This is a genomic window from Variovorax sp. 10N412 (assembly GCF_056394985.1).
Map to the genome: position 1 here is coordinate 56173 of NZ_JBFTIO010000001.1, position 55624 is coordinate 111796.

A 55624-nucleotide genomic window follows, 5' to 3' on the forward strand; every position below is an offset into this window, starting at 1 on the left:
CCACGTCGACTGCATAGACCGGTACTTCCGTGCCCTTCTTGGGCATGCCCCATTCCACGTCGATCACGCGCTCGCCGTCTTTCACTGCCATCGTGCGGAAGTTGCTGCAGTCGCTGCGGTGGACGCTGACGCCATGCCCTCGCGTGACGAAGCCGCGAATGGCATCGGGCGGCGCGGGCTTGCAGCATTTGGCGAGTTGCGTCATCAATGACGACACGCCCACCACCAACACACCGCCCTTGCCCGACTTCTCGCTGCCGCGCGCCTTCTTGATGAGCACGCCATCGTCCGGACCCGGCGCAGGCTCTGGCGGGCGCAGCAGCGTCTCGATGTTGCGCAGCGAGAACTCGTCCTTGCCCACCACTTCGAACAGGTGGTCCGCCGACTTGAAGCCCAGCTGCGAAGCCAGGTCTTCCAGGCGCATGGCCGTCTTGCCTTCACGCTGCAGCAGCTTTTCTACCGCCTCGCGTCCGCGCGCCACCGTCTCGTGCGTGATTTGTGCGTTGAACCATGCGCGCACCTTGGCACGGGCGCGGTGGCTGGCCAGATACCCCAGCTCCGCATTGAGCCAGTCGCGCGAAGGTCCGCCTTCCTTGGCGGCAATGATCTCGACCGTCTGCCCGTTCGACAACGGCGTGTTCAGCGGCACCATCGCGCCATCGACCCGCGCACCGCGGCAGCGGTGGCCCAGCGTCGTGTGCACGGTGTAGGCAAAGTCGACCGGTGTGGCGCCCTGGGGCAGCTCGACGATGGCGGCGTCCGGCGTCAGCACATAGATGCGGTCGTCGAACAGCCCCTGTCCCTGCAGCCCGCCCGACAGATCGCGCTCCCACGCCAGCAGTTGCCGCAGCACCGCGATCTTCGCGTCGTACTCGCCGCTGGCCCACACGCCGGCATAGCCTTTGTGGCCTGCCTCCTTGTAGGCCCAGTGCGCAGCCACGCCATGCTCGGCGTGGTCGTGCATTTCTTCGGTGCGGATCTGGATCTCGATCGGCTTGCCCGCCTTGCCCTCGACGAGCTCGCGCACCACCGTGTGCAGCGACTGGTAGCCATTGGGCTTGGGCCGCGCGATGTAGTCGTCGAATTCTTCGTCGATCGGCTGGAAATGCGAATGCACCCACGCCAGGGCTGCATAGCAATCCTTGACGTCGTGCACCACCACGCGCAGCGCAAGGATGTCGAAGACCTGCGCGAAGTCGAGCGACTTGCCGCGCATCTTCTTCACGATGCTGTAGATGTTCTTCGGGCGCCCCTGCACGGTGGCCTTCACGCCCTCCTCCTGCAGTTCGCGCTCCAGTTGCGAACGCAGTTGCTCGATGTGCCCTTCGCGCTCGATGCGCTTCTCGTCGAGCAGCCGCGCGATCAGCTTGTAGGTTTCGGGCTCGAGGAAGCGGAACGAAAGATCTTCGATTTCCCACTTCACCTGCCAGATGCCAAGCCGGTTGGCCAGCGGCGCAAAAACCTGCAGCGACTCGCGCGCCACGCTCTCGGGCGCGGGCTGCTTGCTCGCGGCGGCGTGCCGCAAGGTCTGCAGGCGCGACGCCAGCCGCAGCATCACCACGCGCAGGTCGCGCGAGAACGCCAGCAGCATCTTGCGCACGTTTTCTGTCTGCGCGTTCGCGCCTTCGATCTGGTGCGCCTGCGCGGCCGAGCGTGCCTGCTCCTGCACACGCACCAGCTTGGTGGTCTCGACCGCCAGCGCCGCGAAGTTGTCGCCGAACACCTTGGCGATCACTTCCTGCGGGCGGTTCAGGTGCTGGCAGGCGTACACCAGGTAGCTCGCGGCCTGCATGGCCTCGGAGCCCCCCATCTTGGCGACGATGGCGGCCACGGCATCGGCATGTGCGAGCGTGTTCTCGCCCGTGTCGAGCTTTTCGTCGGCAATCAGCGGCTCGGCGAACGCACGCGCACGGGCCAGCATGTTCTCCATCACCGGCGTGCGGTCGGCCGTGGCCGCGGACAACGGATAGTCGACCATTGCCGCGTCGGACAACGGCGCCGTCTGAAGGCTCGAGGAATCGCGCTTCACGTCGCTCAATCGAACAGGAAGCCAGTGACTGCGGCAATCTGCGCGGGGTCGACGAAGGTGGGCGCGTGGCCCACCCCTTCGAACTCGACCAGCGCCGCATGCGGACCGCGCTGTGTCATGGCCAGGGCCGTTTCGCGCGACAGCAGATCGGACACAGCACCGCGCGTGACGAGCGTGCGAGCCTCGATGGCGTCATACAGGCTCCACATGATCGCGCCGCCCTGGGCCGCCGCCTCGGGCGTGATGGCGCGAAGCGCCACGCCGATGGCGGGGTCGTAATGCAGCAGCCACGCGCCCGCGGCGTCGTCGGCACCGGCAGCCGCATCGACCTTGGCCGAGCCCTCGGCATTGCGCTGCGACGCAGGCACCACCATGTGCTGCGACAGCGCCAGCCACTGGGCAGGCGTGTGAGGACCAAAGGTGGTCGACAGTGCCCACATGGCATCGGCCGCGGCCTGCACGCTCGCATACGAGCCGCTCTTGCCCACATAGGCGCCGATGCGTTGCACCGCGGCCGGCTCGATGGTCGGGCCGACGTCGTTGGCGACGAATCGGCGAATGGGCCGCGCGAGCGGCAGCTCCTTGTGGCCTGCCAGCACGAAGCCGATCAGCCCGCCCATGCTGGTGCCGACGTAGTCGAGCGTGTCGATCGCCTGTTCACGGTGCAGTTGCGCAACCAGCGCCACCATGTCGGCCGCATACACAGGCACCTGATAGAAGTTCGGATCGCGCAGCCAGTCGCTGCGCCCGCGCCCCACCACGTCGGGGCAGACCACGCGCACCTTGCCGCCGGCGCGCGCCACGATGGCCTGCGCCAGCGCATCGAAATCGCGCCCTTGCCGGGTCAGGCCGTGCACGCAGACCACGACATGCGCGCTGCGTGCGTCGCCCCATTGCCAATAGGCCATGCGATGGCCGCCCTGGGCGTCGTCGCACGCCACGTGATGAAGCGTCGGTTCGGTCATGAAAACGAGGTCGTTCTGGTGCGGATAATGGTCTCGTCGCATCCTAATTCATCCGGAGATTGATCTACATGCTCAAAGGCAAAACCGCGCTTGTCACGGGGTCCACCAGCGGCATTGGCCTCGCCATTGCCAAGGCACTCGCCCAACAGGGCGCGAACATCGTGCTCAACGGCTTCGGCGACGCCGAAGCCCCCAAGTCGCAGATCGAGGCGCTCGGCGTGCGCACCGAGTACCACGACGCCGACATGAGCAAGCCCGGGCAGATCGAGGACATGATGAAGTTCGCCGCGTCGAAGTTCGGCCGCGTCGACATCCTGGTGAACAACGCCGGTATCCAGCACGTCGCCAAGATCGAAGACTTTCCCACCGAACGCTGGGACGCCATCATCGCCATCAACCTCACCAGCGCCTTCCACACCACGCGCCTGGCGATTCCCGCGATGCGCGAAGCCAACTGGGGCCGCGTGCTCAACATCGCGTCGGCCCACGGCCTGGTGGCCTCGGCGCAGAAGTCGGCCTATGTGGCGGCCAAGCACGGCATCGTCGGCCTGACCAAGTCGGTCGCGCTCGAAACCGCGACCACGGGTGTCACCGCCAACGCCATCTGCCCCGGCTGGGTGCTGACGGCGCTGGTGCAAAAGCAGATCGACGACCGCGCGGCGCGCGAAGGCATCACCGCCGCGCAGGCCCAGATCGAGCTGCTGGGCGAAAAGCAGCCTTCGCTGCAGTTCACCACGGTCGAGCAGCTGGGCGGCCTGGCCGTCTTCCTGTGCTCGCCGGCAGCCGACCAGGTTCGCGGCGTGGCCTGGGCCATGGACGGCGGCTGGACTGCCCAGTAGGGGTTAGCCCAACGGTAAGCGGCGGCGGCCCGACTGCATCTCCTTGCGCTTACTTGAGCTGCACCGCGCCCGACACGCTCACCACCACGCTGGTCTTGCCGGCCTCGACCGGCACCGCCGCGTCGGACGAATACGACTTGGCCTGCATCGCCATCATGCGCGGGCGGACCGGGCCGCTGTCGCTGGCGTTCACCGACACCTCGCGCAGCGTGTAGCCACCGAAACCGAAGCCCTTGGCCAGTTCGCCGGCCTTCTGCTTGAAGTTTTCGATGGCGGTGGTTTGCGCCTCGGTCTCGGTCCTGGCGCGCTGCTCGCGGCTCAGGCCGAAGCCCACATTGGCCACGGTGAGCGTGGTGATGCGGCCCGCTGCCTGGGTGATGCGCGGAAAGTCGCGCCCTTCGAGCACCAGTTCGCTCGAACCCTGCCAGCCGTTGATCTTGCCGTCCTTGGTGTAGCGCGGCGACAGGCTGAAATTGCCGGTGCGAACGTCGAGCTGACCGGGCTGGGCGCTCTTCTTCGCTTCGGTCAGCGCGGCATCGAGCGCGGCCTTCAACTGCGACTGCACGGTGGCCGCGTCGGTCGCTTCGCGGGTGGTCGACAGCGTCATGCTCAGCAAGTCCTGCTGGACCTCGACGGTGCCGGAGGCCGTCAGTTGCAGCACGTTCTGCGGCGCCGGCGCGACGACGTTCTGAGCCAGCGCGGTGCCGGCCACGGCGAGGGCGGCGCAGGCCGCAAGCAATTTGATTTTTTTCAAGACGAATATCTCCCCAGGAATTGGTATGAAGGACAGGCCTGCGACAGCAGGCTCGGCGTGCCTCGATGGTGCTTCGAAAGCGCCTCAGCGCCGCTGGCTGCGCGGCGCGGTCAGGGAACTCGAGGTCGTCGACGGTGAAGGCTGCACGAGGGGCACAGCCGGCACGATGCGCTCGGCCGGCTGCGATTCTGCCGAAACGGCCAGAGCCCCCGCAGCGGGCGGGGTCCATTGCCCGCGCACCTGCTGGCGCAGCTCGAACAGTTCGGCCGCGGTGAGCCGCCGGCCGGCGGCAGCCTCTTCACGCTGCACCTCCTCGCGCTGCGCTGCCCGGTGGGCCGCCACGGCATCACGCACTTCGCTGCGGCGCACCTCCCCTACCCTGAGGAAATCGCCGGACACCGCCTGCGAGGGACCGCAGACGAAAACAAGGGCAAGTGGCAGAACGAAAAAAGTGGGTCTCATTGATCAGAAGTCATATGGCAAGAGGAACTTTGCCACCTCTGTGCGCACGCCGGATGACTAGACCGCGAGCGTCCGCAAGTTTTGTAACTTAGTGTCAAACCATAAGTAAATCCGCCGCTCCGAGCGCACAACGCCTTCAGAATCGGCGCTGTTACAAATTCATCGTTGTAGAAATGACTCAAGTTCCCGCTCGCACCGACAAGATCGTGATCGTCGACGACGACGCCCGCATCCGCGACCTCCTGCGCCGCTATCTGACGCAGGAAGGATTCGAAGTGATCGTGGCCGAGGACGGCAAGGCGCTCAACCGCATCCTGTTGCGCGACACGGTCGACCTGATCGTGCTCGACCTGATGATGCCCGGCGAAGACGGCCTCTCGGTCTGCCGCCGCCTGCGTGCCGCCAACGACCGCACCCCGATCATCATGCTCACCGCCAAGGGCGAGGACGTCGACCGCATCGTCGGCCTCGAGGTCGGCGCCGACGACTACCTGGGCAAGCCCTTCAACCCGCGCGAACTGCTGGCCCGTGTGCACGCGGTGCTGCGCCGCCGTCCGCCGCTCGAAGCCCCGGGCGCGCCTTCCACGGAGAACGAGACCGTCACCTTCGGTCCGTTCGCCTTCGATCTCGGCTCGCGCACCCTGAAGAAGGATGGCGAAGAACTCTCGCTGACCACCGGCGAGTTTGCGATGCTGAAGGCGCTGGTGCGCCATCCGCGTCAACCGCTGTCGCGCGAAAAGCTGGCCCAGCTGGCGCGCGGGCGCGAGTTCGAGCCCTTTGACCGCAGCCTGGACGTGCAGATCTCGCGCCTGCGCAAGCTGGTCGAGTCCGACGCCGCGGCGCCACGCTACATCCAGACCGTCTGGGGCGTGGGCTACGTGTTCGTGCCGGACGGCGCGGCCTGACGCGCCGCTGAGAGGTGGCCATCGGCCAATCCGCCAGACCGGGCCACTCGCAGGAGGACGGCGCACAGGTCACGATGCCGAGCCCGCTGGAGGCGAGCGCGGCGCGCGACCGTCGCCCCGGCCTCAAGCTGGGCTTCAGCCTTTTCTGGCGCACCTTCTTCCTGCTGGCGCTGCTGCTGATCGGCTGCACGGTCGCCTGGCTGCAGACCTTCCGCTCGCTCGAGTACGAGCCGCGCGCCATTCAAACCGCCCACCAGATCGCCTCGCTCGTGAACCTCACGCGCGCGGCGCTGGTGTATTCGGACGCCATCACGCGGGTGTCGCTGATCAAGACACTGGCCGACCAGGAGGGCGTGCGCATCCTGCCGCGCGAGCCCAACGACCGCTTCCAGCCCTACACCAGCGGCGCGCTCGACCTTCGCGTGACCGAGGAGCTGATCGACCAGCTCGGAGAAGGCACCACGGTGGCCAGCCGCGTGAACGACGAGGCCGGCCTGTGGATCGGCTTCACCATCGAGAGCGACACCTACTGGCTGCTGCTCGACCCCACGCGCTTCAGCCGCGTGGGCGGGCGCACCTGGCTGGTGTGGCTCAGCACGGCCATGGCGCTGTCGCTGGCCGGTGCGGCGCTGATCACGCGGCTCATCAACCTGCCGCTCAAGCAGCTGTCGCGCGCCACCATGCAGGTGCGCGAAGGCGAGTACGAGGCGCACCGGCTCGACGAGCGCGCGCGCACCAACGAAATTCGCGCGGTCAACATCGGCTTCAACCGCATGGCCGACCAGCTCGCCAAGATCGAGCAGGACCGCGCCATCATGCTGGCCGGCATCTCGCACGACCTGCGCACGCCGCTCGCCCGGCTGCGGCTGGAAACCGAGATGAGCGTGGCCGACGAAGATGCGCGCGACCACATGGCGGCCGACATCGCCCAGCTCGACGCCATCATCGACAAGTTCCTCGACTACGCGCGGCCCGACCATGTCGATCCGCGGCCGGTGCTGCTGCGCGACGTGGTCGACGCCTGCACCTACGCCGTGCAGGACTACGAGGAGATGAACATCAAGGTCGAGGTCCCGCCCGACCTGCGGGTGATGGGCGACGAGGTCGAACTCACGCGCGTCATTTCGAACCTGGTGGAGAACGCGCGGCGCTACGGCAAGACACCGTCCACCGGCGTGGCCGACGTCACGATCCAGGCGCAGGCCAACAACGACGCCGTGCTGATCAAGGTGCGCGACCACGGGGCGGGCGTGGAGCCCGGCCTGCTCTCGCAGCTGACCAAGCCCTTCTTCCGCGGCGACGCGGCGCGTACCTCGGCGGCCGGTGCGGGGCTGGGCCTGTCGATCGTGGCGAAGAACATCGAGCGCATGGGCGGCACCTTCGCGCTCACCAGCACGCCGGGCCGCGGCCTGGCGGCGCACATCCGGATGCCGCGCGCCATGCCCACGCCCAAGCCGGGCGAGCCGCAGGGCGGCAAGAAGGCGACCCTGGGTTGATCCGCTGAGCCGCTGATCCCGCCTCAGCGGCACCTCAGCGGTGCAGCAACACGGCCGCGCGCGCTTCCATTGCGCGGCCCTCGCCCACCGGGCCGAGCTTCTCGGCCGTCTTGGCCTTCACATTCACCTGCTCCAACGCCACGCCCAGGGTGTCGGCGATGCGCCGGCACATGAGCGGAATGTGCGGCGCCAGCTTGGGCGCCTGCGCGATCACGGTGCTGTCGACGTTGCCGATGTCCCAGCCCGCCGCGCGCACCCGGCGCGCCGCCTCGGCCAGCAGCACCGACGAATCGGCACCGCGAAACTGCGGGTCGGTGTCGGGGAAATGCCGGCCGATGTCGCCCAGCCCCGCCCCGCCCAACAGCGCGTCGGTGATGGCGTGCAGCAGCACGTCGGCGTCCGAATGCCCCAGCAGGCCGGTGGTGTGCGGCACCTCGATGCCGCCCAGGATGAGCTTTCGCCCGGCCACCAGCTGGTGAACGTCCCAGCCCTCGCCCACACGGATGTTGAAAGGCGCCGTCATGCCATGTCCTTCTTGCGGGCCAGCAACAACGCCTCGGCCAGTGCAAAGTCTTCGGGGAACGTCACCTTGAAGTTCTGCGCGCTGCCCGGCACCAGCAGCGGCGACAGCCCGATGGCCTCGATGGCGCCGGCCTCGTCGGTCACGGCGTCGCCGGTGCGCTCCAGCGCATCGAGCAGCATGCCGATGCGGAACATCTGCGGGGTCTGGGCCAGCCACTTGTCGGCGCGCGACAGGGTCTGCGACACGCGGCCCTCGGTCGTCGATGCCTTCAGCGTGTCGGCCAGCCGGTGCGCCAGCAGGCCTCCCACCGCGTCGTGCTCGCAGGCCGCGACCAGCGCCTCGATCTGGCTCGAAGTGACGAGGCAGCGCGCCGCGTCGTGCACCAGCACCCAGTCGTGCGCCCCGGCGCCCTTCTGGCGCAACGCCGCCAGGCCGTTGCGCACCGTGGCCGCGCGGGTCACGCCGCCTACGCGCAGCAGGTACTCGTTGTCCGCGGGAAAGCGCGGCAGCGCCGCATCCACCTCGCGGTCGTCCGGCGACACCACCAGCGCCAGCCCGGCGAACCGGCCCGCCAGTGCACGGAAGGCTTCCAGCGTGTGGGCCACCATCGGCGCACCGGCCAGCCGCCGGTACTGCTTGGGAACGGCGGACTGCGCATGGCCCGCGCGGTGGCCGGAGCCGGCGCACGGGATCAGCACGAAAAGTCGGGAAGAGGACATGAGGGCCCAGCGTCGGCAACGGCCGACAAGCGAACAAAGGGCAGCCATTCTAGAATTGACGGCCTCACACACCCCTCGCCAGCCGGCGCGGGGTGTTGTGCATTTTTTAAGCGTTCCATGGACCTCCCCCACCTCACGGCGGGCAAGCGTTTCACGCTGCCGCGCCCCCCGTTGTCGGCCGACGCACTGCTGCTGGCGCAGCTGGCCATGCGCGAGAAAGCCGCGGGGCGCGCCACGGCGATGTTCACCGCCGACGCCAACGACGCGCAGCGGCTCATCGACGAAATCGCCTTCTTCGCGCCCGACCTGCGCTGCGCGCTGTTCCCCGACTGGGAAACGCTGCCCTACGACAGCTTTTCGCCGCACCAGGACCTGATCAGCGAGCGACTGGCCACCCTGTGGCGCATCAGCCAGAAAGAGGCCGACGTGGTGCTGGTGCCCGCCACCACCGCGCTCTACCGCCTGGCGCCCCCGTCCTTCCTGGCCGGCTACACCTTCCACTTCAAGGCCAAGCAGAAGCTGGAAGAGTCCAAGCTCAAGGCCCAGCTCACGCTGGCCGGCTACAGCCATGTGACCCAGGTGGTGAGCCCGGGCGAGTACGCCGTGCGCGGCGGGCTGATCGACCTGTTTCCCATGGGCTCGCTGGTGCCCTACCGCGTCGACCTGTTCGACGACGAGATCGATTCGATCCGCACCTTCGACCCCGACACCCAGCGCAGCCTGTACCCCGTGCCCGAGGTGCGCCTGCTGCCGGGGCGCGAATTCCCGATGGACGACGACGCGCGCGGGCGCTTTCGCAGCCGCTGGCGCGAGCTGCTCGAAGGCGACCCGACCAAGAGCCGCATCTACAAGGACATGGGCAACGGCGTGGCCACCGCCGGCATCGAGTACTACCTGCCGCTGTTCTTCGACGAGACGGCCACCGTGTTCGACTACCTGGGCCCCGACGCCACCGTGGTGCTGCACGGCGACCTCGAACCCGCGTTCCAGCATTTCTGGCAGGACACGAACGAGCGCTACCGGCTGGTGCAAGGCGACCCCGAACGCCCAGCGCTGCCGCCGGAGGCGCTGTTCCTGAACGCCGAGCAGTTCTATCAACGGGCCAAGCCCTATGCGCAACTCGCCATCCGCGGCGACGCCCCCACCGAAACACCGTACGCCGAGTTCGACAAGCTGCCGCCTTTCGCCGTGGTGCGCGGCGCGGAAGACCCGCTGGTCGGACTGAAGGCCCACATCAAGGCCACCCCCCACCGCGTGCTGCTGATCGCCGAGAGCGACGGCCGCCGCGAGAGCCTGCTCGACTTCCTGCGCGCCAGCGGCGTCAGCCCGCCGGCCTTCGATTCGCTGGCCGAGTTCGAAGCGTCCACCGACGAAAAAGTCGGCATCGTCACCGCCGCGCTGGCCTCGGGCTTCGCCTGGCGCGAGCAGGCCATCGACCTCGTCACCGAGACCGAGCTGTTCGCCACCGCGCCCACCACGCGCCGGCGCAACAAGCGGCAAGAACAGGTCAGCGACGTCGAGGCGCTGATCAAGGACCTGTCGGAGCTCAACGTCGGCGACCCGGTGGTCCACACCGCCCACGGCATCGGCCGCTACCGCGGCCTGATCCACATGGACTTGGGCCAGGGCGTGGATGCCGAAGGCAAGCCGCTGCTGCAGGAAATGCTGCACCTGGAGTACGCCGACAAGGCCACGCTCTACGTGCCCGTGAGCCAGTTGCACCAGATCAGCCGCTACACCGGCGTCAGCGCCGACGAGGCCCCGCTGCACAGGCTGGGCTCCGGCCAATGGGAAAAGGCCAAGCGCAAGGCCGCCGAACAGGTGCGCGACTCCGCCGCCGAGCTGCTCAACATCTACGCCCGCCGCGCCGCGCGCGAAGGCCATGCCTTCCGCTACTCGGCCGCCGACTACGAAGTGTTCGCCAACGACTTCGGCTTCCAGGAAACCGCCGACCAGAAGGCCGCGATCCACGCCGTGGTGCAGGACATGATCTCGCCCCAGCCGATGGACCGCCTGGTCTGCGGCGACGTGGGTTTCGGCAAGACCGAGGTCGCGCTGCGTGCCGCCTTCATCGCCATCACCGGCGGCAAGCAGGTGGCCTTCCTGGCGCCGACCACGCTGCTGGCCGAGCAGCACTACCAGACGCTGGTCGACCGCTTCGCCAAGTGGCCGGTGCGCGTGGCCGAGATGAGCCGCTTCCGCTCGACCAAGGAAATCAACGCCGCCGCCAAGGGGCTGGCCGAGGGCACGGTCGACATCGTGGTGGGCACGCACAAGCTGCTGTCGCCGTCGATCAAGTTCAAGAACCTGGGCCTGCTCATCATCGACGAGGAGCACCGCTTCGGCGTGCGCCATAAAGAGGCGATGAAGGCCATGCGGGCCGAGGTCGACGTGCTCACGCTCACCGCCACACCCATTCCGCGCACGCTGGGCATGGCGCTCGAAGGCCTGCGCGACCTCAGCGTGATTGCCACCGCGCCGCAACGGCGCCTGGCCATCAAGACCTTCGTGCGCAACGAAGGCACCGGCGTGATCCGCGAGGCCGTGCTGCGCGAGCTCAAGCGCGGCGGGCAGGTGTACTTCCTGCACAACGAGGTCGAGACCATCGAGAACCGGCGCCAGAAGCTCGAAGAGATACTGCCCGAGGCGCGCATCGCCGTGGCCCACGGCCAGATGCCCGAGCGCGAGCTGGAACGCGTGATGCGCGACTTCGTGGCGCAGCGCTACAACCTGCTGCTGTGCTCGACCATCATCGAGACCGGCATCGACGTGCCGACCGCCAACACCATCGTGATGAGCCGCGCCGACAAGTTCGGCCTGGCGCAGCTGCACCAGCTGCGCGGGCGCGTCGGGCGCTCGCACCACCAGGCCTATGCCTACCTGATGGTGCCGGACACCGAAGGCCTGACCAAGCAGGCCGCGCAACGCCTGGACGCCATCCAGCAGATGGAAGAGCTGGGTTCCGGCTTCTACCTCGCCATGCACGACCTGGAAATCCGCGGCACCGGCGAGGTGCTGGGCGAGAACCAGAGCGGCAACATGATGGAAATCGGCTTCCAGCTCTACAACGAGATGCTCAGCGAGGCCGTGCGCGCGCTCAAGGCCGGGCAGGAGCCCGACCTGCTGTCGCCGCTGTCGGTCACCACCGAGATCAGCCTGCACGCCCCCGCACTGCTGCCCGACGACTACTGCGGCGACGTGCACCTGCGGCTGTCGTTCTACAAGAAGCTGGCCACCGCGAAGACGCCCGACCAGATCGACACGCTGCTCGAGGAAATCGTCGACCGTTTCGGCAAGCTGCCGCCGCAGGCGCAGACGCTGATCGACACGCACCGCCTGCGCGTGCTGGCGCGCCCCTACGGCGTGATCAAGGTCGATGCCGCGCCGGGCATCATCAACATCACGTTCAAGAAGGATCCGCCGGTCGATTCGATGGCGATCATCCAGCTGATCCAGAAGAACAAGCACATCAAGCTCGCCGGCAACGAGAAGCTGCGCATCGAGCGCGAACTCAAGGAGCCGAAGGAGCGTGCGCAGATGGTGCGCGACGTGCTGCGCAGCCTCGGACAACCCATCGTCAAGGAACCCGCCCCAGCATGAGCCCCTTCAGCGCCATTCAAGAAATCTCTCCCGGCCTCGTCCTCCAGCGCGTGAAGCCGCCACTGAAGCTCGCCGACTTCAAGCTGATTGCGTTCGACATGGACTCGACGCTGATCAACATCGAATGCATCGACGAAATTGCCGACGCTGTCGGCAAAAAGGCCGAGGTGGCCGCCATCACCGAAGCCACGATGCGCGGCGAGATCAAGGACTTCAAGGAGAGCCTGCACCGCCGCGTGGCGCTGCTGCAGGGCGTGCCCGTGCAAGCCTTGCAGCAGGTGTACGACGAGCGCCTGAAGCTGAACCCCGGCGCGGCCGAACTGGTCGCGGCCTGCAAGAAGGTGGGGCTGAAAGTGCTGCTGGTGTCGGGCGGCTTCACCTTCTTCGCGAACCGCGTGAAGGACCGCCTGGGCATTGACTTCGCGCGTTCCAACCTGCTCGACGAGGCCGACGGCAAGCTCACGGGCAAAGTGGTCACGCAAAGCTGGGGCGACATCTGCGACGGCGCCGAAAAGCGCCGCACGCTGCTGGAAGTGGCGTCGCTCATGGGCATCTCCGCGCAGGAAACCATTGCGGTGGGCGACGGTGCCAACGACCTGCCGATGATGGGCGAGGCCGGCCTCTCGGTGGCCTATCACGCCAAGCCGAAGGTGCGCGAACAGGCCATGGTGGCGATCAACGAAGGCGGGCTGGACCGCGTGCTGGAGATCCTGGAATGACCGACGCCGCAGCCGACGCCCCGCTCTACCGCGCCGACGCACTCAAGGACTACGCCAGCGCCCTCCTCCAAAAAGCCGGACTCGAAGCATCCAAGTCCGACAGCGTGGCCCGCACCCTGGTCGAAGGCGACCTGCTGGGCCACGACACGCACGGCCTCGCGCTGCTGGCCGGCTATGTGAAAGAACTGGAATCGGGCGGCATGACCCGCGACGGCGCTCCCGAGCTGCTGTCGGACCGCCCCGCCGCCGTGCTGTGGGACGGCAAGCGCCTGCCCGGCCCCTGGCTCATGGACCAGGCCATGGACCTGCTGGTGCCGCGCGCCCGCGAACTGGGCACGGCCTCGCTCGTCATCCGCCGCAGCCACCACATCGCCTGCCTCGCGGTCTACATGCTGCGCGCGCTGCAGGAAGACATGCTCATGCTGCTGGCCTGCTCCGACCCCAACGCGGCCAGCGTCGCCCCCTTCGGCGGCACGCAGGCCGTGTTCACGCCCAACCCGCTGGCCATGGGCTTCCCGTTGTCGCAGGGCGGCGTGATGGTCGACATCTCGGCCTCCATCACCACCAACGGCATGAGCAACCGCAAGCGCGCGGCCGGCGAGACCTTCGCCGAGGACTGGCTGATCGACGCCGCCGGCAAGCCGTCGAACAACCCGCAGGTGCTGTTCGACCAGCCGCCCGGCACACTGCTGCCCGTGGGTGGCCTGAGCCACGGCCACAAGGGCTACGGCATGGCGCTGCTGGTGGAAACGCTCACGGCCGGCCTCGCAGGCCACGGCCGGGCCGATCCGCCCGAAGGCTGGGGTGCAACGGTGCACATCACGCTGCACGACCTGAACGCCTTCGGCGGCAAGGAGGCGTTTCTGCGCCAGATGGACCACGTGGCCGCGCAATGCCGCAACAACACGCCCATCGACCCGGCCAAGCCTGTGCGGCTGCCGGGCGAAGGCGGATTGAAGCGTCGGGAAGCGCAAGCTGCGAACGGGGTGCGGCTGCACCCGTCGATTGCGCGCTCGCTGCAGGATGCGGAGCAGCGGCACGGCCTGCGGTTGGCGCAGGCCCTGGTCTGAGCCAGTCTCAGTCTTCGGATTCTTCGGTCGAATCCGGGGCGCCTTCGCCCGGCGCGCGCGGCTTGCGCTTGCCCGGCTTGGCCACGACCTCGACATAGAACTGCGTGCCGGCCTCCTTGACCACACCGTCGATCAGCCCGGTAATGGCGGAAAGGTGGACAACTTCGGCCGATTCCTCGGCTGTGCCGAACTTGCAATCGAAGTCCCAGAAGTCCGAGCCTTCGGGCAGAACGCGCCGGCGTTCACGCTTGATGTACTTGCGAATCTCGTGCTTGATGGCTTCGAGGTGACGGTCGGGGTGCTTGCCCTCGACCTGAAGCTGAAAGGTTTTTCTCATGGGTGATGGTAACCAATGGCCCCCGGCCGTCCTGTGTACAGTCGGCGGCTCTATTGAAAGCAGGTGAAAAATATGGCGCGCGCGAACGACTGGGCAAGCAAGGTGATGGCATTGATCAACGGTGGCAACCCCAGCGCGGCCATTGCGCAGATCAAGGTGGCGCCCACGGTCAAGGACCTGAAGGCGCTGCAGACCATCATGACGCTGTCCAAGATGAAAGGCCGCTATCCGAACGTGGACGCGGCCGTGGCGGACAACCTGAACCTGCTGGCAGCGCCCCGGCTGCACCGCTCCCCTTGATGGCCTGAGCGTTACAGCGCCTGGCCGAGGCGCTTGACGCCTTCCTCGATCCTGGCCACGTCGGCCGTGGCAAAGCTCAGGCGCAGGGTGGCCACATCGGGGTTCTCGGCGAAGAACGGCGCGCCGGGCACAAAGGCCACCAGCTTCTCGATCGCCCGCTTGGCCAGCACATTGGCATCGGCCAGCTTGCCGTTGGCGCCGGTCAGGCGCGCCCAGAAGAACAAACCGCCGTGGGGCTGCGTGAAGCTCACCGCGTCGCCCAGTTCGCGCTTCAGCGCAGCGCCCATGGCCTGGGCGCGCTGGCCGTACACCTCGCGCACATGCACCAGCGTGCCGGGCATGCGCCCGCTCTTGAGGTACTGCGCGGCGGTGGCCTGCGCGAAGGTGCTGGTGTGCGCGTCGCTGAACTGCTTGCACATGGTGGCCTTGGACAGCAACTCGGCCGGCGCGATCATCCAGCCGATGCGCAGGCCGGGGCTCAGCACCTTGCTCAGGCTGCCGCAGTGGGCAATGAGTTCGCGGCTGAAGGGCACGTCCTTGGCGAGCGCCAGGATCGACGGCGGCGGCGCCTCGCCGAAGTACAGGTCGCCGTAGGGGTCGTCTTCCACCACGAGCGTCTGGTACTTCACGGCCAGTTCCAGCACCTTCTTGCGGCGCTCCAGGCTCAGCATGGCGCCGCTGGGGTTGCCGAAGGTGGGGATCAGGTAGACGAACTTGGGCTTGTGCTCGGCGATGAGCTTTTCCAGCTCGTCGGTCTTCACGCCGTTCTCGTCGATGGGCGCGCTGATGAGCTGCGCGCCGTACAGGCGGAAGCACTGGATCGTGGCCAGGAAGGTCGGGCCTTCGACGATCACCTTGTCGCCGGGCGAGATCATGGTCTTGCCCAGCAGGTCGAGCGCCTGCTGGCTGCCGGTGGTGACGATCAGGCCGCTGGGGTCGACGTCGACGCCCTTGGTCTTCATGAAGGCGCTGAGCTGCGTGCGCAGCGGCTCGTAGCCCTCGGTGGCACCGTATTGCAGCGCGCCGCCGGGTTCCTCGGTGAGCGCCTTCTGGCTCGCCTCCCTGAGGCCCTCGACGTCGAACATGGCGCTGTCCGGAAAGCCGCCCGCGAAACTGATGATGCCGGGCGTGCCCAGCAGCTTGAAGAGTTCGCGGATGGCGGAGGTTTCGACGTTGTCGAGGCGGGAGGCGAATTGCATGGTCGGGCTCACTTTCTGGGCGACATTGTCGCGAAAGCCGCGGGCAATAAAGCTGCGTAGGGCCATGTCCTTTCAACGATATATTGCGCTACCGCCGACCCCGCTCCATGAAAAAAGACAACATCCCCCTCTTCTTCGCCACCCTGCAGGCGGCCAACCCCGAGCCCCGGACCGAACTCGAATACACCACGCCCTTCGAACTGCTGGCCGCCGTGCTGCTCTCCGCGCAGGCCACCGACGTGGGTGTGAACAAGGCTACGGCGAAGTTGTTTCCAGTGGCGAACACGCCGCAGGCCATCTACGACCTGGGCGTGGAAGGGCTCGAGGACTACATCAAGACCATCGGCCTGTACCGCAGCAAGGCCAAGCACCTGATCGAGACCTGCCGCATGCTGGTGGTGCTGCACGGCGGCGAGGTGCCGCGCACGCGCGCAGAGCTGGAAGCCCTGCCCGGCGTGGGCCGCAAGACCGCCAACGTGGTGCTGAACGTGGCCTTCGGCGAGGCGACCATCGCGGTCGACACGCACATCTTCCGCGTGGGTAACCGCACCGGCCTGGCGCCGGGCAAGACGCCGCTGGACGTGGAACTCAAGCTCGAGAAGCGCGTGCCCCCGCAATACCGCCTGCACGCGCACCACTGGCTGATATTGCACGGGCGCTACGTGTGCGTGGCGCGCAAGCCGCGCTGCTGGGAGTGTGCGGTGCACACTTTCTGCGCCTACAAGCCGAAGACGCCCGCGCCCAAGGCGACATGACCGGCACGACCGGCTAGACCACCCCGCAAAGAATGACGACACAGACAAAGCACTCCTCGACGCTGCTTGCGGCCGCAACGCTGGCAGCCCTGCTCCCGGCCGCGGCCTGGTCGCAGCAAACAGCCGGCCTGCAGCCCGACGCCATGGCGCTCTACGGCGGGCGCTGGTCCACCGCCTGCGCCGACGCCTCCGCGCCCACGCTGCAGGTGCGCCAGGACATGCTGATCGCCGAAAGCGGCAAGCGCCGCGTGGTCGGCCGTGCGCCGCAAACGGCCTACAGCTTCTTCGGCAACAGCCCGCCGCCGGCCGGCTTCGACGTGGCGCTGATCAGCGAGGCCCCCAAGGCGGGCGTCATGACCTTCCTGGTCTACCGCGACGCGCGCGGCCAGTCGATCACGCTGGACGCCGACAAACCCGTTGCCGGCCAGCTCGGTCCCGAGATGATGAAGCTGCGCTACTGGCGCTGCGACGGCGCTGCCCGCGCGGCGCCCCCGCCCGCCGAGGCCCCGGCCGCCAAGGCCCCGCCGCCGCCCACCGGCAGCCCCGCCGCCCTGGCGCAGGGCCCTGCCATGCAGAAGGCCTGGCGCGCTGCGCTCGGCGCGCGCGAGAACGACCGATGGCTGGTGCGCCGCGAAGGCCCGGCGCCCGAGCCGCAATGGGTCACGGTCGAGGGCACGCGCTACCTGCTGCACGCCTTCTGCAAGCCACACGACTGCTACGACAACAACGCCGTCGCCCTGTACGACCAGGGCTCGGGCCGCATCTACGGGCTGGTGCAGCGCGACGGGCGCAACCGCCTGGTCGGCGCGCCGCCGGCCGCGCTGGCACCGCAACTGGAAAAGCTCTGGCGCGCGCAGTGGCGCCAGAAGAACTGAGCCGGACTCAACCGGATGAAGGCTCAGCGCAGCTTGAACATGCTGACCGCGTCGACCAGCCCCGCGGCCTGATCGTTCATCGACTGCGCGGCGGCCGAGGCCTCCTCCACCAGCGCCGCGTTCTGCTGGGTCGTGCGGTCCATCTGCTTGATGGCGTCGTTGACCTGCTCGATGCCGGTCGACTGCTCCTGGCTGGCCGAGGTGATCTCGGCCATGATGTCCGTCACCCGCCGCACGCTGCCCATGATTTCTTCCATGGTCTTGCCGGCCTCGTTGACCAGCGCGCTGCCCGCGTGAACCTCGCTCACCGAGTCGCCGATCAGCGTCTTGATTTCCTTGGCCGCCGCCGCCGAGCGCTGGGCCAGGTTGCGCACCTCCGAGGCCACCACGGCAAAGCCCCGCCCCTGCTCGCCGGCGCGGGCCGCCTCCACCGCCGCATTCAGCGCCAGGATGTTGGTCTGGAACGAAATGCCGTCGATCACGCCGATGATCTCCTCCACCTTGCGGGACGACGCATTGATCGACGCCATCTTCTCCACCACCTGGTCGACCACCGCGCCGCCGCGCGACGCCACCTGGGAGGCCGAGTCGGCCAACTGGTTGGCCAGGCGCGCGTTGTCCGCGTTCTGCTTCACGGTGGACGTGAGCTCCTGCATGGACGCCGCCGTCTGCTCCAGCGAGCTGGCCTGCTCCTCGGTGCGCGACGACAGGTCGCGGTTGCCCGTGGCGATCTGGCCTGACGCCGTGGCGATGGAATTGGTGCCCGCGCGCACCTGCCCGACCACCTTGGCCAGTTCGTCGTTCATGGAGCGCAGCGCGTTCATCAGCAGGCCGGACTCCGACCTGTCGGCCACCTCGATGCGCGCCGTCAGGTCGCCGGAGGCCACCTGCTGCGCCACCGTCACCGCCTGGCCCAGCGGCACGGTGATGGAGCGCGTCATGCGGAACGCCAGCAGCAGCCCGCCCACCAGCGACGCGCCGCTGATCGACAGGATGATCCACTTGGCCCGCTGGTAGGCCGCCTGGGCGGACGCCGCACTGTCGTCGGCGCTTTTCTTCAGCAACTGCTGAAAGGTGGAGACATGCGCCAGCACCTGGTTGAGCAGCGGCATGCATTCCTGCGTCAGCACCTTGACCGCTGCCTCGGTCTGGTTCGAGGTCGCCAGCGTCAGCACCTTGGTGGCAATGGGCAGGTACTGCGCCTCCAGGGCACGCAGCTTGTCCAGCATCTGGCGCTCGTCGGCATTGCTGGAGCCCGCGTCGGCCATGACCGTGGCCAGGTTCTGCAGTCCGGTGTCGATCTCGCGCTGGGAGCGCGCCACCAGGTCGACGTCGCCCTTCTGCGCGGCCGGGTCCGTCACCAGGGCCAGGTTGCGCGCCGCAATGGCCCGCTTGCCGATGGCCGACTGCACGTTGTTCAGCTGGTCGAGCTTGCGCGCCCCCACCTCGGTCGCGAACGCGATGCGCTCCGACAGGTTCGCCATCTCGTGCAGGCCGATGCCCGCGATGACGAGTTGCAACAACAGCAACAGCGAAAAACCCAGTCCCAGGCGGGCGCCGATTTTGAAATTCGAGAGATCGAACATGTGCAGGACTCCATGGTGGTTCATCACGTCATCGGCCGCCTTTGCACGTTGCACCCCACCCTTGATGGGCGGGGTGGGCAAACCCTCGAACATGGGATACATATGGCCTGCGGGATGCATGAGAATCCGGGGCAGATGCAAGCTGCACGCCACCCCGGAACACCCTCACTGCGCACCCGAAGCCGCCGCCTGCTGGCCCGTCAGGGCCTGCTCGCCCGGCTGTCCGCGCCCGACCACCGCCGCTGCATCGTGCTGCAGGCGCCCGCCGGCTTCGGCAAGAGTTCGCTGTTGCTCACCTGGCAGCGTGAACTCGTCGCCGCAGGCACCGACATCGCCTGGGTGAAGCTGGACAGCCTCGCGGAGGGCGACCTGCATTTCATGACGGCGCTCATGGCGGCCCTGGCCGCGGTCGACCCTGCGATTCCCCGGCGCGCCGTGGCACACGCCCGCCCCGACGCCGACGCGATCGAGCGGCTGGTCATCGCGCTGGTGCAGGGCATTGCAGCCCATGGCCGCAAGCTCGTGCTGATCGTGGACGACGTGCACAGCGCACAAAGCGAGAACGTGCTGAACGCCTTGCAACTGCTCGTCGCGTACGCACCGCCGAACCTGCGCTGTGTCTTTGCCAGCCGAGACAGCCTGCCGACGACGCTGGCACCGGCCCCGGGGTCGAACAGCGCGCTGGAACTGCGCAGCGACGACCTGCGCTTCAGCCTGCCGGAATCGATCGACTACCTGCGGATGCGCCTGCCCGACATCGACGAGCGCACCGCCTCGGCCATCCATCGCCTGAGCCAGGGATGGCCGGGCCTGCTGCGGCTGGCGAGCGCCGTGTTGCGCCGCCGGCGCGGCACGCAGCCGCTGTTGCCTCCGCCCGAGGGCATGGCCGAGCTCGCGCCGTTTGCCGCGTATTTCGCCGCCCATGTCTTTCCCCGGCTCTCCGCGACGCAGCTGCGCCTGCTCACCCTCTGCGCCGCCCCCACCCGCTTCAGCGCATCGCTGTGCGCCGAGCTGGCCGGCGCCGGGTACGGTGCGTCGCTGTGCGCGGAGTTGCTGGCCCCTCTGGCGCGCGACGGCCTCTTGTCGGTCGTGCCGCAAAGCCCGGCCGGCGAGCGCTGGTGGCAACTGCACCCGCTGCTGCGCCGCGTGCTGCTGGCGCGCCTGGCGTCGTGGCCCGAGGCCGAGCGCCTGAGGCTGCATGCGAAGGCCTGGCCACCGCTCGCGGTCAGGGGCATGCACCACCAGGCCGTGCGGCACGCGCTGGCCGCGAACGACACGCAGACGGCCACCAGGTTGGCCGAGCGCGGCGCGGCGGCGCTGTTCGTCCAGGGCCAGGTGGTCGAAGCCATCGCCCTGGTGCGCCAACTCGACCCCGCGACGCTGGAAGGCAACGCCAACCTGCGGCTGTGGACGGCCTGGGTCGCGCTGGCCGACTACCGGCTGGACGACTGCGCGCGCAGCATCGCCCGGCTGCGCGCTGCGCCGCACGAGCTCGCGCCCGCCATGCGCTACCGGCTGACCCTGCTCGACTGCCTGCTCGCGATCCGGCACGACGACAGCGACGCGCTTGCGCAGCGGCTCCCCGAGCTGCTGGCACCGCCGGCGGCCGCCGACGAATTCTCCAGGGCCGGCCGGCGCAACGTGCTGACCTGGCTGCACCTGCGCAACGGCGAGTTCGAGCGGGCGCGGCAGATCCAGCACGACGAACCGATGGCCACGGTCAACGGCGAGCCCGTCGTCGAGACGCTGTTCGGCTCGCTGGTGGGCCAGTGCCTGATCGGCCTGTCCTACGCCATCGAAGGCCAGATGCACCGCGCGGAACGCATCTACCGCAACGTGCTGCGCGAGATGCAGGAACGCGGCACGCGCTGCGCAGAGGCGGCGCGGCTGACGGCCCAGTTGCTGGCCGAGGTGCTGTACGAACAGCAAGGCCCGGTGGTGGCCGCGCGTTTCATCGAGGAACAGCCGGGCACGCAGGACGGGCTGATCCCCGACACCACACTGCGGATGATCATCGTGTCGAACCGCGCGCAGCAGGCCGCCGGCCGGTGGGGCGAAGCCCTCGCCCACCTCGGGCAGTCCGCGAGCCTCCTGCAGCGCCTGGGGCTGGACCACGCGCTGGCCTGCGTGCTGCTCGAGCAGCTTCGGATCCAGCTGGCGCGGCACGACGCCGATGCGGCCCGGGTGTCCCTGCAGGACATCGAGGCGCTGCATGCCCGGCGTCCGGGCGCCGAGTCGAGCGCCTTGCGGCAGGTGGCCGACGTGCTGGAGCAGGCGCGCATCCGCATGGCCATGCACGAGGGCCAGCCGGCCGCCCTGCAGCTGGCGCTGTCGAAGATCGAGGCCCTGGCGCAGCGCTACAGGCAGCGCGGCCAGGTCGGCCTCGTGACCGCGCTGCAGCTGCAGGCGGCCGAGGTCGAGCGCCGGCTCGGGCGCGCCGAGGCTTCGTGCGCGCGCGTCCGGGCGGCCCTTCGCATGGGTCACCGGCTGGGCCTGATGCAGACCCTGCTGGGCGCCCACGACAACGCATTGCACTTGATCCAGGCCACGCGCACGGTGCCCAGCCTCGACCCCGTGCTGGTGTTCTTCATCGAGCGCATCGAGGCGCTGGCGCGGTCGCAGCGCGACGAACACACCGTGCCGCCGGCCGTCCGCTTTCAGGACGACCGAGGCCTGACCCGGCTGCTCACGCTGCGCGAGGCCGAAATTGCCGAGTTGCTGGTGCAGCCGATGCCGAACAAGAAGATCGCGCTCACGCTCGGCCTGTCGCTCGACACGGTGAAGTGGCACCTGAAGAACATCTACCTGAAGCTCGACGCGCACGGGCGCGACGCCGTGGCCGAACGCATGCGGCTGGAACGCGGGCACAACGGCAAGTAGCCGCCGCGGCGTCAGTGCGTCAGCGGCCGGGCGAATCGTCGAAAGTGAGCCAGCCGCCGAAGGCGAGCTCGCCCGCGGGCCAGTCGGCAGCCGCTTCTGCGCAGCGAACGCCGCGCTGCAGCAGCGTCACGGCGCGCAGCACGCCTGCATGCGTGACCCACAGCGCATCGCCTTCGCCGGCCAGCCATTCGTCGTGCGCGGCGGCCACGCGCTGCATGAAGGCGCGCACGCTCTCGCCGTGGGCGCCGGCGGGTGCGTCGGCGAAGTCGGCCGTCCATGCCTCGAGGTCTTGACGCGGAATGGCCGACCATGGCCGGCCCTCCCAGGCGCCGAAGTTCATCTCTGCCAGGCGGGCGTCGTGCTGCACAGCCAGGTCGGGACGCAGCGCCGCGATGGCATCGGCCAGTTCGGCGCAGCGCCGCAGCGGCGAACTGCGCAGGCGGAGCCCGGCGGGCAGCAAGGGCGCGATGCGCTGCGCGGCCGCCAGCGTGGCCTGCGCGTGCGCCTGGAGGTTCGTGGCGCCGTAGCAGAGGCCGGGTTCGGCCACCACCGGCGCATGGCGCTGGAGCCAGAGCGTTCTTCGGGGAAGGCTCATGCGTGCCACGCCAGCGCGAGGTAGATCGCCAGTTCGCAGACCTGCTGGGTCGCGCCGAGGCCGTCGCCGGTGAAGCCCTGCAGCCGGCGCACGAACAGCCGCGCCATCCAGCCCGCCGCCGCCACCGCCGCAAGCAGGGCTCCGCCCACGTGCGCCGCGTCGTGCGCGCACAGCAGCAACGCCACGGCCGGGACCGCCCACATGAAGGCAATGCACAGCGCGCCCCGGCTGATCGCGTCCGCCAGCGGCTTCGCCTTGCTCGCCCCGCTGTCGCCCACATAGGGCAGCCAGCGGATCAGGAACAGCGGCATCAGCCGCGACAGCACGTGCGCGCCGACGATGGCCACGGCCGCCGCCTGCCACCCGCGCGCGGCCAGCGCGGCGAGCAGCGCGAACTTCAGGCCCAAGGCCAGCACCAGCGCCACCGCGCCGAAGGCGCCGATGCGCGAGTCCTTCATGATCTCCAGCGCCCGGTCGCGGTTCGCGGAACCGCCCAGGCCGTCGGCCACGTCGGCCAGCCCGTCTTCATGGAAGGCGCCGGTCAGCATCACCGTGGCCACGGTGCTCAGCACGGCGGCCGCCAACGCCCCGCCCACGCCGGGCAAGCCCATGCCCACCCCCACGAACACCAGCGCCGCCACCGCGCCCACCAGCCAGCCGATGCCGGGCAGGTGCGCCGCGCTGGCGCGCAGCATCTGCGGGCTGAAGCCGACCCACGCCGCAAGCGGCCCGGTGACGGGCACGCGCGTGAAGAACTGCAGCGCCAGAAGAAAGTGGCGAACGCCGTTCATCGATGGCATCCGGCCTCAGGCGTCCTTGCGCGACACGCCCGCCGCCTCGAAGCTGGCCATCTCGCGCAGGATGCGGCAGGCCGACTCGAGCAGCGGCCACACCAGCGCCCCGCCCGAGCCTTCGCCCAGGCGCAGGTCGAGGTGCAGCAACGGATCGAGCGCCAGGTGCGCCAGCAGCAGCGCGTGGCCCGGTTCGGCCGAGCAATGCGCCGCCACGCAGCGCTGCACCACATGGGGCCGCAGCGCCTGCGCCACCAGCACGGCGGAGCTGGCGATGAAGCCGTCCAGCACGATCACGCGGCGCTCCTCGGCCGCCTGCAGCACCGCGCCGACCAGCGTCGCGATCTCGAAACCGCCGAAGGCCGCCAGTGCATCCAGCGGGGCCACGGCCGATGCGTGCAAAGCGAGCACCTGTCGCAGCACCTCGCGCTTGCGCTGCAGGCCGGCCGCATCCAGCCCGGTGCCGGCGCCGATGCAGGCGTCCAGGTCCAGCCCGCCCAGCCGCGACAGCAGCAGTGCCGCCGACGAGCTATTGCCGATGCCCATTTCGCCCAGCAGCAGCGCATTGCCCGGCAGCGCGCGCACCACCTCGCGCCCGTTGGCGATGGCCTGCGCGCATTGCGCCGCGCTCATGGCGGGGCCGGCGGACGCATCGGCAGTGCCTTCGGCGATGCGGCGCGACACCAGCCCAAGCCGGGCCTGGAAGTCGCGCCGCACGCCGCAGTCGACCACCGTGAGCGCCAGGCCGTGCTGGCGTGCGAGCACGCTCACCGCCGCGCCGCCGGCCAGGAAGTTCTCGACCATCTGCCAGGTCACGTCGCTCGGGTAGGCCGAGACACCGCGCGCCGCCAGCCCGTGGTCGCCCGCGCACACCAGCATCTGCGGGGCCTGGAGCACCGGTTGCTCGCTGCCGAGGATGGCGCCGATGCGCAGGGCCAGCGTTTCGAGCCGGCCGAGCGCGCCCTGAGGCTTGGTCTTGTTGTCGAGCGCGCCTTGCAGCCGGGCGGCCAGCGCCGCGTCGGCGAGGTCGGGAATGGTGGGAATGAAGTCGGTCATGCAATCAGTCCGGCAAGCACGCCGGCGTCGAAGTGGGTGTCGATGAAATCGGCCAGGCCGTCGAAGGTGGCGTCCAGCGTGGGCGCGGACGCGCCGAACAGCGCCTGCAGCGCACCCGGGTCCTCGAACAGGCCGTGAAGGTAGATGCCCAGCACATTGCCGCGCGTGTTCTGCCAGGCCAGCCCGTCGGGCATCACGGCCTGGCCGGCCTGTGCCATCTGCGGGTGCTCGGCGGTCTGGCCGTGGTGAATCTCGTAGCCGGTCACGCTCACGCCCGACAACGCGCCCCACGCGCCGTTCAGCGCGCCGAAGCGTGCGGCGCGGTGGCGCACCGTTTTCTCGCGCGCGAACACCGTCACCAGCGGCAGCAGGCCGAGCCCCGGCGCATTGCCGTCGATGCCGTGCGGATCGACCAGCGCCTCGCCCAGCATCTGCAGCCCGCCGCAGATGCCCAGCACCGCGCCGCCACGTTCGGCATGCGCGGCCACGGCGCGGTCCAGCCCCTGCGCGCGCAGCCAGGCCAGGTCACCGCTGGTGTGCTTGGAGCCGGGCAGCACGATCCAGTCGGCGCCAGCCACGTCGGCCGGCGTGCGTGCCCACACCAGCCGCACGCCGGGCACGTTCTTCAATGCCTGGAACTCGTCGAGGTTGCTGATGCGCGGGTACGCCACCACCGCCACCGTGCGGGTGACCGCGCCGCTGGCCCGGCTTCGGTCGTCGAACACGCCGTCTTCCTCGGGCAGGCCGTGCTGCCACCACATGGGCAGCGTGGCCACGGTGGGCACGCCGGTCAGTTCCTGCAATTGCTGCGGCGCGGGCGCCAGCAGCGAGGCGTCGCCGCGGAACTTGTTGAGCACGAAGCCGCGCAGCAGCGCACGGTCGGCCTCCGGCAACAGCGCCCACGTGCCGTAGAGGTGCGCGAAGGCGCCGCCGCGGTCGATGTCGGTGGCCAGCAGGCAGCGCGCCTGGGCGTGGCGGGCGATGCGCATGTTGACGATGTCGCTGGCCATCAGGTTGATCTCTGCCGGCGAGCCGGCGCCTTCGATCACCACCACGTCGTTCTCGGCACGCAGCTCGTCCAGCGCCTGCGCGATCTGCGGCCACACCCGCTGGCTGCGGCCGCGCCAGGGCAAGGCCGAGAGTTCCTCGCTCACCTGCCCCATCAGCACCACCTGGCTGTGGGTGTCGCGCTCGGGCTTGAGCAGCAGCGGGTTCATTCGCACATCGGGCACGGCGTTGGCGGCCAGCGCCTGGAAGTACTGGGCGCTGCCGATTTCGCCGCCGCCCACCACGCGGGCGTTGTTGCTCATGTTCTGCGCCTTGAAGGGTGCCACCTTCAGGCCCCGGCGCGCATACCAGCGGCACAGCGCCGTGGCCAGCCAGCTCTTGCCGGCCCCGCTGGTGGTGCCCAGGACCATGACGCACTGCGCCGGTCCGCTTTTCGCCTTTGAACTCATCGGCGGATTGTCGTTGAGCCGGATTCAGTGCAATGGACACAGACGAAATGCGACATTTTTCACACCGCAAGCGTTGTAAACGCCGTCGGTAAATCCAAAAGTCTTCCAGGTGCGTAAACAGAACACACAGACAACACATTGCATCCAGGGACCCATGCCAGCCTTGAACGATTTGGCCCTTGCCGTCGAAGAACGTGAACCCGGCCAGTTTTTCTGGACGCTCCTCGAAGCCCACCATGGCGGCGAGTCGTCCGAAACGCTCGACTACCGCGTCTACCGCGCCGCCACGAAACCGCAGACCAGCTATTCCAACGCCCTGGCCATGGGCGTGTCGGAGCTCAAGAAAATAAGCGCCGCCGCAAACCCAGCCGGCAACGACTGAGCCTGCGGCGGCGCAAAGACCGCCTTGCGGCGTTCAGGCTTTCAATCTCTCGAATACGAACCGCTCAGCGCGCCGCCACCGTCTGCGCGGGAGCGTCCCAGCCCCCGCCGATGGCGCGGATCAGGCCCACAGCCGCCTGGTACTGCGCCGACTTCACCTGCAGCGCCTGGCGGCGGTTGCGCAGCTCGCTGCGGCGCGCGTCCAGCAGGTCGAGCTGGCTGATGTAGCCGTTGCGGTAGCGCGTGTCCGACAGGCTGGTGGCGCGCTGTGCCGAGGTCACGGCCTGCGCCTGCACCACCGACTGCTCCTGCAGGATGCGGATGGCCGACAGCTGGTCTTCGACCTCCTGGAACGCCACCAGCACCTGCGTGCGGTAGCTGGCCAGCGCACCATCGAGCTGCGCATTGGCGCCCTGCACGCCCGCCTCGCGGCGCCCGCCGTCGAAGATCGGCAGCGACAGCAGCGCACCCACGCCCCAGGAGCGGGCCGACCACTTGAACAGGTCGCCGATTTCGGGCGAGGCATAGCCGGCCGCGCCGGTCAGCGAGATGTCCGGAAACCAGGCCGTTTGCGCCACGCCCACGCGGGCCTGCGCGGCCAGCACGGCGCTCTGCGCGGCCGACACGTCGGGCCGGCGCGTGAGCACCGTGCCGGGAACGCCCGGCGGGATGGACGGCAGCGCCGTCGCCCATTCGTCGCTGCGCAGCCCGAAGCTGGAGGCCGAATCGCCCACCAGCACGGCCAGCGCGTGCTCCACCTGGGCGCGCTGGCGATCGAGCGCGAGCGCGTCCGATTCGGTGGACGACACCTCGGTCTGCACGCGGGCCACGTCGAGCTCGGCGATGTCGCCGGCCTGCTCGCGGCGCTGCGTCAGGCGCAGCGTGTCGCGGTAGGCCTCGACCTGTTCGCGCACCAGGGCGCGCTCGGCGTCGAGCGCGCGCAGCTGCAGGTAGGTCTGCGCCACCTCGGCCTGCACCGCCAGGCGGGTGCTTTGCAGCAGCGCCTCGCGGCCGGCCGCATCCAGCTTGGCCGCGTTGCTGGCGCCCGACAGGCGTCCGAACAGGTCGACCTCGTAGGAGAAGGTGGCGCCGATGTTGGTGATGGTCGCCGGGCGGGTGCTGGCCGTGGCCTTGTCCAGCCCCGCGCCGCGGTTGGCACCGGCCCCCAGGCCGATCTGCGGCAGGCGGTCGGCGTTGGCGCTGCGCGCCAGCGCGCGGGCCTCGGCCAGCCGCGCGGCAGCGGCCTGGATGTTGTTGTTGTTCACGTCGGCCTTCTCGACCAGCGCATTGAGCGCCGGGTCGTTGAACGCCAGCCACCAGGCGCCGCGCGCCTGCGCCTCGGCAGGCAGGGCCCGCGTGAAGCCGGCCGGCGGCGTGGCGCCCTGCTCCTTGAACTGGGCCGTGGTCGTGATCTCGGGCACGCCCGAGGGCACGGTGGCACAGCCCGCCAGCACCAGGGCGGCCATCAGAGGCAGCAGCGCCGTGCGAAATGCGTGAAGCGGCTTCTTCACCAAAGGTTGTACTGAGAATTTCATGATCAGCTTTCTTCTCGATCAGTCATGCGAACCGTGCGAAGGGCGCGGCGAGGCGGGCACCGGGTGCAAGCCACCACCACCCGAACCGCCGTGCGGGCCTTGCGGTGCAGGCGTTGCCGGATGCTCCGCCGACACGAACTCGTCGCCGTGCGGCACCTGGCCATGCAGCTTGAGCGGCTTGTTGCCCGCCAGGCGGCGCAGCAGCACATAGAAAACCGGCGTCAGGAACAGGCCGAAGGCCGTCACGCCGATCATTCCGGAGAACACCGCCACGCCCATCGCCTTGCGCATTTCGGAGCCCGCGCCGGTGGACAGCACCAGGGGCAGCACACCCATCACGAAGGCCAGCGAGGTCATCAGGATCGGGCGCAGGCGCAGGCGGCTGGCTTCGATGGCGGCTTGCACCGGCGTTCGCCCGGCGAACTCCAGCTCCCGTGCGAACTCCACGATCAGGATCGCGTTCTTCGCACTGAGCCCCACCAGCACGATCAACCCGATCTGCGTGAAGACGTTGTTGTCACCCCCCGATATCCACACCCCCGCCATCGCGGCCATGATGCCCATGGGCACGATCAGGATGATCGCGATCGGCAGCGTCAGGCTTTCGTACTGCGCGGCCAGCACCAGGAACACCAGCAGGATGGCCAGCGGGAACACCAGGAAGGCGGAGTTGCCGGCCAAAATTTCCTGGTAGGTCAGCTCGGTCCATTCGAAGCTCACGCCCTTGGGCAGCGTCTCGGCCGCGATCTTGGTGATCGCGTCCTGCGCCTGGCCCGACGAGTAGCCCGGTGCCGGGCCGCCGTTGATGTCGGCGGCCAGGTAGCCGTTGTAGCGCATGGCGCGTTCCGGCCCGAAGGTCGAATTGACCTTCATCAGCGCGGCCAGCGGCACCATCTCGCCCGAGGTCGAGCGCACCTTCAGCAGGCCCACGTCTTCGGCACGGGCGCGGTAAGGCGCGTCGGCCTGCACCCGCACGGAGTACGTGCGGCCGAACTTGTTGAAGTCGTTCGCGTACAGGCTGCCGAGGTAGATCTGCATGGTGTCGAAGATGTCCGTCACCGGCACGCCGAGCTGGCGGGCCTTGGTGCGGTCGATGTCCGCGTACAGCTGCGGCACGTTGACCTGCCAGCTGGTGAACATGCCGGCCAGCTCGGGCGCGGCCTGCGCCTTGGCCATGAAGGCCTTCACCGCCTGGTCCATCTGGTCGTAGCCGACCGATGCGCGGTCTTCCAGCTGCAGCTTGAAGCCGCCCGTGGTGCCCAGGCCCGCCACCGGCGGCGGCGGGAACATCACGATGAACGCGTCCTGGATGCCCGCGAAGGCGCCGTTGAGCTGGCCGGCCACGGCGTTGCCGCTCTGGTCGGGGCGCTTGCGCTGGTCGAAGGGCTTGAGCGTGGCGAACACGATGCCCGAGTTCGAGCTGTTGGTGAAGCCGTTGATCGACAGGCCCGGGAACGAGATGGCGTCCTCGATGTTCGGGTTCTTCTTCATGATCTCGCCCATGCGGGTGATCACGTCTTCCGTGCGGTCAAGCGTGGCGCCGTCGGGCAGTTGCGCAAAACCGATCAGGTATTGCTTGTCCTGCGCCGGCACGAAGCCGCCGGGCACCGCCTTGAACAGGCCGAAGGTCACCGCGACCAGCGCCACGTAGATCACCAGCATCAGCGACTTGCGCGAGATGACGCTCTTCACGCCGCCGCTGTAGGCTTCCGAACCGCGATGGAACAGGCGGTTGAAGCCGCGGAACAGCCAGCCGAACGCACGGTCCATGCCGCGCGTGAGCGCGTCCTTGGGTTGGTCGTGGCCGCGCAGCAGCAAGGCGGCGAGCGCGGGCGACAGCGTGAGCGAGTTGATGGCCGAGATCACCGTCGAGATGGCGATGGTCACCGCGAACTGCTTGTAGAACTGCCCCGTGAGACCGCTGATGAACGCCAGCGGCACGAACACGGCCACCAGCACCAGCGCGATCGCGATGATGGGGCCCGACACTTCGCGCATGGCACGGTACGTGGCCTCACGCGGCGAGAGCCCCGCCTCGATGTTGCGCTCCACGTTCTCCACCACCACGATGGCGTCGTCCACCACGATGCCGATGGCCAGCACCAGCCCGAACAGGCTCAGCGCGTTGATCGAGAAGCCCAGCACATGCAGCACCGCGAAGGTACCGATCACCGACACCGGCACGGCCAGCAGCGGAATGATGGAAGCGCGCCACGTCTGCAGGAACAGGATCACCACCAGCACCACCAGCAGGATGGCTTCGAGCAGCGTGTGGATCACCGATTCGATCGACGCCCGCACGAACTGCGTCGGGTCGTAGGCAATGCGGTATTCCAGGCCTTCGGGCATGTTCTTGTTGAGCTCTTCCATCGTCTTGCGCACGTTGGAAGAAATGTCGAGCGCGTTGGAGCCCGGTGCCTGGAACACGCCCATGCCGACGGCGGGGTCGTTGTTCAGCAGCGAACGCAGCGAATAGTCGGCCGCGCCCATCTCCAGGCGGCCGATGTCGCGCAGCCGGGTCACGGCGCCGTCGGTGCCGCTCTTGACGATGATGTCGCCGAACTCTTCCTCGCTCTGCAGGCGCCCTTGCGCATTGATCGACAGCTGCATGTCCACGCCCGACAGGCCCGGCGATGCGCCGACCACGCCGGCCGCGGCCTGCACGTTCTGGCCACGGATGGCGGCCACCACGTCGCTGGCCGAGAGGCCGCGCTGCGCGACCTTCTGCGGGTCGAGCCAGACGCGCATCGAGTAGTCGCCGCCGCCGAAGATCTGCACCTGGCCCACGCCTTCGATGCGCGCGAGCGGGTCCTTCACGTTCAGCACCGCGTAGTTGCGCAGGTAGTTGATGTCGTAGCGGTTGTTCGGCGAGACGAGGTGGACCACCATCGTCAGGTCTGGCGCGCTCTTGACGGTCGTGATGCCCAGGCGGCGCACTTCCTCGGGCAGGCGCGGCTCGGCTTGCGAGACGCGGTTCTGCACCAGTTGCTGGGCCTTGTCGGGGTCGGTGCCGAGGCGGAACGTGACGGTCAGCGTGAGCACGCCGTCGGTGGTCGCCTGGCTGCCCATGTAGAGCATGCCTTCGACGCCGTTGATCTGCTCTTCGAGCGGGGTGGCGACGGTTTCAGCGATCACCTTCGGGTTGGCGCCCGGGTACGTGGCGCGCACCACCACCGAGGGCGGCGCAACTTCCGGGTACTCCGAGATCGGCAGCCCGCGAAGCGCGATCAGGCCGGCTATCAGCATCAATAGCGACAGCACGCCGGCAAAGATCGGCCGGTCGATGAAGAATTTTGAGAGATTCATGTTGGTTCTCCGGCGGGCGCGGATGCGCCCTCCTCCGAAATCAGGACTTGGCCGCTTCCGCGACGCGTTCCGGTTGTTGTTGCTTGGGGTCGGCCTTGGCGTCCATGGTCACTTGCTGCGGCGCCACCAGCGCACCCGGGCGGATGTGCTGCAGGCCGTTGACCACCACGCGGTCGCCCGCCTTCAGGCCCTTGCTCACGACACGCAGGCCGTTGATGGAGGCGCCCAGCGTCACTTCGCGGTAGGCCGCCTTGTTGTCTTCACCCACGACCATCACGAACTTCTTGTTCTGGTCGGTGCCGATGGCGCGTTCGCTCACCAGAAGCGCGGTGTCGTTGCGGGCCTGGCCCATGCGGATGCGGGCGAACTGGCCCGGAATGAGCGCGCCGTCCTTGTTGTCGAACGAGGCGCGCACGCGCACCGTGCCGCTCTTGGCGTCGACCTGGTTGTCGATCAGCTGCAGCTTGCCGGTGAAGGGCGTGCCGTCGAGGCCGGCGGTGCCCATCTGCACGGGAATCGAATCGATGAGGCCGCGTGCGCTGGAGCCGCTCGGCAGGTCTTTCAGGGCGCGGGTGATGACCTGCTCGTCGGCATCGAAGCTCGCGTAGATCGGGCTCACCGAGACCAGCGTGGTCAGCACCGGGGCGCCCGGACCGGCCGCCACCAGGTTGCCCACCGTCACCTCGATCTTGCCGATGCGGCCCGACACGGGGGCACGCACCTGCGTGTAGCCCAGGCTCAGGCGCGCGGTCTGCAGCTGGGCTTGCGCCGCGCGCAGGTTGGCGTTGGCCTCGCTGCCGGCGTTCACGCGCTCGTCGTACTCGCGCTGGGCAATGGCCTTGTCGTCCCACAGCCGCTTGGCACGCTCCTGCTCGCTGCGGCTGAACGATTGGCGGGCCTGTGCAGAGGCGACTTGCGCCTCGGCGCGCTCGACCTCGGCCGCATACGGCGCGGGGTCGATGGTGACCAGCAGGTCGCCCTGCTTCACCAGCGTGCCTTCACGGAAATGCACCGCCTGCACGGCGCCCGCCACGCGGGAGCGCACATCGACGCGCTCGACGGCTTCGAGCCGGCCCGAGAACTCGTCCCAGGCGTTGATCTCGCTCGACGCCACGGTGGCCACCGACACGGGCGTGGCAGGCGGCGCCGCCGGCGCGTTGTTCGCTTCGGCCTTGAAGCTGTGCATGCCCAGCACGGCGGCGGCCACGGCCAGCACCGCAGTCAGGCCGGTCACGGCGGGCCACAGTCCCTTGGGGGTGGTGGAAGACAGCTTTTTTTCGTTGTTCGACATGATGGTTCGTCCTTCTCGATGACTTTTGGGATGCGACAGGCCAGCCCGGCGCTTTTCGGCACCAGGAGGCGAAATTCAGGAAAAAAAGGGCCCTCGCACGCTGCCGCGCTGGCAGCGTGTCGATCAGGCAGCCGGGGCGGGCTGGGTGCTAACTGGGGTGGTTGGTCGCCGCGCCCGAAGGCACGGCCGGTGGCGTGGTGGCGCTGAAGAACTCACGGAAGTGCCGCTGCACCGTGGCCTCGCAGGCCACGCAACCCGTGTTCTCGGTGTCGTAGAGCGCCTTGGGCCAGTTCGAGGCGCTGGGCAGCACGCTGCTCGTCACCTCGATGCCGGCGCCTCGCAGGCGGTTGGCGAAGGCCATGGCCTCGTCGTGCATTGCGTCGTCCGCGCCTACCAGCACGAGGGCCGGTGCCAGCGCGGCCAGCCGCAGCGAACCGCTGGGCACCGCATAGGGGTGCGTCGCGTTCGAGGGGCAGCTCAGGTACTTTTCCCAGCCGCTGGCCCAGCGGCACTCGGCCGCATCGTTGGTGGCCTTGCGCAGCGAGGCGGTGCCGGCGCACGGATCCAGCATGGGCGACAGCAGAATCTGCCCGGCGATCGGCGGATGCGCCCGGTCACGGGCAATCAGCGCCACCGCGGCGGCCAGGTTGCCGCCGGCTTCCTCGCCGGCCAGGTACACCTGCGTGCCCTTGCCACCGAGCTTGGTGCGTTGCTTGTAGAGCCATTCGAGGGCGGCGTAGCCCACCTCGATGGGTTCCGGGAAAGGCGATTCGGGCGCCAGCGGATAAGCCACCGACACCACCACCGCCCCCGCGCCGGCCAGCAGCCGGGCCACGTTGCGCCCGTTGTCCAGGTTGCCGCACACGAAGGTGCCGCCATGGAAGTGCAGCACCAGCGGCGCCACGTCCGCCTTGGCACGCTGGCCGTACACGCGGGCACGAACCGCCTCGCGACCGGGCAGCTCGATCGAAAGATCGGCTTCCACGCCTTGCACCGCGGCGCGGGCGGCAGCTTCGGCAGAAAGGGACGATGGAGCGGGTGACATGGGCGACCTCGGGTAATTGGGCGATGGATGAAATATAAGGCGCGGGCTGTGACGTTAAACAGGGTTCATGCCCTTACTCTGTTTCCAATCCGCTAACAATCGGATGGTCACTAGGGAAATGCCCTTGCTGTGTAAGAATCCGCCTCCCCCGGTGTGGGCCGGGCACCCAGAACAGGCATTCGATGGATCAAATCCAGGCCATGAGGATCTTTGTCCGCGTCGTGGAAGCGGGCACTTTCACCCGTGCAGCGGACTCGCTCGCCCTGCCCAAGGGCACGGTCACCAAGCAGATTCAGGCGCTGGAGCTGCGCCTGCGCGTGAAGTTGCTCAACCGCACCACACGCCGCGTGACGGTCACGCCCGACGGCGCGGCCTACTACGAGCGCGCCGCGCGCCTGCTCAACGACTTCGACGACATGGAAGCCAGCATGACGAATGCGCAGGCCAACCCCACGGGGCGGCTGCGCGTCGACATCGGCACCTCGGTGGCGAGGCTGATCATCCTGCCCCACCTGGCCAGTTTCTGCGACCGCTACCCCGACATCCAGGTCGACCTGGGCGTGAGCGACCGCACCGTCGACCTGATCAGCGACAACGTGGACTGCGTGATCCGCGCGGGCGAACTCAGCGACCAGTCGCTGGTGGCGCGGCGCATCGGCACGCTGCATTTCATGACCGTGGCCTCGCCCGCGTACATCAAGCGCTACGGGATGCCGCAGCACCCCAACGACATCGAGAAGCGCCACGTGGTGGTGAGCTATTTCTCGGGCACCACGCGCCGCGTGTACCCGCACGAGTTCAAGAAGGGCGACGAGCACATCGAGCTCAACGGGCACTACCGCGTGTCGGTGAACGAGAGCAACGCGCACATCACGGCGGTGGTGGGCGGCTTCGGCATTTCGCAGGTCATCACCTTCATGGCCGAGCCGCTGGTGGAAAGCGGCGAGCTGGTCGAGGTGCTGCCCGACTGGGAGCGCGACCCGCTGCCGATCCACGTGGTCTACCCGCCCAACCGCCACCTGAGCGCCAAGGTGCGGGCCTTCGTGGACTGGGCCGCCGAGCTGTTCGCGAAGAATCCGCGGCTGCAGCGGCGCTGAGCGTTCGGGCCGGTCCCGCAAATATTTCATGTCCGACCCCTAAACTTTGGCCGGACGCTGCCGCTATTGATAGTGAGCCAGACCTGCTGGACACCGGACGGCGTCGCACGTTCCGGTTGAACGCGCGTGCCGCGGCGTCGACGAAGACCGCGCCCGCAAGAACCTACTGAACCGCAAGCCCATGGAAAACCAGTCGAACGGCCAAGCCGACGCGCCCGCCCAGCCGCACACCGCGCCAGACGAAAGCACCGACGAATTCGGCCGCCGCAACCCGCTGGAGATCGGCGCCCGGCTGCGCAATCTCGTCAACAGCGGCGACTTTCTCACCGTGCAGCACGCCAGCGGCCAACTCGTGACGCAGCTGCTGGACGTGGACGTGCCGGCGCGCACCTTCACCTTCGACTGGGGTGCGTCGTCCGAGCAGAGCCAGGGCCTGCTGACGGCGCCGCGCTGCCAGTTCAGCGCCCAGCCGGACGGCGTGCGCATCGAATTCGCCACAGTTTCGCCGCGCGAGACCCGCTTCGAAGGGCGGCCCGCGTTCGAGGCCGACTTTCCCGAGGTGCTGTTCTACCTGCAGCGCCGGGAGTACTTCCGCGTCGACACGCCGCTCGATGCATTCACCTGCACGGGCCGCTGGCCCAAGGGCGATGCGTTTCGCTTCGACGTGAACGACCTGTCGCTCGGCGGCGTCGGCATGCGCACCATGGACGAGCGCATCACGAACCTGTCGATCGGCACCTTCCTGCGCAACTGCGAACTGTCCCTGGGCACGCTCGGCAAGCTATCGATCGACCTCGAACTCGTGTCCAGGCGCCACACCACGCTGCCGAACGGAAAGCTGCGCTACCAGCTGGGCTTCCGTTTCATGGCGCTGCCGGGCAGCGTCGAGGGCCGGCTGCAGAAACTGATCACGCAGCTCGAAATGAAGCGCAACGCGTTGGTGCGCTGACGCACGGCGCACCGGCCGTGCGCGTCTCAGAACACCGGCTCGCAGCGCACCTCGGTCTTCACTGAATTGGCGATGAAGCATTCGTCGTGCGCGCGATGGTGCATCTGCTCGACCTGCTCGCGCGTGGGCAGGTTGGCGCCCGAGAACGTCACCTGCGGGCGCAGCGTGACCACCGTCATCGCCATCTTGCCCTGCGCGTTCTTCTCCATCACACCGCTGGCCGCGTCGAAGTAGCGGTCGACCACGAACTTGCGCTTCACGGCCATCGTGAGGAACCACAGCATGTGGCAGTTCGACAGCGAGGCGACGAACATCTCTTCGGGGTCCACGGCCGAGGCATCCGACATCGGCAGCGGCACCACGTGCGGCGACGAAGAGCCCGGCACCTCCGCCCCACCGTCGAAGCGCAGCGAATGCCTGCGGCTGTAGGTGTTGGCGAGAAAGTCCTGCTCGCCCCGCTCCCAGAGGATTTCCGCGGTGTAGTGGGCCATGGTCTTGCTCCTTGCTCGGCGATTCAGAGGTAGATGAAGTAGCGGTACTTGGTCAGGCTGCCCTGGCTGGGCAGCGTGATGAAGGTCTCGGCCAGCACGCCGCCGTTGGCCTCGATCACCTTCTGCGACGCCAGGTTGCCCGGGCTGGTGGTGATCTCGACACGGCTCAGCCCTTCGCCGGCCGCCAGCATCAGCATCGCGCGGAGCGCGCGCGTCGCGTAGCCCTTGCGCTGCTTCCAGGGCACGACGTTGTAGCCGATGTGGCCCAGGCAGTAGGCCGGCAAGGCGATGGTGCCGGGCTGCCAGCGCAGGTCGATGCTGCCGCAGAACTCGCCGTCCCACATCCAGCACTTGTAGCCGGGCAGCCGCGGCACCTGCGTGCCGTCGGGCAAGGTAATGGGCGCGCCGAGGGCCTCGCGGTCGACCAGGCTCGCAAGAAACGCCGCAGCATCGGCCTCGATGGCGGCGCGCTCTTCAGGGCCCGATTCGGGACGCGATTCGTCGCGCGACCAGCCCCGGTTCAGCGCCGACACATAGCCGCCCAGATAGGGCCTGGCGGGCCAGACGAGCTCCATCGGGCGCGGATCGGTGAGGGGACGGGACCAGTACAGCGGCACGCGTTATTCCCCTTTCAGGCTCCCATCAGCTTGACGATCAGCGGCACCAGCAGCGCGGTGGCGATGCCGTTCAGCCCCATGGCCAGCGCGGAGAACGCGCCCGCCGTCTCGTTCACCTGGATGGCGCGCGCCGTGCCGATGCCGTGCGCCGCCATGCCGACCGCAAAGCCGCGCACCGCGGGCTCCCTGATGCGCAGCAGGTTCAGCAGCCCGGTGGCCATGATCGCGCCCGAGATGCCGGCCACCGCCGCGGCCACGGCCGCCAGCGAGGGCAGCCCGCCGATCTTCTCGGCCACGCCCATGGCGATGGGCATGGTGGCCGACTTGGGTGCGAGCGACATCATCAGCTCGTGCGAACCGCCCAGCACCCATGCAATGCCGATGGCCGACACAATGGCCGCGACCGAGCCCACCAGCAGCGCCGCGCCGATGGGCAGCCACAGCCGCCGCAGCCGGCCGACCTGGCTGTACAGCGGCACGGCCAGCGCCACGGTGGCCGGGCCGATGAGGAAGTGCACGAACTTCGCGCCTTCGAAGTACGTGTCGTAAGGCGTGCGCGTGAGCAGCAGCACACCGACGATGACCACCACCGAGATCAGCACCGGGTTGACCACCGGGTTGCGCCCGCTGCGCGTGTGCAGCCACAGCGCGCCCAGGTAGGCCAGCAGCGTGAGCGACAGCCACAGCAGCGGCGACTGCGCGAGGAAGACCCAGATCTCGGAGAGTTTGGCGGGCGCGGTCATTCGGCGTCCTTTCCGGTGACGCGGATCATCCAGCGGAACGTGAGCGCGGTCACCGTCATGGTGAAGGCCGCCCCGACGATGCCCGCGGCAAGGAAAGGCAGCCATTCACGCCCCACCCGCTCGAAATGCAGCATCACGCCGGCCACCGCCGGGATGAACAACAGCATCAGGTTGCGCAGCAGGTGGCCCGAGGTGTCGGTCAGCGCCTGCGGCACGCCACGGCGCACCAGCAGGCCGATGAACAGCAGCACCATGCCGATCAGCGGACCGGGAATGGGCAGGCCGAGCCACTGCACGAGCAGTTCGCCCGCGAGTTGGCAGAGAAAGAGCGTGGTGATGGCGTAGAGCATGGTCTGTACGGGTCGGCTTTCAATGGTCGGCGCAGGCGGGCGCGCGTGTCCATCCCTCTTTCAGGGCATCCTGGCTCGCCGGCGGCAGCACGCCCAGGCGCACATGGCCCGGCAGGCCGAAGGAGGCACAGTCGCGCAGCTTGATGCCCTTCGTGCGCAAGGCGCCGGCCAGCTGGGGGTAAGGGCGGTCGGTGCGCGCGCAGAAAAAGTTCGCCTCACCGGGCAGGCAATGCCAGCCCAGCGATTCGCAGAGCACGCGTTGCTGCGCCTTCCACGCGCGCAAGGTCTGCAGGCTTTGCGCGAGCCAGCGCTGGGCGTCGTCACCGACCCAGGCGTCGAGCAACGCGACGCCGTGCGTGCCCAGCGGCCAGGACGGGGCCAGGCATTCGACGCGCCGCAACAGATCGGCATCCGCATCGTCGGGCGCGACGGCATAGGCCGCGCGAACGCCGGTCAGGCCCATGGCCTTGTTGGGCGTCCACATCTGCCAGACGCGGTTGCGCTGCGCATCACCGAGCGACGGGGTTCCCTGCAGGCGCAGCGGCTCGTAGGCCAGGTCGAGGACGCAGACACCCTGGGCGCCGGCGGCATGCTGCGGCAGGTCGGCCTGCGGCTGGCCCAGCGGGCTCGACGGCTCGCAGCACCAGCGCAGCGCGGCGCCGGCAGCCGCCTGCGGTGCGCGCAGCACCTGCAGCCCCCAGGCCCGCGCCGCACGCTCGTAGTCGCCATAGCTGTGCGCCGGCAACCACACCGTGCGGCCGCCCTGCTGCATCACGGCCGCGCTGATGCGGTGGATGAATTCGCTCGCGCTGGCTGCAACGACAACGCGCCGGGCCGGCACGCCATGAAAGGCCGCGAGCTTGTTGCGCAGCGCCGTGTAGTGCGGGTCCGGGTAGTGCGCGGCATCGGCGGTGCGCAGCGCTTCCAGTGCGTACGGGCACGGCCCCACCGCGTTGCCGTTGGTCGAGAAGTCGTGCGGTGCCGCGCCGGAGGCATCGGGGCCGCCATGCAGCGCCGCACTCATGCCCACCTCCAGCCCGTGGTCGCCAGGATGGCCAGCGACGCGAACAGGCCCAGCGCCAGGGCCGCCCGCTCGCCCAGCCGCGCGGTGCGCTGCATGTCGGCCGCGCAAGGCGCACGGCCCTCGGCATTCAGCGCATACACGCCCGGCTTGGCCAGCCGCACGCCGAGCAGCAGCGCCATCGCCGCCATCGGCCAGCCGCTGTTCGGCGACGGGGTGCGGCGTGCCTCCTGCGACAGCCCTGCGGGCCAGCGCCACGCAGCGAGCGCCAGCAGCAGCACCGTGATGCGCGCCGGCACCCACGACAGCAGGTCGTCCGCGCGGGCGGCCCATTTGCCGAGCCAGGTCCAGTCGCGGCCGTTGCGCTCGCCGCGGTAGCCCCACATCGCGTCGGCCGTGTTGGCGAAGCGGTAGAGCGCCGCGCCCGGCAGGCCGAGCAGCACGAACCAGAACACCGGGGCCACCAGCGAATCGTTGAGGTTTTCGGCCAGCGACTCGATGGCGCTTTCGCGCACCTCGCGCTCGCTGAGCCGCGAGACGTCGCGGCTCACCAGCCGTGCCAGCTGCTGGCGCCCGGCATCGAGCGACACGGCCAATGCGGCCTCGACCGCCAGCACCTCGTCGCGCAGCATGCGCCAGGCAAAGAGCGGCTTGAGCAGCAGGCCGAGCAGCAGCGGCACGGCCCACAGGGGCAGCCACTGCGTGACGAGCGTCTGCAAGGCCATCGCGACGCCCCAGACGCACGCCGCACCGACACACCACGTCAATGCGCCGATGAAGAACATCGGCAGGTCGGTTGGCTTCGACAGGTGCATGCGCGGCGCGACGCGCGAGCCGATCCACCCGAGGTAGTTGCCCATCCACACGACCGGGTGCAGCGCCGCGGGCGGCTCGCCCAGCCGGCGGTCGACAACCAGCGCAATCCACAGCGCGGCGGCCACGGCAAGGGCGTATTCAGGATTCGGGTGGGGCATGAGACCCGCCATTCTCGCGAATCAGGCCGGCGCCCGGCCCCGGCGCCATTGCATCAGCGCGCCGAATGCGACGAGCAATGCGGCACCGAATGCGACGCAGAGCCGAAGGACGACGGTTTCGGCTGGGGGCGCCGGGGTGTCAGCCGGCGTGGGCTCGAGCTTGAGGCCGCTGACGGGCTGCGTGGTGTCCGGCGCCGGCTCGGGCGCGGGCGCTTCGGGCGGCGCGGTCGCGGACGCCGCCGCGACCACGGGCTCGACCGGAGGACGCGGCTGCGCTTGCGGCTGCGCCTGCGCTTGTGCCAGTGCCGCGGGCGCCAGCGCCGCCTGCACGAAGCGCTGCACGCCCGCATTGGGCTCGCGCAGCCCGGTCGCGCGCGCTGCCTCCGCATAGGCCTGCGCCAGCTCGCGCCGCGTGGCGGCATCGGGCTTCCAGTAGTTCAGCCGCACCGCGTCGAGCATGCGCTCCAGCGTCTGCGCGAAGGCGGCGCGGTTGTCCCCTTCGAGCCATTCGCGCGTGCCCAGCTTGTACCTGTCGCGCACATACACGTCGTGCAGCGACTGCCACTGGTCCTGCCGCACGGCGGCCGGTGCGGTGACCTGCCAGCCCCAGAGGAACTGCGCGGTCTTCAGCACCTGCAGCGTGCCGCTGTAGCCCTCGGCCTTCTGCGCCGCGATCCACTGCGGATGCAGGTAGCGGGTCTGCATCTCGCGCGCGATGGCGCCCGCGGCCGTGTCGGTGCGTACCGCGGCGCCGTCGCGCAGGTTCTGCACGTACAGCGCCGGGTCCTTGCCCGTGAGCTGGCGCACGGCCTGCGCAATGCCGCCCAGGTACTGGAACGGGTCGTCGTTGGTCAGCACGCCGTACAGGTTGGAGCTGCGCGCCATCAGCGCCGCATCGACCTGCACCAGGTTGCCCGCATAGGCGCCGGGCCGCGCCTCGCCGTCCAGGCCCTTGCCGTAGGCGTGCCCCATGCGGTCCATGTAGAGCTGCGCCATCTGCGCATCGCCGCCGCCGCGTTGCTGGCGCTCCCACACGTCGCTTGCGAGCGCGGCTTCTTCGAGCCCCGCGCCGTAGCTGCCCTGCTCGTTCGAGAACACGCGCGCCGTCGACCAGCGCTGCGCCTCCTGCGCCGACGCGCCTTGCGCGCGCAGCTTGCGCGCCAGCGCCTCGCTGTGCAGCGCCACGGCGTTGCCGGGTTCGCGCAGGGCCGCCACCTGCTGCACGGCTTCGTCGAGCCAGCGCATCACGTTGGGGAACTGGTCGCGGTAGGAGCCGGTGACGCTCAGCAGCACGTCGATGCGTGGCCGCTTCAACACCGGCGCGGGAATGACCTCGATGCCCGTCATGCGCCCGCCCTCGTCCCAGCGCGGCTTCACGCCCATGGCGTAGAGCGCCTGGCTTTCCAGCACGCCCTGGTGGCGCGAGGCCTCGCCGGCCCACAGCGTGAAGGCGATCTTCTCGGGCGCCTTGCCGGCGTGGGTCTTCGCGTGCTCGGCGATCCAGACGTCCATGGCGGCCACGCCCGTGTCCCATGCCACGCGCGTCGGCACGCGGCTCGGGTCGAAGCCGTAGAGGTTGCGCCCGGTCGGCAGGCTGTCGGGGTTGCGCACCGGATCGCCGCCGTAGCTCGACTTCAGGTAACGCCCGTCGAGTGCGGTCAGCAGGCCTTCGATTTCTTCGTTGTGCGCGAGCACGTCGTCGAGCTGGCGCGCACGCTGCGCCAAAGCCTGGAGGCGCTTCTTTTCGGCGGGCGTCCTGCCCATGTCGCTGGCCGCCTGTGCGTCGGTGAGCGCCAGTGCCACCCAGCGCGCGGGCTTGGAGCCGGCGACGCTCTTCGCGTCGATCAGGAAGGCCTCGTCGACGTCCTCGCCCAGCGCCTCCACCAAGGGCTTGCCGAGGATCTGCAGGATCGTCATGCGCCGGCGTTCGGCACTCGGCGCCTGCCCGAAGGTGGCAAGGCCCAGCGGCTGCGCGGTCTGCGCGAGCTCGTCGAGGTACGGGTGCAGCACGGCGATGAAACCCGCGAAGTCCGCGCGGATCCGCGCGGGTGTCCATTTCAGGTCGCGGTCGTAGTGCTGCTCGACGAACGCCGCCGTGAGTTGCCTTTCCATCGCGGTCTTCACCGGGCCGGGCGACAGCGTCTCCCAGTCGTGCATGCGCTCGTGCATGTCCTGCACCCCGGGGCGAAAACCCGCGGGCGCGAACATCGGCGTCGAATGGCTCACCATGGTCGCGCGGCCGCGCCGCTTGGCGGTGGTGGCCTCGCCGAGGTTGTCCATGATGTACGGGTACACGTTGGGCAGGTCGCCGAGCGCGAGCAAGGGGTCGTCCTGCACCGACAGCCCGCGCTCCTTGCCCGCCGACCACTCGAGCGTGCCGTGCGTGCCCACGTGCACCACCGCGCTGGCACCGAACTGCGTGCGCAGCCAGAGGTAGGTGGCCAGGTAGCTGTGGCTCAGCGGAACGGCGGAGCGGTGATACACCTGCTCGGCCTTGCTCGCCACCGGCGTGCCGGGCTCGAAGCGCGGCGGCTGGCGCAGCACCACCACGTTGCCGAACTGCACGCGCGGAATCACGAAGGCCGGCTCGCCCGCGACGTTTCGCAGCATGGTCGACTGCTCGGGCGGGCCCCAGCAGGTTTCGATGCGGCGCTGCGTGTCGGCAGGCAGCGCGCGGAACCATGCGAGGTAGCGCGACAGCGGCAGCGCATCGGCCAGGCCGCTGCCCAGCAGCGGCTGCAAGGCATCGCCCTGCCCCGCGGGGTAGTAGGCCTTCATCGTCGCCTGCACCTGCGCGACGAGCGCGTCGGTGCCCGGCAGGTCGGTGCGGTAGCCGGCGGACTGCATCGCCGCGAGCATGTTGTTCACGCTGCGCGGCACGTTGAGGAACGACGCGCCGAAGTTCGCCTCGCCCGGCGGGTAGTTGTAGACCAGCATCGCGACGCGGCGCTCGGCGGCCGGGGTGCGCTGCAGGCGCAGCAATGCGGCGGCCTTGCCGGCCACGGCGTCGATCTGCGCGGGCAGCGGCTGCAGGTTGCCGGCCGTGGCATCGCGGGCGGTCACCAGCATCGGGTCGGTCATGCCGGCCAGTTCGCTCGGGCTGTAGTAGGCGGCAATGTCGGTCTGCGAAAGGCCGTCCTTGCTCTGCGCCCATTGCGCGGCGTCCATGGCCAGCGAGGGCAGCGTCTGCAGCACCGGCACGCCGATGCGCTCCAGCTCGGCCTTGCGCTCGTTCGGGCTGAACACCAGCGAGGCGTTGACGACCGCGTCGGCCACGCGCCGTTCACCGGCGTGCGTCATGCGAAAAAACAGGTCCTTCTGCTGGCGCGGGCCGTAGAAGGCATAGGCGCGAAGGCCGCGCTGTTCGAGCGCGGCGATCAGCGCGTCGAGCCAGCCGGTGTCGTCGCCGGTGACGGTGGCGCCGTTGATCGCGATGGCGACCGTGCCGGTTCCGGGGAGTTTGTCGATGGCGGCGATGTCGGTCGCGATGCGCGGCCAGCCCGGGTGGTACAGGCCGGCCAATGGCAGCGGCACGGGGTCCGGCAAGCCCGCGAGGCTGCCGGGCTGCGCGAGGGCCCGCATGGCCGCGTCAAGATTGGCCGAACCGGAAAAGCGCCAGTACTCGCGCAACCTTTGCGCCCACGCGGCATCGACGCCACGCTCGGCCGCCAGCGGCGCGGCAACGGAAGCCTGGCCTTTCGCGACCAGCGCGAACTCGCCGATCAACACATAGGGCGTGGCGCTGCGCGAGACCGTGTCGCCGAAGCGCGCCGCGGCGGCCTGCGCCACGCTGAGGTGCGGCGCGTCGATCACCAGCAGGCGCGCGCCGTCGAGCGCGCCTGCCAGCGCTTCGGGCGAATCCGTTGCGGCCGACATCACCTGCAGCGGCACACCCGCGTCGCGCGCCGCGGCCTGCAGCCGCACCACGCGCGCCGGCGATACCAGCGAGGTGCTCAACACCACGACCCGCGAAGAAGCCTGCTGGGCCTGGGCCGGCACCAGGAACCCCAGTCCAGCCAGGAGCAACCAGAAGAAGAACCGCTTCGTCACTTCCCGCCCTGCGCCGGCACGGCACCCGAAGGTACTGCCCCCGAAGGCACTGCATCCGCCGGCACATAGACCATCGTGCCGTCCTTCAGCCGCCAGGCGGTGCCGGCCTTCTCGCCGTCGCCCTGCCCCGTCGCGCCGCTGGCCTTGAAGCGCGTGATCTTCTGCCCCTCGCGCGTGATGATCTCCATGTTCGGCTGGCCCTCGTTGCGGATGACCGTCACCTTGTCCTGCGCGAAGGGGTTCATCGGGTTGTTGATGACCGCGATCATCAGCATGCCGATCACCACCATGAACACGTCGATCAGGTTGATGGTCGAGAGCACCGGGTCGTCGTCGTCGGTGTCCAGGCTGCTCAATATTGAAAACTGCCGACGGGTCATGACAACCGGTCCCGCGCGTCCAGCACCGTCACCAGCTCGCGCATGAGCCAGCGCCTGCGCACGGTGTAGACCACGAAGGTGATGGAGGCCGACGCCAGCGCCACGATCACGGCGGCGAACGCGGGCGCCAGGCTCTGCGCCACGCCCTGCGATTCGCCCGAGGCCACGGCCACCAGCGCCGGGCCCATCGGGATCATGGTGGCGATCAGCCCCAGCATCGGCGCCACGCGGCTGCACAGGCGCACGCCTTCGAGCTGCTTGAGCACCACCAGCTCCATCTGCTCCTGGCTGGCATCGGCATGGTGCCGCAGTGCCAGCACGCGCGACGGGTCGCGGCGGCGCTGCAGGTACTCGATGCCGAAGGCGCCCAGGCAGTACACGGCGTACACGAAGGACAGCAGCACGCCCAGCGTCACGGGCCAGAGGAACAGGCGCGCAAGTTCGAAGAGAACGGTGTCGAAGGCAAGCATCAGGCGGGTTCCCCGAGAGAACGGTCGAACAGGTCCGAAGGCCGGCCCCAGCCTTCGTCGAACACCAGCGACGCGAGCGGCGCGCGCCGGGCCCAGCGCTCGCGCTGCAGCATGGGTTCGTCGTAGAAGTGATGCACCGGCCCCAGGCACAGCAAGGCGATGGGCTCCGCCCCTTCGGGCAGGCCGAGCAGCACCGACACCTCCGCCGGGTCGAACAGCGACACCCAGCCCATGCCCAGGCCTTCGGCACGCGCCGCGAGCCACAGGTTCTGGATGGCGCACGAAGCGGAGGCCAGGTCCATCTGCGGCAGCGTGCGGCGGCCGAACACATGCTTCTCGCGCCCGTCGGCCAGCGTCACCGCCAGCAGCTCGGCCGCGTCGAGCAGGCCCTGCACCTTGAGGCACATGAATTCGTCTTCGCGCTCGCCCAGCGCACGGGCCGTGAGCACGCGCTCGTGTTCGACGACACGGTGCAGTTGCTGGCGCAGCGCCTGCCCGCGAATGCGAATGAAGCGCCACGGCTGCATGAACCCGACGCTGGGCGCGTGGTGCGCCGCGCCGAGCAGCCGCCGCAGCACCTCGGGCGCGACCTGCCCGCCTGCGAAGTGGCGCATGTCGCGCCGCTCGTGGATCGCGCGGTAGACCGCCGCCGCCTCGTGCGCCTCGAACGCGTGCGCCATGGTGTTCAGTCTTCGATGCCGCGTTGCGCGGGAATGCCGGCCTTGAAGGCGTGCTTGACCAAGGTCATCTCGGTGACGGTGTCGGCCAGCTCGATGAGTTCGGGCGGGCAGCGGCGGCCGGTGAGCACCACGTGCACGTGCTTGGGACGCGTGCGCAGGGTTTCGAGCACGCCTTCGAGCGGCAGCCAGCCGTAGATCAGCGGGTAGGTGATCTCGTCGAGCACGACCAGGAAGAACTCGCCCGACAGGATCGCCGCCTTGGCCTTTTCCCAGCCGTCGCGCGCCAGCTGCCCGGAGCGTTCGAGGTCCTGGCTCTTCCAGCTGAAGCCGTCGCCGAGCCCTTCGATGGGAATGCCGATCTGCTCGAACATGCGGTGTTCGCCGAAACGTGCGCTCGGCACCTTCATGAACTGGTAGATCTTCACGGGCTTGCCACGGCCGTGGGCGCGCAGCGCGAGGCCGAAGGCGGCGGTGCTTTTTCCCTTGCCGTCGCCGGTGTTGACGATGACGATGCCTCGGCGTTCGCCTTCAGGCTTCTCGTACGGCTTTTCGCTGGGGGGTGTTTCGATCTGCATGGTTCTTCGGTTCGTATGTTGGTTACTGCGGCAACGCAATCCACTGGTCCGCCACGCGATGCACACGAATGCGCTGGTCGAACACCTGCTCGAGCGCGGTGTGGGTCACAGGGTCGCTGCAGCCGCCGTGGTGCACGACACGGCCCTGGTTCATCACGACCAGTTCGTCGGCGGCCAGCGCCATCGGCAGTTCGTGCAGCACGCTGACCACCGTCTTGCCCTGGGCCACCAGCGCACGCGCGGTCTGCATCCAGTCGGCCTGGTGCGGCGGATCGAGGTTGGCGAGCGGCTCGTCCATCAGCAGCAGATCGGCCTCCACCGCGAGCGCGCGCGCCAGCAGCACGCGCTGGCGCTCGCCGCCCGAGAGCTGCCCCAGCGGGCGGTCGCGCCACTCCCAGGCCTGGGTGCTGCGCAAGGCGCGCTCCACGGCTTCGCGGTCGGCCGTGCTGGGCGCGGCCAGCCAGCGCTGGTGCGGCAGCCGGCCGAGCATGGCGATGTCGTAGACCATCAGGTCGTCGGCACTGCCCTCGCCCGTGCCGCTCTGGCCTAGCCAGGACAGGCGCTGGGCACGGATGCGCGCGGGCACCTTGCCCAGCACGTCGCCGAAGAGCCGCACCTCGCCCCGGTGCGCGAGCAGGCCCGCCATCGCCTTGAGCAGCGTCGACTTGCCCGCGCCGTTCGGCCCGACGATGCTGGTCCAGCGCGCGGCCGACAGCTGCAGGTCGATGTCGTGCAGCACCTCGGTCGCGCCGAGCGTGGCGCTCACGCGGCGCGCTTCGAGGGCGGGTGTGTCGTGGGTGCTCATGCCACGCCGCTCCGCGCGCTGCGCCGGTGCATCAGCCACAGCAGGTAGCTGCCGCCCAGCACGGCCGTGAGCACGCCCACCGGCAGTTCCTGCGGCGCGATCAGCCAGCGCGCCAGCAGGTCGGCCGCCATCAGCAGCAGCCCGCCCATCAGCGCCGACAGCACGATCAGCCGCGCATGCGTGGTCTTGACGACCGAGCGCACCAGGTGCGGCGCGGCCAGGCCGACGAAGGCGATCAGGCCGGTCTGCGCGACGGCCGCACCGGTGGCCAATGCCAGCACCACGACCAGCGCCGCGCGCATGCCGCCCAGCGGCAGGCCCAGGCTGCGCGCGGTGGCCTCGCCCAGCGCCAGCCCGTCGAGCACCGGCGCCAGCGCCCACGCCAGCAGCAGACAGACCGTGCCGACCATGGCCATCACCGCGCAGGCGCTCCAGCCGACCAGGCCGGTGCTGCCGAGCACGAAGCCCTGGAGGGCCTGCAGGATGTCGGCCGAGGCGATGGTGATCAGGTCTTTCGCGGCGCCCAGCACCACGCCGACGATCACGCCGGCCAGCAGCAGGCGCAGCGTCTGCTGCACGCCGCGCGCCAGCATCAGCGTGAGCATCACCGCCAGCACCGCGCCAACGAAGGCCGCGCCCGTGAGGCCGAGCCGCATCACCCATTGCGCGCTGGCGGCCGAGCCGCCGAACATCAGCAGCGCCACGGCCACGCCGAGCGAGGCGCCTGAGGCGCTGCCCAACAGGTACGGGTCGGCCAGCGGGTTGCGGAACAGCCCCTGCGCCACCGCGCCCGCCAGCCCCAGCAGCGCGCCGGCCAGCCATGCGCCCAGCGTGCGCGGCAGCCGGATGTCCCGCACGATCTGCAGCGCCACCGGGTCGTGCCGCGCCGACAACAGGCTTTCGAAGCCGGTGCTGCCGATGCCCAGGCCCAGCAGCATCAGCGCCGCGCCCAGCACCAGCAGGCCCACGCCGAGCAGCAAGACCCGGCGCAGGTGGGCTGTGTGCCTGAGCGCGGCGTTCACCGCTTGCCCCTGTCGCCTTGCGTGGAGATGCACTGCGCCATCAGGCGCGCGGCCTCGTCCATGCGCGGGCCGGGGCGCACCAGCACGTCGGACTGCTCGGCGCTGAAGCGGCAGATGCGGCCTTCGCGCACCGCGCGGATGCCGGCCCAGCCGGGCCGCTGCTCCAGCCCCTGCGCGCTGCGCACGCTGACCATGATGAGGTCGGGGTTGGCGCGCACCACGTATTCGGGGTTGAGCTTGGGAAAGGGCCCCAGCGACGCCGGCACGATGTTCTTCACGCCGAGCCGCGCGAGCGTCTCGCCGATGAACGAAGACTCGCCCGCCGCATACGGCGCGCTGTTCACTTCGAAGTACACGCGCAGTCCCTTCGCACTCGCGGGCAGCGACTGCGCGGCCGCCGACACGCTGGCGTCGATCACGCGCCAGACCTTCGGTGCGTCGTGCGTGCCAAGCACCTGGTCGAGCTTGTCGAGCACGCGCCGCACGTCGGCATGGTTCTTCGGTTCGAGCACCAGCACCTTCACGCCCAGCGCTTCGAGCCGCTGCGTGACGCGCGACGACTTGGCGAGCAGCACCGCGTCGGGCTTGAGCGCGACGATGGCTTCGACGTTGGGGTCGAGCCCGCCGCCGACCTGCGGCAGCGCCTTCACCTGTTCGGGCGAATTGGAGTAGCGGTCGATGCCCACCAGCCGGTTGCAGGCGCCCAGGGCACAAACGGATTCGGTGAGCGAGGGCAGCAGCGTGACGATGCGTTGCGGCGGCTGCGGCAGGCTGACGGTGACGCCGCGCTCGTCGACCACGTCGAAGGCGTGCGCCGTCCATGCGAACAGCATCAGGCCGAGGGCGGCCAGGGACAAGCGCAAGGCCTTCATGCGGCGGGCGCCTTCAGCGTCAGCGGCAGGCCGGCCGCCATCAGGGTCACGCGGTCGCAGGCGGCGGCCACGTCCTGGTTCAGGCGGCCGAGCGCATCGACGAAGGCGCGCGTCTCGCGGCCCATGGGAATCACGCCCAGGCCGATTTCGTTGCCGACCAGCACCACCGGGCCGCTCGCCTCGCGCAGCGCCACCAGCAGCATGGCGATGTGCATGGCCGGCGTGCGCGTGGCGGGCCGCGCATCTTCGCGGGGCATGGGCATCGTCAGGTTGGTGAGCCACAGCGTGAGGCAGTCGACGAGCACCAGCGTCTCGGGCGTGCTCTGCGTGACCACGGCGCGCGCGAGCTCGATCGGCTCCTCGATGGTGCGCATGCCGGGCACGCGCTCGGCGCGGTCGGCCTGGTGGCGCACGATGCGCTCGAGCATCTCGTCGTCATAGGCCTGGGCGGTCGCGATCATCACGGCGCGGTGCCGGGGCGCGGCGGCCAGCCAGTCGATGGCGCGCTGCTCGCCGCGGCGCGACTTGCCGCTCTTCTGGCCGCCGAGGATGAATTCGTGCACGGCGGTCTTCGGCTTATTCGGCAGGGGCATGGCTCTCCAATGCGATGGGCATGGTACCGAACAGGCGCGCGGTGGCTTGCGGGCTGGAAGCGAACCACGCATGGAAGTAGCTCGCGCGCACCGGGCCGCGCACGTACAGCGCCTCGCCGGCGCGCGCGCCCACGGGCTGGGTCACGGTGGGCCGGGCGGTATGGGCGACCGGCGCAAGGGGCGTGTCGCACAGCGAATAGTGGAAGGTGTGGCCGCGCAGGGTGTGGTCGCCGAGCACGAGCTGCTGCGGGCCCAGGCCGGCCAGGCGCTTCTGCATCGCGACCTTGCCGGGCAGCAGGCCCCACATGCGGTGCACCTGCACGCCATGTTCTGCGCTGTCTTGCGTGGCGAGCTCGTCGAACAGCACCATCATGCCGCCGCACTCGGCCCACACCGGCTTGCCGGCTGCGGCATGGGCGGCGAGCGACTCGCGCGTCGCGGCGCAGCCAGCGAGCGCTTCGGCATGCAGCTCCGGGTAGCCGCCGGGCAGCCAGACGGCATCGCAGGCCGGCAAGCCATCGCCCGCCAGCGGCGAAAAAAAGGACAGCCGCGCACCCAGCGCCGTGAGCACGTCGAGGTTCGCGGGGTAGATGAACGAGAAGGCCGCATCGCGCGCAATGGCGACGGTACGGCCGGCCAGCAAGGGCGGCACCGGCCGATCGGGTGCGGGGGCTTCGAAGCTCACCTGCGGCAATTGCGAAGGCTGCAGTTGCCCCAACGGCGTGGCGGCGAGCACATCGGCGACCGCATCGAGCCGCGCCATCGCATCGCCCAGTTCGCTCGCCAGCACCAGCCCCAGATGCCGCTCAGGCAGCGTGAAGCCCGCGTCGCGCGGCAAGGCGCCCATCCACTGCGAAGGCTCGCGCAGTGCGTCTTTCAGCATGCCGGCATGCCGCTCGCTGGCGACACGGTTGGCCAGCACGCCGGCCCACGGCAGGCCGGACCGGAAGTTCTGCAGGCCGTAGGCCAGCGCCCCGAAGGTGCCGGCCATGGCGTGCGCATCGATCACCGCCAGCACCGGCAGGCCGAAACGCTCGGCCAGGTCGGCGGCGCTGGGCGTGCCGTCGAACAGGCCCATCACGCCCTCGACGATCAGCAGGTCGCACTCGGCCGCCGCGGCGCGCAGGCGCGCGCGGCAGTCGGCCTCGCCGGTCATCCACAAGTCCAGCGAGTGCACCGGCGCACCGGTGGCCAGCGACAGCCAGAGCGGGTCCAGAAAGTCGGGCCCGCACTTGAAGGCGCGCACGCGCCGGCCCTGGCGCGCATGCAGCCGCGCGAGCGCGGCGGCGACGGTGGTCTTGCCCTGCCCGGAGGCAGGCGCGGCCACCAGCACCGCGGCGCAGGTGGCGCGCGGGGCCGGCGCGCCATCCGGGGTGCCGGTGGGCAGGGATGAGGGGTTTACTGAGGCGTCCACTTGAGGCCGACGTACGCGGTGCGGCCTGCATTGGCATACAGCCGCGCGAACTGGTAGTCCTTGTTGCCCACATTGTCGACGCGCGCCACCAGGTTCAGGTCACGCGTGATCCTGGTGCTGGCCGACAGGTTCAGCACGGTGTAGCCGCCGAGCTTGACGGTGTTGGCCGCGTCGTCGTAGCGCTTGCTCGAGGTCTGCACCTCGGCGCCCAGCGTCCAGCCGGCCACGCGCCAGTCGGCGCCCAGCAAGGCGTGGCGCTGCGCACGGCGAGCCAGCAGGTGGTCGGTGGCGAGGTCGCGCGGGTCCTGGTAGTCGAGCGAGGCGCGCAGGGTCACGTCGCCGAAACGCTGGCTGCCCGACAGCGTCACGCCCTGGTAGCGGGCGCGCGCGGTGCTGGCGTAGCAACCGAACGACGAGGCGCAGCCCTTGGCCGTGCCGTCGAACACGATCAGGTTCTGCACGCGGTTGTTGTAGACCACGATGCCCGCCTGGGTGCCGTCTTCGGCGTACTGCAGGCCCAGCTCCACGTTGCGGCTGGACTCGGGCTTGAGCGTGGCCAGGCCGTACTCGCTGAAGCGCTGGTACAGCGTGGGCACGCGGAACGCCGTGCCGGCCGAGGCGGTGAAGCGCAGCGCCGGCGTGATGGCAAAGCCGTAGGCCGCGCTGCCGGTGGTCTTGCCGCCGAACTCGCTGTCCTTGTCGTGGCGCACGTGCAGCTGCAGCGAGTGCGGGCCTTGCACGAAACCGTAGCCCAGCGAAATGGCGTCCTGCGCGCGGTCGCGCGACAGCAGCTTGGACGAGGTGGTGGGCGCGTTTTCGAGCGCGTCTTCGCGGCGTTCGAAGGTGGCGCTCAGCAGGTGCGGGCCGAAGCGGAACTCGTTCTGGAACAGGTAGCCGCGCAGCTTGGTTTCGGTGCGGTAGAACGACGGCTGCGTCTTGTAGACGGTTTGCGAGTCGGTCACCTGCACGCGGGTGCTGTAGACGTCGTTCCACTTGGCCGACCAGGTCAGCCCGGCAGTGCGCAGCGTGTTGTTCGCCTGGTCGTTGGCGAAGGTGATGGGCAGCCGGCTGCGGTACGACACCGTGGCGTCGTAGCCGGCCGTGATGTCGCTGCTGAGCAGCGTGGCGTCCAGGCGCTGGTCGGGCGTGATCTGCAGGCCCAGTTTCAGGTTGCCCGAGGTGCTGCGGTAGCCGTCGCGGTCGGGGCTGGTGAAGCCGTCCTTGCTGGGGGTGCGCTTGTCGACCGGCTGCACGTTGAAGCCCTTGCTTTCCTCGTGCTCCACGCCGAACGCGTAGTCGAGCAGGCCCGACTTGCCGCTCACGCCGCCTTCGATCTTGCGCAGCCCCTTGCTGCCGAAGCCGATGCCCGCGTAGGGCCGCACGCCCTCTTCGCCGCGCCGGGTGAAGAGCTGGATCACGCCGCCCACCGCGTCCGAGCCGTACACCGCGGCGGCCGGGCCGCGCAGCACTTCGATGCGGTCGATCTGCGACAGCGGAATGCCTTCCCAGCCGGCGCCGCCGGTGGATTGCGAGTCGATGCGCACGCCATCGAGGTACACGGCCGTGAAGCGCGTTTCGGCGCCGCGGATGAACAGGCTGGTGGTATTGCCCACGCCGCCGTTGCGCGAGATCTCGATGCCGGGCAGGCGCGCGAGCACGTCGGCCACGCCGGTCGCGCCGCTGCGCTCGATGGCCTGGCGGTCGACGATGGACACGTCGCCCACCAGTTCGGACAGCGCCTGCGGCGTGCGGTTGGCCGTGACCACCGTTTCGCTCAGGGCCGGGGCTTCCTGGGCATGGGCGAGGCCGCCGAAGGCGGACGCCAGCGCCACGCCCAGAGGCAGTTGCAGGCAGGCGAAACGAAGACGGCGCGCAGGCGCGCGGCCACTGGAAAAGCAAACGTGGGAAATCATTGAATGGACCGAACGAACGTCTATACCCCTCGCCGGCCTCCCCGCCGGCGCCATGGGCGCCATGGCTGCCCCTGCGTGGATCGTTCACGCATGCGGCAGCCGCCTTGTTGGCCGGTATCCGGGCTGGCAGAACAACCCCCACCGCCTTCCCAGGCACCTGTTTCAGGGCGCCCAGTGGCTTGGATGGAAAGGGGTTGGCGCCTTGCGGCGCCGTCTGCTTGACCGTTGCGGGGGCAGCGCAGGCGGCTTCGGCCTTGGACCGACCTGCGCGAGGTCGGGGGGCTTCCACTCCTGCTTCCCGTTGAACCGCGGCATGTGAACCAGGCCGCAGGCACCAACGGGCGGCATTTTAGGCCCTGCGGGCTCTTCCTTAAGTCGAAAGTTGCGCCCACCGCTAACATCGGTCGCCATATGCGGCCCGCCTCGGTATTCCTGAATCTTCGTTCGGCGCTGCAGCGTCTGCTGGGTGTTTCCGGCTGGCAATCGATGCTGCTGTGGGCCATCGTGGCCGGGCTGCTCGGCACGCTGGCGACCGAACTCTTCCGCGCGGCGCTCTACCACTTCGAGCACCTGGTGCTCGGCCCCGGCAACGGGCTGGTGGCCATGGCGAAAGGCCTGCCGTGGTGGGCGCGCGTCGCCTGCCCCACGCTCGGCGGGCTGGTGGCGGGGTTGCTGCTGGTGTGGGCCGGACGCATCGCTTCGCGCAGCGCCACCTCCGACTACATGGAAGCCATCGTGCTGGGCGACGGGCGCATTCCGGTGGCGCAGACGCTCGTGCGCAGCGCGTCGTCGCTGGTGAGCATCGGCAGCGGCGGCTCCATCGGGCGCGAAGGCTCGATGGTGCAGCTCGCGGCGCTGGCGGCGTCGCTGCAGGGCCGGGTGTTCCGCTTTCCGGTCGAGCGGCTGCGGCTGCTGGTGGCCTGCGGGGCGGCGGCAGGCCTGACCGCCGCCTACAACGCGCCCATCGCGGGCGCCTTCTTCGTCGCCGAGATCGTGCTGGGCTCCATCGCGATGGAAAGCGTGGGGCCGATCATCATCGCCTCGGTGGTCGCCAACGTCGCCATGCGGGCGCTGCCCGGCTACCAGCCGCCTTACCGGATGCCGGCGTTCCCGGAGATCCACGGCACCGAGGTCGTGCTGTTCTGCGTTCTCGGCGTGCTGCTGGGCTTCGCGGCCATCGGCTTCCTGCGCGCGCTGCAGGGCAGCCGGGCGCTGTTCTCGCGGCTGCCGCTGGCGCTGCCCTGGCGGCTGGCGCTGGGCGGCCTGCTGATGGGCGCGATCTCGGTGCCGGTACCCGAGGTGTGGGGCAACGGCTACAGCGTGGTCAACGCGGTGCTGCACACGCCGTGGCCGTGGACTTTCATCGCCCTGGTGCTGCTCGCCAAGGCAGCCGCCACGCTGGCCACCGCCGGCTCGGGCGCGGTGGGCGGCGTGTTCACGCCGGCGCTGTTCTTCGGCTGCATGGTCGGTGCGCTGTTCGGCCAGGGGGTGCAGGCGCTGTGGCCGGCGGCCACGTCGGCGCCCTTCGCCTATGCCATCGTCGGCATGGGTGCGTTCCTGGCGGGCGCCACGCAGGCGCCGCTGATGGCGATCCTGATGATCTTCGAGATGACGCTGAGCTACCAGGTCATGCTGCCGCTCATGGCCGCCAGCGTCATCGCGTATTTCGTGGCGCGCTCGGCCAATGCGGGCTCCATGTACGAGATCACGCTGCGGCGCAACGAACAGCGCGACACGCAGCTGCGCCTGCGCGGGCTGCACATGCGCGACCTGGTGCAGCCGGCCGAAACGGTGGTGGGCCCCGGCGCCGACCGCGAGGCGATGAGCAGGATCTTCCTGCAGCACCCGGTGAAGTACCTGTACGTGGTCGATGGGGACAACCGCTACCTCGGCGTGGTGCCGCTCGCGGCGCTGGGCACTGCGCCCACCGAGACGACCGCGGGCGCCCTGCTGTCGCAAGCCATCCGGCCGATCACCGCCGACACCGGGCTGGGCGAGGCGCTGCAGCGCTTTCTCGACCACCTGGGCGAACGGCTGCCGGTGATCGAAAGCACCGCCAACCCGGTGCTGCTGGGCGTGGCCGCCAAGAGCGCGTTGCTGGCCACCTACGTGCGCCTGAGCGAGCCATGAAAGGTTTGATCGGCGGGCTGCGAAGCCGCAGAATCGCGACCACGCCGGGCACCGCGCCCAGCCTCGGCAGGACCGCTTTCCCGGGAAACTACAATCGCCAACCATGCCCGCTTCCAGCCCCATCGACCAGATCGCCGAGCGCGTCGAACGCCTGCTTGTGCGTCACGAAGAGGTGCAGCGCACCAATGCGCTGTTGCAGGAACAGGTCGATGCGCTCACGCGCGAACGCGATGCCCTGAAGTCTCGGCTGGCCGCGGCCCGCACACGACTGGACGCCCTGCTCGAGCGGTTGCCGGCTGAACCACCTTCCCAAGACTCCCCCGCATGAAGCAGATTGAAGTACAGATCATGGGCCAGAGCTATTTGCTCGGCTGTCCCGATGGCGGCGAAGCGCAGTTGCGCGAAGCCGTCGAACGCGTGGACGCGGCCATGTGCAAGATCCGCGATGCAGGAAAAGTCAAGGCCCGCGACCGCATCGCCGTGCTGGCCTCGCTGAACCTGGCGTTCGACCTGGCCGCGCAGCAGCAGCCCGCCGCGCCCGCTCCCGCCGCCGCAAGGTCCGACGACGCGTCGGCCAGCGGCGAGGCCGACCCCAAGTCCGCGCAGCTCATTCAAAGACTCGATCAAGCCCTGGCCGGCGATGGACATTTGCTCTGAATGAGCGCCGCGGACGCAGACGGGGCGTAAAATCCGCCTTGTCTGCAGACGTGTCGGGCTTAATATTTCCTTGTTCCAATGCTCTCCGGAGCCGGGCTTGGTACATCGCTTGACGGGTGTGATCATCTCGCGTCAGATGAACCCGAAGTCTTGCTGCCCTCGCCCACCTGAACCCTGGTTCAGGATGCGGGTCCGGCACACCATCTGCAGACACCTTTTCCCGCCGCGGCCCCCTGCACCAGTTGCACGGGGCCGCTGCTTTTTGCCGCAGCATCTTCCTTCCTGACTTCCCCGTGAACCTCGCCGCCCTGCTCGACCCCCTGCTCATCGCCGAACTCGCCGCGCTCGGCC

General features: G+C 69.3%; 51 protein-coding genes and 1 riboswitch (2 of these 52 running past the window's edge). Of the genes, 17 read left to right on the forward strand and 34 right to left on the reverse strand.

All coding sequences use genetic code 11. The features are described 5' to 3' along the window. Both AC1DJH_RS00295 and AC1DJH_RS00300 read right to left on the reverse strand, forming a co-directional pair. On the reverse strand, positions 1-1978 hold the 5' portion of the coding sequence (locus AC1DJH_RS00295; RefSeq protein ID WP_435436040.1) for a RelA/SpoT family protein. Its footprint begins 212 nt before the window's first position; only the first 1978 of its 2190 coding nucleotides appear in the window; it begins with the start codon at positions 1976-1978; its stop codon lies beyond the left edge, outside the window. Positions 1979-2034: 56 nt separating this feature from the next. After that, positions 2035-3036, reverse strand: coding sequence for an alpha/beta fold hydrolase (locus AC1DJH_RS00300; RefSeq protein WP_478184309.1), 1002 nt, complete (start codon positions 3034-3036; stop codon positions 2035-2037). Between the two features lie 26 nt (positions 3037-3062). On the opposite strand from AC1DJH_RS00300, the gene AC1DJH_RS00305 reads away from it, so the two are divergent. Further along, complete coding sequence (locus AC1DJH_RS00305) at positions 3063-3833, forward strand: 3-hydroxybutyrate dehydrogenase (RefSeq protein WP_478184310.1); 771 nt, start codon at positions 3063-3065, stop codon at positions 3831-3833. Positions 3834-3882: 49 nt separating this feature from the next. Here AC1DJH_RS00305 and AC1DJH_RS00310 read toward each other — a convergent pair whose 3' ends face one another. Continuing rightward, on the reverse strand, positions 3883-4587 hold the full coding sequence (locus tag AC1DJH_RS00310) for an SIMPL domain-containing protein (RefSeq protein ID WP_478184311.1): 705 nt from the start codon (positions 4585-4587) through the stop codon (positions 3883-3885). Positions 4588-4671: 84 nt separating this feature from the next. After that, positions 4672-5049: a hypothetical protein gene (locus tag AC1DJH_RS00315; RefSeq protein ID WP_472112649.1), complete on the reverse strand. Its 378-nt coding sequence runs from the start codon at positions 5047-5049 to the stop codon at positions 4672-4674. A 173-nt stretch (positions 5050-5222) separates the two neighbouring features. On the opposite strand from AC1DJH_RS00315, the gene ompR reads away from it, so the two are divergent. Continuing rightward, positions 5223-5954, forward strand: a complete 732-nt coding sequence (gene ompR / locus AC1DJH_RS00320; protein ID WP_257859571.1) for an osmolarity response regulator transcription factor OmpR — start codon at positions 5223-5225, stop codon at positions 5952-5954. Positions 5955-6028: 74 nt separating this feature from the next. Next, positions 6029-7450 (forward strand): sensor histidine kinase, encoded by a 1422-nt coding sequence (locus AC1DJH_RS00325; protein ID WP_472112742.1) that lies wholly within the window; start codon positions 6029-6031, stop codon positions 7448-7450. Positions 7451-7484: 34 nt separating this feature from the next. On the opposite strand, the gene ispF is transcribed toward AC1DJH_RS00325, so the two are convergent. Together ispF and ispD are read right to left on the reverse strand one after the other, a co-directional pair. Continuing rightward, complete coding sequence (gene ispF / locus AC1DJH_RS00330; protein WP_472112652.1) at positions 7485-7973, reverse strand: 2-C-methyl-D-erythritol 2,4-cyclodiphosphate synthase; 489 nt, start codon at positions 7971-7973, stop codon at positions 7485-7487. Next, a complete protein-coding gene (gene ispD / locus AC1DJH_RS00335) occupies positions 7970-8692 on the reverse strand; it encodes a 2-C-methyl-D-erythritol 4-phosphate cytidylyltransferase (RefSeq protein WP_472112654.1) in 723 nt (240 codons plus the stop codon). The genes ispF and ispD overlap by 4 nt, the downstream gene beginning before the upstream one ends. A gap of 117 nt (positions 8693-8809) precedes the next feature. Here ispD and mfd point away from each other — a divergent pair, with 117 nt between their 5' ends. From mfd to AC1DJH_RS00350, 3 genes are read left to right on the forward strand one after another with little or no spacing between them, the layout of a single operon-like run. Further along, positions 8810-12292, forward strand: coding sequence for a transcription-repair coupling factor (mfd, locus tag AC1DJH_RS00340; RefSeq protein WP_478184312.1), 3483 nt, complete (start codon positions 8810-8812; stop codon positions 12290-12292). After that, entirely contained in the window at positions 12289-13011 is a 723-nt protein-coding gene (gene serB, locus AC1DJH_RS00345; protein WP_478184313.1) for a phosphoserine phosphatase SerB, read from the forward strand. Before mfd ends, serB begins: the two co-directional genes overlap by 4 nt. Continuing rightward, the gene (locus tag AC1DJH_RS00350; protein WP_435483657.1) at positions 13008-14081 is read left to right on the forward strand and encodes an Ldh family oxidoreductase; all 1074 of its coding nucleotides are present in this window, start codon (positions 13008-13010) and stop codon (positions 14079-14081) included. The genes serB and AC1DJH_RS00350 overlap by 4 nt, the downstream gene beginning before the upstream one ends. A 7-nt stretch (positions 14082-14088) precedes the next feature. On the opposite strand, the gene AC1DJH_RS00355 is transcribed toward AC1DJH_RS00350, so the two are convergent. Then, positions 14089-14418 carry a DUF6172 family protein gene (locus tag AC1DJH_RS00355; protein ID WP_435435952.1) on the reverse strand — a complete coding sequence of 110 codons (330 nt, stop codon included), beginning with the start codon at positions 14416-14418 and terminating at the stop codon, positions 14089-14091. A 72-nt stretch (positions 14419-14490) separates the two neighbouring features. Here AC1DJH_RS00355 and AC1DJH_RS00360 point away from each other — a divergent pair, with 72 nt between their 5' ends. After that, the gene (locus AC1DJH_RS00360; protein WP_435435951.1) at positions 14491-14718 is read left to right on the forward strand and encodes a hypothetical protein; all 228 of its coding nucleotides are present in this window, start codon (positions 14491-14493) and stop codon (positions 14716-14718) included. A gap of 11 nt (positions 14719-14729) precedes the next feature. Here the strand turns inward: AC1DJH_RS00360 and AC1DJH_RS00365 are convergent, their stop codons facing one another. Continuing rightward, entirely contained in the window at positions 14730-15917 is a 1188-nt protein-coding gene (locus tag AC1DJH_RS00365; protein ID WP_478184314.1) for an aminotransferase-like domain-containing protein, read from the reverse strand. Positions 15918-16024: 107 nt separating this feature from the next. Here AC1DJH_RS00365 and nth point away from each other — a divergent pair, with 107 nt between their 5' ends. Together nth and AC1DJH_RS00375 are read left to right on the forward strand one after the other, a co-directional pair. Further along, positions 16025-16672 (forward strand): endonuclease III, encoded by a 648-nt coding sequence (nth, locus tag AC1DJH_RS00370; RefSeq protein WP_478184315.1) that lies wholly within the window; start codon positions 16025-16027, stop codon positions 16670-16672. A gap of 32 nt (positions 16673-16704) precedes the next feature. Beyond that, complete coding sequence (locus tag AC1DJH_RS00375) at positions 16705-17547, forward strand: Ivy family c-type lysozyme inhibitor (protein ID WP_478184316.1); 843 nt, start codon at positions 16705-16707, stop codon at positions 17545-17547. Between the two features lie 23 nt (positions 17548-17570). Here the strand turns inward: AC1DJH_RS00375 and AC1DJH_RS00380 are convergent, their stop codons facing one another. After that, positions 17571-19133 (reverse strand): methyl-accepting chemotaxis protein, encoded by a 1563-nt coding sequence (locus AC1DJH_RS00380; RefSeq protein WP_478184317.1) that lies wholly within the window; start codon positions 19131-19133, stop codon positions 17571-17573. A gap of 135 nt (positions 19134-19268) precedes the next feature. Between AC1DJH_RS00380 and AC1DJH_RS00385 the strand changes: the two genes are divergently transcribed. Then, a complete protein-coding gene (locus AC1DJH_RS00385) occupies positions 19269-22013 on the forward strand; it encodes a LuxR C-terminal-related transcriptional regulator (RefSeq protein ID WP_478184318.1) in 2745 nt (914 codons plus the stop codon). A gap of 19 nt (positions 22014-22032) precedes the next feature. Here AC1DJH_RS00385 and AC1DJH_RS00390 read toward each other — a convergent pair whose 3' ends face one another. Genes AC1DJH_RS00390 through AC1DJH_RS00405 form a run of 4 tightly spaced genes read right to left on the reverse strand, consistent with a single transcriptional unit; the run spans position 22033 to position 25912 of the window. Beyond that, complete coding sequence (locus AC1DJH_RS00390) at positions 22033-22608, reverse strand: histidine phosphatase family protein (protein WP_478184319.1); 576 nt, start codon at positions 22606-22608, stop codon at positions 22033-22035. Continuing rightward, positions 22605-23399, reverse strand: a complete 795-nt coding sequence (locus tag AC1DJH_RS00395; protein ID WP_478184320.1) for an adenosylcobinamide-GDP ribazoletransferase — start codon at positions 23397-23399, stop codon at positions 22605-22607. Before AC1DJH_RS00395 ends, AC1DJH_RS00390 begins: the two co-directional genes overlap by 4 nt. Positions 23400-23414: 15 nt before the next feature. Continuing rightward, complete coding sequence (gene cobT, locus AC1DJH_RS00400; protein ID WP_478184321.1) at positions 23415-24455, reverse strand: nicotinate-nucleotide--dimethylbenzimidazole phosphoribosyltransferase; 1041 nt, start codon at positions 24453-24455, stop codon at positions 23415-23417. Continuing rightward, positions 24452-25912: a cobyric acid synthase gene (locus AC1DJH_RS00405; protein WP_478184322.1), complete on the reverse strand. Its 1461-nt coding sequence runs from the start codon at positions 25910-25912 to the stop codon at positions 24452-24454. The genes cobT and AC1DJH_RS00405 overlap by 4 nt, the downstream gene beginning before the upstream one ends. 154 nt (positions 25913-26066) lie before the next feature. Here AC1DJH_RS00405 and AC1DJH_RS00410 point away from each other — a divergent pair, with 154 nt between their 5' ends. Next, positions 26067-26294 carry a hypothetical protein gene (locus tag AC1DJH_RS00410; protein WP_472119659.1) on the forward strand — a complete coding sequence of 76 codons (228 nt, stop codon included), beginning with the start codon at positions 26067-26069 and terminating at the stop codon, positions 26292-26294. A 64-nt stretch (positions 26295-26358) separates the two neighbouring features. On the opposite strand, the gene AC1DJH_RS00415 is transcribed toward AC1DJH_RS00410, so the two are convergent. The 4 genes from AC1DJH_RS00415 to AC1DJH_RS00430 all read right to left on the reverse strand — a co-directional run bounded on the left by AC1DJH_RS00415 (position 26359) and on the right by AC1DJH_RS00430 (position 33470). Beyond that, positions 26359-27828 (reverse strand): efflux transporter outer membrane subunit, encoded by a 1470-nt coding sequence (locus tag AC1DJH_RS00415; RefSeq protein WP_472119656.1) that lies wholly within the window; start codon positions 27826-27828, stop codon positions 26359-26361. Between the two features lie 18 nt (positions 27829-27846). Then, positions 27847-31134, reverse strand: coding sequence for an efflux RND transporter permease subunit (locus AC1DJH_RS00420; protein WP_478184323.1), 3288 nt, complete (start codon positions 31132-31134; stop codon positions 27847-27849). A 40-nt stretch (positions 31135-31174) separates the two neighbouring features. Next, positions 31175-32425: an efflux RND transporter periplasmic adaptor subunit gene (locus AC1DJH_RS00425; RefSeq protein ID WP_435483644.1), complete on the reverse strand. Its 1251-nt coding sequence runs from the start codon at positions 32423-32425 to the stop codon at positions 31175-31177. Between the two features lie 148 nt (positions 32426-32573). After that, the gene (locus AC1DJH_RS00430) at positions 32574-33470 is read right to left on the reverse strand and encodes an alpha/beta hydrolase (RefSeq protein ID WP_478184324.1); all 897 of its coding nucleotides are present in this window, start codon (positions 33468-33470) and stop codon (positions 32574-32576) included. 182 nt (positions 33471-33652) lie between these two features. Between AC1DJH_RS00430 and AC1DJH_RS00435 the strand changes: the two genes are divergently transcribed. Next, entirely contained in the window at positions 33653-34567 is a 915-nt protein-coding gene (locus tag AC1DJH_RS00435) for a LysR family transcriptional regulator (RefSeq protein WP_435483642.1), read from the forward strand. A 181-nt stretch (positions 34568-34748) separates the two neighbouring features. Then, a complete protein-coding gene (locus AC1DJH_RS00440) occupies positions 34749-35516 on the forward strand; it encodes a flagellar brake protein (protein ID WP_478184325.1) in 768 nt (255 codons plus the stop codon). A 26-nt stretch (positions 35517-35542) separates the two neighbouring features. On the opposite strand, the gene AC1DJH_RS00445 is transcribed toward AC1DJH_RS00440, so the two are convergent. From AC1DJH_RS00445 to AC1DJH_RS00525, 17 genes are read right to left on the reverse strand one after another with little or no spacing between them, the layout of a single operon-like run. Beyond that, positions 35543-36007: an OsmC family protein gene (locus AC1DJH_RS00445; RefSeq protein WP_472119645.1), complete on the reverse strand. Its 465-nt coding sequence runs from the start codon at positions 36005-36007 to the stop codon at positions 35543-35545. Positions 36008-36030: 23 nt separating this feature from the next. After that, positions 36031-36582 carry a GNAT family N-acetyltransferase gene (locus AC1DJH_RS00450; RefSeq protein WP_472119643.1) on the reverse strand — a complete coding sequence of 184 codons (552 nt, stop codon included), beginning with the start codon at positions 36580-36582 and terminating at the stop codon, positions 36031-36033. Between the two features lie 56 nt (positions 36583-36638). Further along, the gene (locus tag AC1DJH_RS00455; protein WP_478184326.1) at positions 36639-37367 is read right to left on the reverse strand and encodes an LrgB family protein; all 729 of its coding nucleotides are present in this window, start codon (positions 37365-37367) and stop codon (positions 36639-36641) included. Then, positions 37364-37717, reverse strand: a complete 354-nt coding sequence (locus tag AC1DJH_RS00460) for a CidA/LrgA family protein (RefSeq protein WP_435483637.1) — start codon at positions 37715-37717, stop codon at positions 37364-37366. Before AC1DJH_RS00460 ends, AC1DJH_RS00455 begins: the two co-directional genes overlap by 4 nt. A gap of 19 nt (positions 37718-37736) precedes the next feature. Continuing rightward, positions 37737-38741, reverse strand: coding sequence for an aminotransferase class I/II-fold pyridoxal phosphate-dependent enzyme (locus tag AC1DJH_RS00465; RefSeq protein WP_478184327.1), 1005 nt, complete (start codon positions 38739-38741; stop codon positions 37737-37739). Further along, entirely contained in the window at positions 38738-39712 is a 975-nt protein-coding gene (cbiB, locus tag AC1DJH_RS00470) for an adenosylcobinamide-phosphate synthase CbiB (protein WP_478184328.1), read from the reverse strand. Before cbiB ends, AC1DJH_RS00465 begins: the two co-directional genes overlap by 4 nt. A 21-nt stretch (positions 39713-39733) precedes the next feature. Next, complete coding sequence (gene cobN, locus AC1DJH_RS00475; protein ID WP_478184329.1) at positions 39734-43762, reverse strand: cobaltochelatase subunit CobN; 4029 nt, start codon at positions 43760-43762, stop codon at positions 39734-39736. Further along, the gene (locus AC1DJH_RS00480) at positions 43759-44142 is read right to left on the reverse strand and encodes a DUF2149 domain-containing protein (RefSeq protein WP_472119629.1); all 384 of its coding nucleotides are present in this window, start codon (positions 44140-44142) and stop codon (positions 43759-43761) included. The genes cobN and AC1DJH_RS00480 overlap by 4 nt, the downstream gene beginning before the upstream one ends. Further along, positions 44139-44612 carry a MotA/TolQ/ExbB proton channel family protein gene (locus AC1DJH_RS00485; protein WP_472119626.1) on the reverse strand — a complete coding sequence of 158 codons (474 nt, stop codon included), beginning with the start codon at positions 44610-44612 and terminating at the stop codon, positions 44139-44141. The genes AC1DJH_RS00480 and AC1DJH_RS00485 overlap by 4 nt, the downstream gene beginning before the upstream one ends. Then, a complete protein-coding gene (gene bluB, locus AC1DJH_RS00490; protein ID WP_478184330.1) occupies positions 44612-45292 on the reverse strand; it encodes a 5,6-dimethylbenzimidazole synthase in 681 nt (226 codons plus the stop codon). The genes AC1DJH_RS00485 and bluB overlap by 1 nt, the downstream gene beginning before the upstream one ends. A gap of 5 nt (positions 45293-45297) precedes the next feature. After that, complete coding sequence (gene cobO, locus AC1DJH_RS00495) at positions 45298-45867, reverse strand: cob(I)yrinic acid a,c-diamide adenosyltransferase (protein ID WP_435493170.1); 570 nt, start codon at positions 45865-45867, stop codon at positions 45298-45300. A gap of 22 nt (positions 45868-45889) precedes the next feature. Next, positions 45890-46672, reverse strand: coding sequence for an ABC transporter ATP-binding protein (locus AC1DJH_RS00500; protein WP_478184331.1), 783 nt, complete (start codon positions 46670-46672; stop codon positions 45890-45892). Next, a complete protein-coding gene (locus tag AC1DJH_RS00505; RefSeq protein WP_478184332.1) occupies positions 46669-47694 on the reverse strand; it encodes a FecCD family ABC transporter permease in 1026 nt (341 codons plus the stop codon). The genes AC1DJH_RS00500 and AC1DJH_RS00505 overlap by 4 nt, the downstream gene beginning before the upstream one ends. Continuing rightward, positions 47691-48566: an ABC transporter substrate-binding protein gene (locus AC1DJH_RS00510; RefSeq protein WP_478184333.1), complete on the reverse strand. Its 876-nt coding sequence runs from the start codon at positions 48564-48566 to the stop codon at positions 47691-47693. The genes AC1DJH_RS00505 and AC1DJH_RS00510 overlap by 4 nt, the downstream gene beginning before the upstream one ends. Next, positions 48563-49159: a bifunctional adenosylcobinamide kinase/adenosylcobinamide-phosphate guanylyltransferase gene (locus AC1DJH_RS00515; RefSeq protein ID WP_472119616.1), complete on the reverse strand. Its 597-nt coding sequence runs from the start codon at positions 49157-49159 to the stop codon at positions 48563-48565. The genes AC1DJH_RS00510 and AC1DJH_RS00515 overlap by 4 nt, the downstream gene beginning before the upstream one ends. Next, positions 49143-50546: a cobyrinate a,c-diamide synthase gene (locus AC1DJH_RS00520; RefSeq protein WP_478184981.1), complete on the reverse strand. Its 1404-nt coding sequence runs from the start codon at positions 50544-50546 to the stop codon at positions 49143-49145. The genes AC1DJH_RS00515 and AC1DJH_RS00520 overlap by 17 nt, the downstream gene beginning before the upstream one ends. Before the next feature lie 11 nt (positions 50547-50557). Then, positions 50558-52486: a TonB-dependent receptor domain-containing protein gene (locus AC1DJH_RS00525; RefSeq protein ID WP_478184334.1), complete on the reverse strand. Its 1929-nt coding sequence runs from the start codon at positions 52484-52486 to the stop codon at positions 50558-50560. A 92-nt stretch (positions 52487-52578) separates the two neighbouring features. Continuing rightward, positions 52579-52839: riboswitch (cobalamin riboswitch) on the reverse strand. 58 nt (positions 52840-52897) lie between these two features. Between AC1DJH_RS00525 and AC1DJH_RS00530 the strand changes: the two genes are divergently transcribed. The 4 genes from AC1DJH_RS00530 to AC1DJH_RS00545 all read left to right on the forward strand — a co-directional run. Then, positions 52898-54616, forward strand: coding sequence for a ClcB-like voltage-gated chloride channel protein (locus AC1DJH_RS00530; RefSeq protein ID WP_478184335.1), 1719 nt, complete (start codon positions 52898-52900; stop codon positions 54614-54616). A 103-nt stretch (positions 54617-54719) separates the two neighbouring features. Then, entirely contained in the window at positions 54720-54944 is a 225-nt protein-coding gene (locus AC1DJH_RS00535) for a DUF904 domain-containing protein (RefSeq protein WP_093129838.1), read from the forward strand. Beyond that, positions 54941-55273 carry a cell division protein ZapA gene (locus AC1DJH_RS00540; protein ID WP_478184336.1) on the forward strand — a complete coding sequence of 111 codons (333 nt, stop codon included), beginning with the start codon at positions 54941-54943 and terminating at the stop codon, positions 55271-55273. The genes AC1DJH_RS00535 and AC1DJH_RS00540 overlap by 4 nt, the downstream gene beginning before the upstream one ends. Positions 55274-55566: 293 nt before the next feature. Then, positions 55567-55624 carry the 5' portion of a sulfite exporter TauE/SafE family protein gene (locus tag AC1DJH_RS00545; RefSeq protein ID WP_478184337.1) on the forward strand. 770 nt of this gene lie beyond the right edge of the window, so the window shows 58 of its 828 coding nt (coding positions 1-58); its start codon is at positions 55567-55569; its stop codon lies beyond the right edge, outside the window.

What these genes read in the sequence shown, in the direction of transcription:
- AC1DJH_RS00425 (WP_435483644.1), bottom strand. Translation starts at nt 32,425, where the DNA reads ATGTCGAACAACGAAAAAAAGCTGTCTTCCACCACCCCCAAGGGACTG.
- AC1DJH_RS00530 (WP_478184335.1), top strand. Translation starts at nt 52,898, where the DNA reads ATGCGGCCCGCCTCGGTATTCCTGAATCTTCGTTCGGCGCTGCAGCGT.
- AC1DJH_RS00420 (WP_478184323.1), bottom strand. Translation starts at nt 31,134, where the DNA reads ATGAATCTCTCAAAATTCTTCATCGACCGGCCGATCTTTGCCGGCGTG.
- AC1DJH_RS00355 (WP_435435952.1), bottom strand. Translation starts at nt 14,418, where the DNA reads ATGAGAAAAACCTTTCAGCTTCAGGTCGAGGGCAAGCACCCCGACCGT.
- AC1DJH_RS00515 (WP_472119616.1), bottom strand. Translation starts at nt 49,159, where the DNA reads ATGCCCCTGCCGAATAAGCCGAAGACCGCCGTGCACGAATTCATCCTC.
- AC1DJH_RS00375 (WP_478184316.1), top strand. Translation starts at nt 16,705, where the DNA reads ATGACGACACAGACAAAGCACTCCTCGACGCTGCTTGCGGCCGCAACG.
- AC1DJH_RS00390 (WP_478184319.1), bottom strand. Translation starts at nt 22,608, where the DNA reads ATGAGCCTTCCCCGAAGAACGCTCTGGCTCCAGCGCCATGCGCCGGTG.
- AC1DJH_RS00430 (WP_478184324.1), bottom strand. Translation starts at nt 33,470, where the DNA reads ATGTCACCCGCTCCATCGTCCCTTTCTGCCGAAGCTGCCGCCCGCGCC.
- AC1DJH_RS00365 (WP_478184314.1), bottom strand. Translation starts at nt 15,917, where the DNA reads ATGCAATTCGCCTCCCGCCTCGACAACGTCGAAACCTCCGCCATCCGC.
- cbiB (WP_478184328.1), bottom strand. Translation starts at nt 39,712, where the DNA reads ATGCCCCACCCGAATCCTGAATACGCCCTTGCCGTGGCCGCCGCGCTG.
- AC1DJH_RS00460 (WP_435483637.1), bottom strand. Translation starts at nt 37,717, where the DNA reads ATGCTCTACGCCATCACCACGCTCTTTCTCTGCCAACTCGCGGGCGAA.
- AC1DJH_RS00465 (WP_478184327.1), bottom strand. Translation starts at nt 38,741, where the DNA reads ATGAGTGCGGCGCTGCATGGCGGCCCCGATGCCTCCGGCGCGGCACCG.
- AC1DJH_RS00435 (WP_435483642.1), top strand. Translation starts at nt 33,653, where the DNA reads ATGGATCAAATCCAGGCCATGAGGATCTTTGTCCGCGTCGTGGAAGCG.
- AC1DJH_RS00440 (WP_478184325.1), top strand. Translation starts at nt 34,749, where the DNA reads ATGGAAAACCAGTCGAACGGCCAAGCCGACGCGCCCGCCCAGCCGCAC.
- AC1DJH_RS00510 (WP_478184333.1), bottom strand. Translation starts at nt 48,566, where the DNA reads ATGAAGGCCTTGCGCTTGTCCCTGGCCGCCCTCGGCCTGATGCTGTTC.
- AC1DJH_RS00455 (WP_478184326.1), bottom strand. Translation starts at nt 37,367, where the DNA reads ATGACCGCGCCCGCCAAACTCTCCGAGATCTGGGTCTTCCTCGCGCAG.
- AC1DJH_RS00485 (WP_472119626.1), bottom strand. Translation starts at nt 44,612, where the DNA reads ATGCTTGCCTTCGACACCGTTCTCTTCGAACTTGCGCGCCTGTTCCTC.
- AC1DJH_RS00315 (WP_472112649.1), bottom strand. Translation starts at nt 5,049, where the DNA reads ATGAGACCCACTTTTTTCGTTCTGCCACTTGCCCTTGTTTTCGTCTGC.
- AC1DJH_RS00305 (WP_478184310.1), top strand. Translation starts at nt 3,063, where the DNA reads ATGCTCAAAGGCAAAACCGCGCTTGTCACGGGGTCCACCAGCGGCATT.
- AC1DJH_RS00480 (WP_472119629.1), bottom strand. Translation starts at nt 44,142, where the DNA reads ATGACCCGTCGGCAGTTTTCAATATTGAGCAGCCTGGACACCGACGAC.
- AC1DJH_RS00500 (WP_478184331.1), bottom strand. Translation starts at nt 46,672, where the DNA reads ATGAGCACCCACGACACACCCGCCCTCGAAGCGCGCCGCGTGAGCGCC.
- AC1DJH_RS00385 (WP_478184318.1), top strand. Translation starts at nt 19,269, where the DNA reads ATGCAAGCTGCACGCCACCCCGGAACACCCTCACTGCGCACCCGAAGC.
- AC1DJH_RS00445 (WP_472119645.1), bottom strand. Translation starts at nt 36,007, where the DNA reads ATGGCCCACTACACCGCGGAAATCCTCTGGGAGCGGGGCGAGCAGGAC.
- AC1DJH_RS00350 (WP_435483657.1), top strand. Translation starts at nt 13,008, where the DNA reads ATGACCGACGCCGCAGCCGACGCCCCGCTCTACCGCGCCGACGCACTC.
- AC1DJH_RS00405 (WP_478184322.1), bottom strand. Translation starts at nt 25,912, where the DNA reads ATGAGTTCAAAGGCGAAAAGCGGACCGGCGCAGTGCGTCATGGTCCTG.
- AC1DJH_RS00395 (WP_478184320.1), bottom strand. Translation starts at nt 23,399, where the DNA reads ATGAACGGCGTTCGCCACTTTCTTCTGGCGCTGCAGTTCTTCACGCGC.
- serB (WP_478184313.1), top strand. Translation starts at nt 12,289, where the DNA reads ATGAGCCCCTTCAGCGCCATTCAAGAAATCTCTCCCGGCCTCGTCCTC.
- AC1DJH_RS00525 (WP_478184334.1), bottom strand. Translation starts at nt 52,486, where the DNA reads ATGATTTCCCACGTTTGCTTTTCCAGTGGCCGCGCGCCTGCGCGCCGT.
- AC1DJH_RS00380 (WP_478184317.1), bottom strand. Translation starts at nt 19,133, where the DNA reads ATGTTCGATCTCTCGAATTTCAAAATCGGCGCCCGCCTGGGACTGGGT.
- AC1DJH_RS00410 (WP_472119659.1), top strand. Translation starts at nt 26,067, where the DNA reads ATGCCAGCCTTGAACGATTTGGCCCTTGCCGTCGAAGAACGTGAACCC.
- mfd (WP_478184312.1), top strand. Translation starts at nt 8,810, where the DNA reads ATGGACCTCCCCCACCTCACGGCGGGCAAGCGTTTCACGCTGCCGCGC.
- AC1DJH_RS00535 (WP_093129838.1), top strand. Translation starts at nt 54,720, where the DNA reads ATGCCCGCTTCCAGCCCCATCGACCAGATCGCCGAGCGCGTCGAACGC.
- AC1DJH_RS00450 (WP_472119643.1), bottom strand. Translation starts at nt 36,582, where the DNA reads ATGGAGCTCGTCTGGCCCGCCAGGCCCTATCTGGGCGGCTATGTGTCG.
- AC1DJH_RS00300 (WP_478184309.1), bottom strand. Translation starts at nt 3,036, where the DNA reads ATGCGACGAGACCATTATCCGCACCAGAACGACCTCGTTTTCATGACC.
- ompR (WP_257859571.1), top strand. Translation starts at nt 5,223, where the DNA reads ATGACTCAAGTTCCCGCTCGCACCGACAAGATCGTGATCGTCGACGAC.
- ispD (WP_472112654.1), bottom strand. Translation starts at nt 8,692, where the DNA reads ATGTCCTCTTCCCGACTTTTCGTGCTGATCCCGTGCGCCGGCTCCGGC.
- AC1DJH_RS00360 (WP_435435951.1), top strand. Translation starts at nt 14,491, where the DNA reads ATGGCGCGCGCGAACGACTGGGCAAGCAAGGTGATGGCATTGATCAAC.
- AC1DJH_RS00415 (WP_472119656.1), bottom strand. Translation starts at nt 27,828, where the DNA reads ATGAAATTCTCAGTACAACCTTTGGTGAAGAAGCCGCTTCACGCATTT.
- nth (WP_478184315.1), top strand. Translation starts at nt 16,025, where the DNA reads ATGAAAAAAGACAACATCCCCCTCTTCTTCGCCACCCTGCAGGCGGCC.
- ispF (WP_472112652.1), bottom strand. Translation starts at nt 7,973, where the DNA reads ATGACGGCGCCTTTCAACATCCGTGTGGGCGAGGGCTGGGACGTTCAC.
- AC1DJH_RS00325 (WP_472112742.1), top strand. Translation starts at nt 6,029, where the DNA reads ATGCCGAGCCCGCTGGAGGCGAGCGCGGCGCGCGACCGTCGCCCCGGC.
- AC1DJH_RS00540 (WP_478184336.1), top strand. Translation starts at nt 54,941, where the DNA reads ATGAAGCAGATTGAAGTACAGATCATGGGCCAGAGCTATTTGCTCGGC.
- cobT (WP_478184321.1), bottom strand. Translation starts at nt 24,455, where the DNA reads ATGACCGACTTCATTCCCACCATTCCCGACCTCGCCGACGCGGCGCTG.
- cobO (WP_435493170.1), bottom strand. Translation starts at nt 45,867, where the DNA reads ATGCAGATCGAAACACCCCCCAGCGAAAAGCCGTACGAGAAGCCTGAA.
- bluB (WP_478184330.1), bottom strand. Translation starts at nt 45,292, where the DNA reads ATGGCGCACGCGTTCGAGGCGCACGAGGCGGCGGCGGTCTACCGCGCG.